51 protein-coding genes and 1 pseudogene (1 of these 52 running past the window's edge) are annotated in these 57671 nt (G+C 61.6%); 29 read left to right on the forward strand and 23 right to left on the reverse strand.

Going from position 1 to position 57671, the window contains the following annotated elements; all coding sequences use genetic code 11:
• Nucleotides 1-676 precede the first annotated feature (676 nt).
• Complete coding sequence (locus tag G3O01_RS33700; RefSeq protein ID WP_241024491.1) at nt 677-892, forward strand: hypothetical protein; 216 nt, start codon at nt 677-679, stop codon at nt 890-892.
• A gap of 153 nt (nt 893-1045) precedes the next feature.
• Here G3O01_RS33700 and G3O01_RS33705 read toward each other — a convergent pair whose 3' ends face one another.
• A complete protein-coding gene (locus G3O01_RS33705) occupies nt 1046-1864 on the reverse strand; it encodes a MetQ/NlpA family ABC transporter substrate-binding protein (protein ID WP_205811319.1) in 819 nt (272 codons plus the stop codon).
• 326 nt (nt 1865-2190) lie between these two features.
• Here G3O01_RS33705 and G3O01_RS33710 point away from each other — a divergent pair, with 326 nt between their 5' ends.
• The gene (locus tag G3O01_RS33710; protein WP_241024493.1) at nt 2191-3138 is read left to right on the forward strand and encodes a D-isomer specific 2-hydroxyacid dehydrogenase family protein; all 948 of its coding nucleotides are present in this window, start codon (nt 2191-2193) and stop codon (nt 3136-3138) included.
• A 225-nt stretch (nt 3139-3363) separates the two neighbouring features.
• On the forward strand, nt 3364-4602 hold the full coding sequence (locus G3O01_RS33715; RefSeq protein WP_205811321.1) for an MFS transporter: 1239 nt from the start codon (nt 3364-3366) through the stop codon (nt 4600-4602).
• A 229-nt stretch (nt 4603-4831) separates the two neighbouring features.
• Here the strand turns inward: G3O01_RS33715 and G3O01_RS33720 are convergent, their stop codons facing one another.
• Nucleotides 4832-5107 carry a hypothetical protein gene (locus tag G3O01_RS33720; RefSeq protein WP_205811322.1) on the reverse strand — a complete coding sequence of 92 codons (276 nt, stop codon included), beginning with the start codon at nt 5105-5107 and terminating at the stop codon, nt 4832-4834.
• A 540-nt stretch (nt 5108-5647) separates the two neighbouring features.
• Here G3O01_RS33720 and G3O01_RS33725 point away from each other — a divergent pair.
• Together G3O01_RS33725 and G3O01_RS33730 are read left to right on the forward strand one after the other, a co-directional pair.
• Nucleotides 5648-6064, forward strand: a complete 417-nt coding sequence (locus G3O01_RS33725) for a hypothetical protein (protein ID WP_241024495.1) — start codon at nt 5648-5650, stop codon at nt 6062-6064.
• Nucleotides 6065-6150: 86 nt separating this feature from the next.
• On the forward strand, nt 6151-6738 hold the full coding sequence (locus G3O01_RS33730; RefSeq protein ID WP_205811323.1) for a YSC84-related protein: 588 nt from the start codon (nt 6151-6153) through the stop codon (nt 6736-6738).
• 596 nt (nt 6739-7334) lie between these two features.
• On the opposite strand, the gene G3O01_RS33735 is transcribed toward G3O01_RS33730, so the two are convergent.
• Together G3O01_RS33735 and G3O01_RS33740 are read right to left on the reverse strand one after the other, a co-directional pair.
• Nucleotides 7335-7799, reverse strand: a complete 465-nt coding sequence (locus tag G3O01_RS33735) for a response regulator (RefSeq protein ID WP_205811324.1) — start codon at nt 7797-7799, stop codon at nt 7335-7337.
• A 265-nt stretch (nt 7800-8064) separates the two neighbouring features.
• Nucleotides 8065-9066: an NAD(P)H-quinone oxidoreductase gene (locus G3O01_RS33740; RefSeq protein WP_205811325.1), complete on the reverse strand. Its 1002-nt coding sequence runs from the start codon at nt 9064-9066 to the stop codon at nt 8065-8067.
• Between the two features lie 188 nt (nt 9067-9254).
• Between G3O01_RS33740 and G3O01_RS33745 the strand changes: the two genes are divergently transcribed.
• The 3 genes from G3O01_RS33745 to G3O01_RS45425 all read left to right on the forward strand — a co-directional run bounded on the left by G3O01_RS33745 (nt 9255) and on the right by G3O01_RS45425 (nt 10788).
• Nucleotides 9255-10121, forward strand: a complete 867-nt coding sequence (locus tag G3O01_RS33745; protein WP_205811326.1) for a LysR family transcriptional regulator — start codon at nt 9255-9257, stop codon at nt 10119-10121.
• A gap of 192 nt (nt 10122-10313) precedes the next feature.
• Nucleotides 10314-10523, forward strand: a complete 210-nt coding sequence (locus tag G3O01_RS33750; protein WP_205811327.1) for a hypothetical protein — start codon at nt 10314-10316, stop codon at nt 10521-10523.
• Between the two features lie 46 nt (nt 10524-10569).
• The gene (locus tag G3O01_RS45425; RefSeq protein ID WP_241024496.1) at nt 10570-10788 is read left to right on the forward strand and encodes a hypothetical protein; all 219 of its coding nucleotides are present in this window, start codon (nt 10570-10572) and stop codon (nt 10786-10788) included.
• Between the two features lie 130 nt (nt 10789-10918).
• Here G3O01_RS45425 and G3O01_RS33755 read toward each other — a convergent pair whose 3' ends face one another.
• On the reverse strand, nt 10919-11080 hold the full coding sequence (locus G3O01_RS33755) for a hypothetical protein (protein ID WP_205811328.1): 162 nt from the start codon (nt 11078-11080) through the stop codon (nt 10919-10921).
• Between the two features lie 328 nt (nt 11081-11408).
• On the opposite strand from G3O01_RS33755, the gene G3O01_RS33760 reads away from it, so the two are divergent.
• Nucleotides 11409-12053, forward strand: a complete 645-nt coding sequence (locus G3O01_RS33760) for a flagellar biosynthesis protein (RefSeq protein WP_205811329.1) — start codon at nt 11409-11411, stop codon at nt 12051-12053.
• Nucleotides 12054-12143: 90 nt separating this feature from the next.
• Here G3O01_RS33760 and G3O01_RS33765 read toward each other — a convergent pair whose 3' ends face one another.
• Nucleotides 12144-12683 carry a TetR/AcrR family transcriptional regulator gene (locus G3O01_RS33765; RefSeq protein WP_241024498.1) on the reverse strand — a complete coding sequence of 180 codons (540 nt, stop codon included), beginning with the start codon at nt 12681-12683 and terminating at the stop codon, nt 12144-12146.
• 264 nt (nt 12684-12947) lie between these two features.
• Here G3O01_RS33765 and G3O01_RS33770 point away from each other — a divergent pair, with 264 nt between their 5' ends.
• Entirely contained in the window at nt 12948-13184 is a 237-nt protein-coding gene (locus G3O01_RS33770; protein WP_205811331.1) for a hypothetical protein, read from the forward strand.
• A 47-nt stretch (nt 13185-13231) separates the two neighbouring features.
• Here the strand turns inward: G3O01_RS33770 and G3O01_RS33775 are convergent, their stop codons facing one another.
• A complete protein-coding gene (locus G3O01_RS33775; RefSeq protein WP_205811332.1) occupies nt 13232-13612 on the reverse strand; it encodes a response regulator in 381 nt (126 codons plus the stop codon).
• A 307-nt stretch (nt 13613-13919) separates the two neighbouring features.
• On the opposite strand from G3O01_RS33775, the gene G3O01_RS45625 reads away from it, so the two are divergent.
• On the forward strand, nt 13920-14048 hold the full coding sequence (locus tag G3O01_RS45625; RefSeq protein WP_277403070.1) for a hypothetical protein: 129 nt from the start codon (nt 13920-13922) through the stop codon (nt 14046-14048).
• Nucleotides 14049-14667: 619 nt separating this feature from the next.
• Here G3O01_RS45625 and G3O01_RS33780 read toward each other — a convergent pair.
• Together G3O01_RS33780 and pcaB are read right to left on the reverse strand one after the other, a co-directional pair.
• Complete coding sequence (locus G3O01_RS33780; protein WP_205811333.1) at nt 14668-16080, reverse strand: cation:dicarboxylase symporter family transporter; 1413 nt, start codon at nt 16078-16080, stop codon at nt 14668-14670.
• A 27-nt stretch (nt 16081-16107) separates the two neighbouring features.
• Nucleotides 16108-17478: a 3-carboxy-cis,cis-muconate cycloisomerase gene (gene pcaB / locus G3O01_RS33785; protein WP_205811334.1), complete on the reverse strand. Its 1371-nt coding sequence runs from the start codon at nt 17476-17478 to the stop codon at nt 16108-16110.
• Nucleotides 17479-17628: 150 nt separating this feature from the next.
• On the opposite strand from pcaB, the gene G3O01_RS33790 reads away from it, so the two are divergent.
• Together G3O01_RS33790 and G3O01_RS33795 are read left to right on the forward strand one after the other, a co-directional pair.
• Entirely contained in the window at nt 17629-18378 is a 750-nt protein-coding gene (locus G3O01_RS33790; RefSeq protein ID WP_205811335.1) for a GntR family transcriptional regulator, read from the forward strand.
• A 285-nt stretch (nt 18379-18663) separates the two neighbouring features.
• Complete coding sequence (locus G3O01_RS33795) at nt 18664-18972, forward strand: DUF4148 domain-containing protein (protein ID WP_205811336.1); 309 nt, start codon at nt 18664-18666, stop codon at nt 18970-18972.
• A 62-nt stretch (nt 18973-19034) separates the two neighbouring features.
• Here the strand turns inward: G3O01_RS33795 and G3O01_RS33800 are convergent, their stop codons facing one another.
• Nucleotides 19035-20180 carry a porin gene (locus G3O01_RS33800; protein ID WP_205811337.1) on the reverse strand — a complete coding sequence of 382 codons (1146 nt, stop codon included), beginning with the start codon at nt 20178-20180 and terminating at the stop codon, nt 19035-19037.
• Between the two features lie 460 nt (nt 20181-20640).
• Between G3O01_RS33800 and G3O01_RS33805 the strand changes: the two genes are divergently transcribed.
• Nucleotides 20641-21228 carry a DNA-3-methyladenine glycosylase gene (locus G3O01_RS33805; RefSeq protein WP_346779238.1) on the forward strand — a complete coding sequence of 196 codons (588 nt, stop codon included), beginning with the start codon at nt 20641-20643 and terminating at the stop codon, nt 21226-21228.
• Between the two features lie 3 nt (nt 21229-21231).
• Here G3O01_RS33805 and G3O01_RS33810 read toward each other — a convergent pair whose 3' ends face one another.
• Nucleotides 21232-21936, reverse strand: coding sequence for a response regulator (locus G3O01_RS33810; RefSeq protein WP_205811339.1), 705 nt, complete (start codon nt 21934-21936; stop codon nt 21232-21234).
• Nucleotides 21937-21995: 59 nt separating this feature from the next.
• Nucleotides 21996-22931, reverse strand: a complete 936-nt coding sequence (locus tag G3O01_RS33815; RefSeq protein WP_205811340.1) for a LysR family transcriptional regulator — start codon at nt 22929-22931, stop codon at nt 21996-21998.
• Nucleotides 22932-23259: 328 nt separating this feature from the next.
• Here G3O01_RS33815 and G3O01_RS33820 point away from each other — a divergent pair, with 328 nt between their 5' ends.
• The 4 genes and pseudogenes from G3O01_RS33820 (at nt 23260) to G3O01_RS33835 (ending at nt 30385) form a co-directional block, all read left to right on the forward strand.
• A complete protein-coding gene (locus G3O01_RS33820) occupies nt 23260-24537 on the forward strand; it encodes an MFS transporter (protein WP_205811341.1) in 1278 nt (425 codons plus the stop codon).
• A 75-nt stretch (nt 24538-24612) separates the two neighbouring features.
• Nucleotides 24613-27800 (forward strand): annotated as a pseudogene (locus G3O01_RS33825) (efflux RND transporter permease subunit).
• Nucleotides 27790-28968, forward strand: a complete 1179-nt coding sequence (locus G3O01_RS33830) for an efflux RND transporter periplasmic adaptor subunit (RefSeq protein WP_205811342.1) — start codon at nt 27790-27792, stop codon at nt 28966-28968. The pseudogene G3O01_RS33825 and the gene G3O01_RS33830 overlap by 11 nt, the downstream one beginning before the upstream one ends.
• Entirely contained in the window at nt 28961-30385 is a 1425-nt protein-coding gene (locus G3O01_RS33835; RefSeq protein WP_205811343.1) for an efflux transporter outer membrane subunit, read from the forward strand. Before G3O01_RS33830 ends, G3O01_RS33835 begins: the two co-directional genes overlap by 8 nt.
• Nucleotides 30386-30414: 29 nt before the next feature.
• Here the strand turns inward: G3O01_RS33835 and G3O01_RS33840 are convergent, their stop codons facing one another.
• Entirely contained in the window at nt 30415-31440 is a 1026-nt protein-coding gene (locus G3O01_RS33840) for a helix-turn-helix domain-containing protein (protein WP_205811344.1), read from the reverse strand.
• A 176-nt stretch (nt 31441-31616) separates the two neighbouring features.
• Complete coding sequence (locus G3O01_RS33845; RefSeq protein ID WP_205811345.1) at nt 31617-32003, reverse strand: nuclear transport factor 2 family protein; 387 nt, start codon at nt 32001-32003, stop codon at nt 31617-31619.
• 85 nt (nt 32004-32088) lie between these two features.
• On the opposite strand from G3O01_RS33845, the gene G3O01_RS45795 reads away from it, so the two are divergent.
• The 9 genes from G3O01_RS45795 (at nt 32089) to G3O01_RS33890 (ending at nt 39076) form a co-directional block, all read left to right on the forward strand.
• Complete coding sequence (locus G3O01_RS45795; RefSeq protein ID WP_346779239.1) at nt 32089-32412, forward strand: sulfurtransferase TusA family protein; 324 nt, start codon at nt 32089-32091, stop codon at nt 32410-32412.
• A gap of 66 nt (nt 32413-32478) precedes the next feature.
• Nucleotides 32479-32841: a DsrE family protein gene (locus tag G3O01_RS33855; RefSeq protein WP_205811346.1), complete on the forward strand. Its 363-nt coding sequence runs from the start codon at nt 32479-32481 to the stop codon at nt 32839-32841.
• Nucleotides 32842-32848: 7 nt separating this feature from the next.
• The gene (locus tag G3O01_RS33860) at nt 32849-33727 is read left to right on the forward strand and encodes a phosphate/phosphite/phosphonate ABC transporter substrate-binding protein (RefSeq protein WP_241024500.1); all 879 of its coding nucleotides are present in this window, start codon (nt 32849-32851) and stop codon (nt 33725-33727) included.
• A 1-nt stretch (nt 33728) separates the two neighbouring features.
• Nucleotides 33729-34571: a phosphonate ABC transporter, permease protein PhnE gene (gene phnE, locus G3O01_RS33865; RefSeq protein WP_205811347.1), complete on the forward strand. Its 843-nt coding sequence runs from the start codon at nt 33729-33731 to the stop codon at nt 34569-34571.
• A gap of 13 nt (nt 34572-34584) precedes the next feature.
• Nucleotides 34585-35388, forward strand: a complete 804-nt coding sequence (gene phnC, locus G3O01_RS33870; RefSeq protein WP_205811348.1) for a phosphonate ABC transporter ATP-binding protein — start codon at nt 34585-34587, stop codon at nt 35386-35388.
• On the forward strand, nt 35385-36917 hold the full coding sequence (locus G3O01_RS33875; protein WP_241024502.1) for a 5-methyltetrahydropteroyltriglutamate--homocysteine methyltransferase: 1533 nt from the start codon (nt 35385-35387) through the stop codon (nt 36915-36917). Before phnC ends, G3O01_RS33875 begins: the two co-directional genes overlap by 4 nt.
• Nucleotides 36918-37057: 140 nt before the next feature.
• On the forward strand, nt 37058-37702 hold the full coding sequence (locus tag G3O01_RS33880; protein ID WP_205811349.1) for a nitroreductase: 645 nt from the start codon (nt 37058-37060) through the stop codon (nt 37700-37702).
• A 16-nt stretch (nt 37703-37718) separates the two neighbouring features.
• The gene (locus G3O01_RS33885; RefSeq protein WP_205811350.1) at nt 37719-38198 is read left to right on the forward strand and encodes a hypothetical protein; all 480 of its coding nucleotides are present in this window, start codon (nt 37719-37721) and stop codon (nt 38196-38198) included.
• Nucleotides 38199-38386: 188 nt separating this feature from the next.
• Entirely contained in the window at nt 38387-39076 is a 690-nt protein-coding gene (locus G3O01_RS33890; protein WP_205811351.1) for a MotA/TolQ/ExbB proton channel family protein, read from the forward strand.
• Nucleotides 39077-39088: 12 nt separating this feature from the next.
• Here the strand turns inward: G3O01_RS33890 and G3O01_RS33895 are convergent, their stop codons facing one another.
• From G3O01_RS33895 to G3O01_RS33915, 5 genes are all read right to left on the reverse strand, one after another.
• A complete protein-coding gene (locus G3O01_RS33895; protein ID WP_205811352.1) occupies nt 39089-39226 on the reverse strand; it encodes a hypothetical protein in 138 nt (45 codons plus the stop codon).
• Between the two features lie 64 nt (nt 39227-39290).
• Nucleotides 39291-49310 carry an autotransporter-associated beta strand repeat-containing protein gene (locus tag G3O01_RS33900; protein WP_346779240.1) on the reverse strand — a complete coding sequence of 3340 codons (10020 nt, stop codon included), beginning with the start codon at nt 49308-49310 and terminating at the stop codon, nt 39291-39293.
• Nucleotides 49311-49952: 642 nt separating this feature from the next.
• Nucleotides 49953-51323, reverse strand: a complete 1371-nt coding sequence (locus G3O01_RS33905) for a gluconate:H+ symporter (RefSeq protein WP_205811353.1) — start codon at nt 51321-51323, stop codon at nt 49953-49955.
• A gap of 82 nt (nt 51324-51405) precedes the next feature.
• Nucleotides 51406-52521: a porin gene (locus G3O01_RS33910; protein ID WP_205811354.1), complete on the reverse strand. Its 1116-nt coding sequence runs from the start codon at nt 52519-52521 to the stop codon at nt 51406-51408.
• 172 nt (nt 52522-52693) lie between these two features.
• Nucleotides 52694-53893 (reverse strand): aminotransferase class V-fold PLP-dependent enzyme, encoded by a 1200-nt coding sequence (locus G3O01_RS33915; RefSeq protein WP_205811355.1) that lies wholly within the window; start codon nt 53891-53893, stop codon nt 52694-52696.
• A 118-nt stretch (nt 53894-54011) separates the two neighbouring features.
• Here G3O01_RS33915 and G3O01_RS33920 point away from each other — a divergent pair, with 118 nt between their 5' ends.
• Together G3O01_RS33920 and G3O01_RS33925 are read left to right on the forward strand one after the other, a co-directional pair.
• Nucleotides 54012-54845: an IclR family transcriptional regulator gene (locus tag G3O01_RS33920; protein ID WP_205811356.1), complete on the forward strand. Its 834-nt coding sequence runs from the start codon at nt 54012-54014 to the stop codon at nt 54843-54845.
• A 69-nt stretch (nt 54846-54914) separates the two neighbouring features.
• Nucleotides 54915-55376, forward strand: coding sequence for a RidA family protein (locus tag G3O01_RS33925; protein WP_205811357.1), 462 nt, complete (start codon nt 54915-54917; stop codon nt 55374-55376).
• 35 nt (nt 55377-55411) lie between these two features.
• Here G3O01_RS33925 and G3O01_RS33930 read toward each other — a convergent pair whose 3' ends face one another.
• The 4 genes in view from G3O01_RS33930 to G3O01_RS33945 are tightly spaced (at most 60 nt apart) and all read right to left on the reverse strand, a layout consistent with a single transcriptional unit that may run on beyond the window.
• Nucleotides 55412-56134, reverse strand: a complete 723-nt coding sequence (locus tag G3O01_RS33930) for a GntR family transcriptional regulator (protein WP_205811414.1) — start codon at nt 56132-56134, stop codon at nt 55412-55414.
• Between the two features lie 60 nt (nt 56135-56194).
• Nucleotides 56195-56599 (reverse strand): oxalurate catabolism protein HpxZ, encoded by a 405-nt coding sequence (hpxZ, locus tag G3O01_RS33935; protein ID WP_205811358.1) that lies wholly within the window; start codon nt 56597-56599, stop codon nt 56195-56197.
• Nucleotides 56596-57279, reverse strand: coding sequence for a cysteine hydrolase (locus G3O01_RS33940; protein WP_205811359.1), 684 nt, complete (start codon nt 57277-57279; stop codon nt 56596-56598). The genes hpxZ and G3O01_RS33940 overlap by 4 nt, the downstream gene beginning before the upstream one ends.
• A 3-nt stretch (nt 57280-57282) precedes the next feature.
• Nucleotides 57283-57671, reverse strand: partial view of an ABC transporter ATP-binding protein gene (locus tag G3O01_RS33945; RefSeq protein ID WP_205811360.1) — the 3' end only. It continues 1240 nt past the right edge of the window; only the last 389 of its 1629 coding nucleotides appear in the window; the start codon falls outside the window, past its right edge — the gene reads right to left on this strand; it ends in the stop codon at nt 57283-57285.

The following is a 57671-nucleotide window of genomic DNA, read 5'->3' on the forward strand; positions in this document are numbered from 1 at the left end:
TGCCCGGCACGAAGAAACCGCGCGAGTTCACCCGCGCCGATCTGGATCAGGCCATCGGGCAGCTCGTGCAGCCGCCAGCGGCACCTTCCACACCTGGCCAGCGGTCTGCACGCACTCACTGATCGCATTGACACGCCCTGCCCGTTCAGCCGGCCTCCTTCGACACCGTGTGTGAGTTAACCCATGAAAGACAGCCCCCAACCCAAACGTCAGAAACACGACATCTGTAAATAGCCAGCGCTACGACATTTGAATCTGGCTTTGACATTGGTTGTAGGTCCCAAATAGAAATGTCGGGTTTCCGCTAAATAGAAATGTCGTGTTTCAGGTAGTTTGTGCGCCGGACAGCCTTGGGGAGCGCCGGCGATGAACGCGACTGGGACGATCACGATGACGATGCGCGAGCTGGACAGGTACAAGGTGACTCAGGATGCCTATGTTATGTGCCCGACAGCACTACCAGATCTACGGGCATTGGGTTTGACGGAGAGTCGCTCGACAACCACGAACAGCCTGGGCCGAACCACACTATTTTTTTCAAAACCGTATATACGATATTATTTTAGAGCTGTCGCAACATTCGCCGGATCTATCAGCGGGGGCTGAATCGCACGCTATGTCGCCATCACGACCGGGCACGCCGCCAGATGGCTTTAGATTCGACGCAGGGAGATTAATGATGAAGCTTTCTCACAAACTCACTTCACACAAGGCGGGCCCGGTATGGGGTCTCGCATTTGGCCTGCTCGTCACGCTGGCGGGGATAGGACTCTGGTTGGGAGCGAAGCGATCAGCCTCTGGTGGTCAGTTCGATGAATCGCTGTCGGTAGCCGCCGTGCTCGTTGGCGTGCTCGCGGCAATCTACGCGGTGCACGAACTCCGGCATCGTTAGACGGCTTCGGCATGGTCACCTGTGGGTACGCTGCGCGGCGTACCGGCATCCGCCTTTGTGCCTGGCCCGACTGTGCTGACAGCACCCGCGCACAATCGTCGGGGCGATGCGCTTCACTCTACGTTCGATCCGCGGTCGTCCATAAGCCGCACACTACTCCGACGGCCTGGAGAATCCCGCGAAACGCTGATCGATCACACGTTTGAACTCCACCGATTTATACGCGTTCGCAATGTCCGTCACGTACGGCTTGTTCAGATCGGCCGTGCGCACCGCGACGAGGTTAAGGTAATACGGCGGAATTTTCTCGAGCAGCAGCGCATCCGTGAGTTTGAAACCGGCGGCGAGCGCAAAATTGCCGTTCACGAAGGCGTAGTCGACATCATCCAGGGAACGTGGCAACTGCGCGGCCTCAAGCGGCACCAGCTTGATCTTGTGCGGATTGGCGTCGATATCCCGCTCCGACGATTTCACAGGATCCACGCCCGACTTCAGCGTCACCCAACCCAGTTGCTGCAGCAGGATGATCGCACGCGCCTGGTTGGTGACGTCGTTCGGCAAGGACACCGTGACGCCGTCCTTGAGTTCCTCTAGCCGCTTGTGCTTGTGACTGTATAGCCCGATTGGCGCGGTCGGCACCTTCACCAGTTCGGACAGCGCGAGCTTGTGATCCGCCGAAAACTTCTTCAGATAAACCTCATGCTGGAATGCGTTGGCGTCGAGCGCGCCGTCGGCCAGCGCGAGGTTCGGCTGAACGTAATCGCTGAATTCGACGATCGTTACCTTGTAGCCCTCCTTCTCCAGCTGAGGCTTGATCCCGTAGCGAATCTGATCGGAATAAGGTCCGGCTGTCGCGCCAAAACGGATCTCCTTTTTGTCGGGATCTGCAGCATGCGATGCCGAACTGACCGCGATCAATGCGCCCAGTGCGACAGCCTTCAAGGGTGACCATACGCGGCGAAAAGTTTTCATCGAGTTCTCCTCTGCGCCATTGAGCCCATGGGTTTAGGGCCGGCGGCGGTTTATCGGTTGCAGGCATGCGAGCTTACAAAAACGTCAGGCGCTGCCAAACCAACAAATCATTCTTTGGTTTCTTCTGCAAGCGAATACGGCTCGCGGCTCACGAGCCATTCCACCGGCGCGAGCGCGATCCGCTTCATATGTTTTGCAGCATTCGTTCGTTGTCGGGCGCGCGATCAGACCGTAGCCTCCTGCATCCGTGCGCGACGCGTCACGTCGTCATCCATTCGATGCCGCCCATCGCGCACGCCTCGTCAGCGACTATCTCGAGCACATCTATGATCACGATCGCGAGCCAGCTACCCGAACCCTTCAACGACGCCGTGCGCGCCCTTCTGCCCGCCACGCAGTTGATCGGCATTCCGCGCGGTGTGCCGACGGGATTACCGGATGACGCGTCGATCCTCGTCGCCGCGCCGATTATCGTGAGAGGCGCGACCGCGCCAGAGCATGCGCCTGCAGGCTGGCCGTTCGGATTGCGCTGGGTCCAGCTGGGCTCATCCGGAATCGACTTCTATCCGCGCTGGTTTTTCGACGGTCCGCCCGTCACCACCGCACGCGGTACGGCATCGCAAGCGATTGCGGAATTCGTGCTGGCAGCGATTTTCTCGCACGCAAAGCGCTTGCCCGACATCTGGATTCACGACGCGCAGCAATGGCAGATGTCGCCGCTCGCGACGGTGGCGGACAGTACGGTCGGGATCTTCGGTTTCGGTTCGATCGGCGCGGCAGTTGCGCAAAAAGCGGCGGCACTCGGCGCGCGTGTGCTTGCCGTGCGCCGTCGCACGGTAAATCAGACGCCGGCGCCTGGCGTGACCTTTGTAGCGGATATCGGCGAGCTTTTGCAGCAATCCGACCACCTGGTGCTGGCTGCGCCCGCTACGGGATCGACGCGCCACATCATCAACGGGGCGTCGCTCAAGCTCGCGAAGCAAGGTCTGCATCTGATCAATATCGCACGCGGCTCACTCATTGACGACGAAGCGCTGCTCGAAGCGCTCGACGACGGCGTGATCGGTGGCGCATCGCTCGACGTTACCGAACCGGAGCCGTTACCCGCAGGCCATCGCTTCTACACGCATCCTCTCATCAGACTCTCGCCGCACACGTCGGCGATCGGCCCGCACAATACCGAGGAACTGGCACGCAAGTTCGCGCGCAATTTCAAGGCATTTTCCGCGGGGACCGCGCTGGAGGATCTGGTGGATGTTCGCCAGGGGTATTAGCGGAAAGCGACCTGCCGCGTGGCAAGATGCTGTGATCGCCACTGCGCTAATCGGTCTTGTTGCGTAACCGCTCATCCGGTCGCATGGAGTCTGATAGTCCGCGCGTACGAGCCGGCTCATCGCCGCAACCCTCGCGATTTAAGCGTCGGGCGCGGTGCGGTCGGCGATCGCAGGGCAACAGCCCAGCTGAACTGACATGTACTCCGAGCATATCCGGCGGCCCGCATGAGTATCCTGACTCGTCCGGCCTTACTGCTTCCTGAAGGCGTCGAGCGCAGTGCACGCATCCTGCTGATCGCCCGTGGGCTGCGCGGCATGTGCGATGGCTTTATCGCCGTGCTGCTGCCCAGCTATCTGCTGGCACTGGGCTTTGGACAACTGGCTGTCGGACTCGTCAGCACGACCACCCTGTTCGGCTCCGCTTTCGCGACCGTGCTAGTGGGTATCATCGGTAGTCGCTTTGCGCCTCGCGGCCTGCTGCGTTTCGCCGCGGCCCTGATGATTGCCACCGGCCTGGCGTTTGCGGGGCTTTCATCGTTATGGCCAATGCTCGTCGTTGCGTTCGTCGGCACGTTGAACCCGAGTTCAGGCGATGTCAGCCTGTTTCTTCCGCTTGAACACGCCCGGCTTGCGGAAGCGGCAACCGGCGACGCGCGTACCGCACTATTCGCGCGATATAGCCTGGTCGGCGCGCTATCCGCCGCAATCGGCGCGCTCGCGGCCGCACTCCCCGACTGGATCGCCGCACACGCAGGAATCCCTCCGCTTTCGACAATGCGCGCGATGTTCATCGTCTACTCGATGACGGGATTCGTTATCTGGCTGCTTTACCGGCATCTGCCCGCGGCTCATCCGACGTCTGGCAAAGCGCATGTGCCGCTTGGTCCCTCGCGCGGGATCGTCACGCGCCTCGCGCTGCTATTCAGCGTCGATGCCTTTGCCGGTGGTCTTCTCGTCAACTCTTTGCTGACCTTGTGGTTGATCCAGCGGTTTGGACTGTCGCTCGGCGCGGCGGGTCAGTTCTTTTTCTGGGCGGGACTGCTCAGCGCGGGGTCCCAGCTTGCCGCAACACCGCTGTCGCGCCGGATTGGCCTGCTCAACACGATGGTGTTCACACATATCCCGTCGAGCATGTGCCTGATAGTCGCGGCGTTTTCGCCATCGCTTGTGCTGACCCTCGCGCTGCTCCTCGTGCGCAGCGCCCTCTCGCAGATGGATGTGCCGACGCGCAGCGCGTACGTCATGTCGATCGTCACGCCGGCTGAACGCCCCGCAGCCGCCAGCTTCACCGCGGTGCCACGAAGCCTCGCGGCAGCGCTGGCACCGGCGTTATCGGGGATGCTGCTTGGTCTGGGATGGCTCGGCGCTCCGCTGGTCGCGTGCGGCATGCTCAAGATTGCCTATGACCTTTCGTTGCTCGTCGCATTCCGCCGCGTTCGACCAGACGGCGGCGCGTCGTCATGACACACGAAGACCTGACCTTTCCGTCTCATTCCGCGGAGTTCAGCAAATAATTGCCGTCGATGAAACATATCTGTTCACGATCGCAACTCACCGATATGAGGCGATCAATCACCCCATTCGCGTGGCCTATCAATAAATGAAAAACTGCCGTCAATACTTTCATTGAAATGACTGACAAAGCAGGACGAGAATAACGTCTCCTCTATAGAATATCGCGACATAGAAGGATTCACTGGGTCGTTCCATAGCGAGCCGCAGCGATAGCAGCATCACGCTCTTTCTTGGCTTCCGCCTTCTTGTGGTCATAAACCTTCCTGGCTGCGGCCACCTTCTTGTCGTAGGCGCGATTGGCGGCAGCTTCTTCACGGCGCATCTTCACGATTGCATCATTACTGCCTGCATGCGCGGCGGGAGCAGCTGGAGCGGATGCGGCTTCGTTCTGTGCCCACGCTGTCGCCGCAAAAGCGACTGCAACGGCGGACAGCATAAGTCTGATGAGCTTCATGATCTTCTCCTGATAGTGATCGCCACGTCCGGAGACCTTTCGTCACGCGCACGGAATGCTGTCGTGGGGACGTGGAGAAATTGGCGCGAACGCGAACCTCGCGGCGGCACACACATGACGCCGCAGGCGCTTTCGTTCGATGTCGGAAAGCATCAATTCAGACCATATACATAAAAGGTCTGTGGGCTGTTATAGGCGACCTCGTGCACTGCCGCAAGGGAATGTCTTGTATTCGACGCGGCATGACAACTGGTGAAGAACGATGAAGATAGCGCTGATCCTATCGAATGTTTCATGCGCTTCAAAAATGCATGTGCATATATGAGAGGATGAGAATACGAATCGACGTCATCACTGGTTGACTCTGGTTATCGTTCAATGATTTTCACGTCTTTCAAATCTAACCATTTCCATAAATCGCTTATAGAATTGTGATATTTTTATCTCCGTTCTATTCATTCGACGTATAAAAATTTGCATTACCCAGAAAATTTTCCGACTATATAGACGATCCGCCAGCCTGCCGATGAAGGAGTGACTATGGTCTCTCAGTCGCATGAAGGCACCAAACATCTCGCCCAGCTTGCTCTCGTTGTTGTGGCTTTGCTGGTTGCCGGTTGCAACACGCCGCCAATTCCACCAGGGAAGCCCATCGACATTCCCACTGCGCTGGAGCAGGTCATGGCGGGGCTGTGCAACTTCAAGAAAGATCAGGCCGCGCATGGAAAAGACTGGGGCATCGCCGTAGAGTCCATTACCGTGGAGCTCGATCTGACCGTGGACGGAGCAAGAACTCCCGCGGTGGCAGTGGCGCCCGATATCCAGTTCATTCCGACCGTCAGCTACGGGCAGATCATCACGGCAAACAGAGGCAGTCGCCTCGCATTGACGTTGAAGAATACCGATCGGGGCAGTGTTCCTACGGGCGATTGCGATGTAGCAAAAGCCGCGAAATAAACGACTTCAAAGTACGAGTCGCCGCGCAGCCATCGTTTCACGCATTGCAGCAAAACGGGCGAACGTAAACCACAATGGAGGCAACCATGCGCAGAAGAGACTTCATTCAGACTGGTACTGCCACGATCACAGTCGCTGGCCTTGCACTGGCAGGTTGTCCGCTGATGCTCAGTGACGCCCTCGCCGCCGAGTCCGACGCAGCAAAACGGCAGGAAATCGATGCGAAGGTTCGCGGGACCTTGTCGCGGCTGTACGAGACAGTCAAAGGTTCGAAGGAACTGGTCTCGAAGGCGAACGGCGTCCTTGTGTTCCCTTCGGTGCTGAAGGTCGGATTTATCGCGGGCGGCGAATACGGTGAAGGTTCATTGCACGCAGGCGGAAAAGTGGTTGGCTACTACAGCACAGTGTCGGGTTCATTTGGTTTGCAAGCCGGCGCGCAATCGAAGGCTGTCATTTTCCTGTTCATGACGCACGATGCGCTCACCAGTTTTCGAAATTCCAAAGGATGGTCGGTCGGTGGCGAGGGATCGGTTGCACTGTTGAAGGTCGGTGCGAATGGAGAGATTGATACGACGACAGCCACTGCGCCTGTCGAAGCAATCGTGATGACTAACGCCGGGCTGATGGGTGACGTGTCGCTCGCAGGCACCAAGATATCGCGGCTGAAAATCTGATACCCGCGCTTTTGTTACGATGCTCCGAAGTGTGGCCAACGACGCGCCGCGGCCCCAAGCGGCGCCGAAGACGAAAACAATGCGTGCGCTGTCGTGGCACGGACTCACCGTTCACGATGCGCCCTCTTCTCCCCGTTACTTCGACGCGATGTAGGTCGATGTGAATCTGCCCGATATCTGCTGAATCGATCCATTCGCCTGCCCAGCGTCGGAAACAGATGCTCGCGCAACCTCATTTGCAGGTTCAGGCGATGCTTTAGAACCGACAAGGAATCCAGTAGAGGTGAGAAAGATCACGGCCGATAGAAAAAATTCCATAGCGCTGCCTTTGGGTGAATGACCCGCTTTGGCACGTGTCCAACGTCTCCGACATTGCCACTCACGAACAGCAAGCGGTGTCAGGTTTTTATCGATGCACGACTCTTCTGATAAGTTTAGTCACTGATCGATCACGCGCAGACGCTTACGCTAAAAAGGCGAGATAACCTCGCTTTGATTCATTCTCACGGAATATTTTCCAAACCGTACGCGAGAACATTCGCCGTGTTCAGCACGATGGCTCGATCGCGAGGGAGATTGGCTGCGCATGCAGGCTTCTACGGCCAGCAGTCCGTGCTGACCGGTTGCCAGTGCGATGCAGGTGGATGCTCGCACATCAATACCGCTCGCACCGATGCGTGGAGCGAAAATCGTTTCAAGGTCGTCAGGCGCAGCGCGACATGTGCGTCGATCGCTGCCTCCAGATCGTCGAAACTGGCGGGCTTACGCAAAAAACGCGTCCACGGATGCGGCATCCGGCGAGGTTCCGGCGCTGCCGACAACAGGAGAATAGGCAGCTCCGAGTAGCCAGGCTGCGCCCGCACGATGCCACACAGTTGTGCGCCGTCGATGCCGGGCATCTCCAGGTCCGTGATCATGAACTCGACGGACTCCCGACGCAGCACGTCGAGAGCACGGCGCGCATCGGTGGCAATGCGCACGCGATGTCCGTCACCCTCCAGTGCGACCTGCAAGGCCCACAGGTTTTCCGAATCGTCATCAACCAGAAGTATATTTGCCACGACTTCGGTCCACGTGCGATTGACCCCTATCCATGCCGGTACTCCGACGCCGGCGCCCGACGCGTTTGCACGCCACTGCACCGATGACGCTGCCGCGTCGGGCGCAGTTTTTGTACCTTCAGCGATTTCACGGCGTCCGGCGCCATGGCGGCGCGACGACCTCCTGTGAAAGATGTCTGTTATCAAGGTGCAATACGCTCCGCAATCGATGTGCCGGATACCCCGCCGGTCGCCAAACGGAGCGCCGGGTGCATGCGCCGAATGCTTATCGGGTCAAAATTGCCGCCCGCGTCGTCAGCACGATCTTGCCGATATGTGTGCCCGACTCCATGAGCGCATGCGCGCCACGTGCATCGTCGAGATCGAAAGTCCGATAAATTACGGGCTTCACTGCGCCGCGTCGAATCTGCGGCCACACCGTTCGCTCGAGATCCTCGATCAGCTCTGCTTTTTCCTCGTGTGTGCGCGAGCGCAGCGTCGAGCCGATGTGAGTGAGGCGCTTCGTCAGCATCGGGAACAGGTCGAGTGTCTGCGCCGGACCCTTGATGATGCCGATTTGCACGATGCGGCCGTTCATCGCGGCCGCCGCGTAATTCCGCGCAACGTAGTCGCCGGCAATGATATCGACCACCACATCGACGCCGCGCCCGCCCGTTTCGCGCTTGACTGCCTCGACGAAATCCTCGTTCCGGTAATTGACCGCGACATCGGCTCCGAGCGCCATGCTCGCGTCGCGCTGCGCATCGGAGCTGACGGTCGTGATGATCTTCGATGCGCCGAATGCCTTTGCGAGCATCGTCGCGGTTGTGCCGATTCCGGATGCGCCGCCATGGATCAACACGCTTTCGCCCGCCTTGAAATTGCCGCGCTGGAACAGGTTCAGCCATACCGTCAAAAAGGTCTCGGGCATCGCGGCCGCTTCAATCAACGAGAGACCTTCTGGGATCGCCAGGGTGTTGCTCTCGTGGGCGACCGCGAACTCCGCATAGCCGCCGCCTGGAATCAGCGCGCAAACGAGATCACCGACGGCAAAACGGGTCACGGCGCGCCCGACAGACACGATCTCGCCCGCGACTTCGAGCCCGGGAATCTCCGGCGCACCCGGCGGCGGATCGTACAGGCCCTTGCGCTGCATGACGTCGGGGCCATTTACGCCGGCCGCGTGGACGCGGATCAGCACTTCGTCGTCGGCAGGAACGGGAATAGGACGCTCGACGGGCGCGAGCACGTCCGGACCGCCAGGCTGCGTGATATCGATGGCGGTCATCACTTCGCGAATAGCATTTGATTCGTGCAACACGACTTCATCCTTTTCAACATGCCGGATGCATCGCAGATTCGGGCAACTCGCTGAATCGCTGCATCGGTTGAAAAAAGTGTAGCGACGATGCGGGGTCTTGACGCGCAGCGAATTGCCGATCGTATGATGCAAATTTGCATCACGCCGGAGACGATATGAACTGGGACGACGCGCGCATCTTCGTCGCGCTGCATCGCGAGAGAACCTTGCGCGCCGCCGCCCGCGCGCTCGACATCGATCAGGCGACGGTAGGCCGCAGGCTTGCCGCGCTCGAACATGCGCTGGGCGCAACGCTGTTTCTGCGCACGTCGAGCGGTTATGAACTCACGCCGACAGGCAAGATCGCGATCCGCGCCGCCGAGGCGATGGAACAGTCCGCGCACGATCTCGTGCGCCACACGCAAGGTGTGGACAAGCGCCTTGCCGGCGAGGTGAAACTCTCAACGACAGATGCGCTTGCCCAGGAGTTCGTCGTGCCGGCAATCGAGCGGCTGCATCTGAAGCATCCGGACGTATCGGTGATGCTCGACACGACAACCCAGGTGCTTAATCTCGCGAAGCGCGAGGCTGACATCGCGATCCGCACTGTCAAGCCGCGCAATCCGGATCTGCTCGCCCGCCGCCTCGCGTGCTGGGAAGTGGGGCTATATGCGTCGCCGGACTACGTGCGCCGGCACGGTGAGCCGGAGCAGGGCGAGCGATTCGCGGGGCACGATCTGGTGGTTTATCAGCCGTATTTCGCCAGGGCGCGCGCGCCGGCATTCCTTGGCGAGCCGCTGACGGAGGGCCGGATCGTCGCTCGCCTGAACACGAACCTGACGCTACGCGCGGCGCTCAGGGCCGGGCTTGGCATCAGCGAGATGCCCGTGCCGATGGCCGAACGCGACGGCCTTGTACGCATCTGGCCAGACCGCTCCAACGACGCGCCATACGAAATCTGGCTCGTCACCCATCAGGATCTGCGACACACCGCGCGAATCCGCGTGACGATCGACGAAATCGTCGTTGCATTCGGTCAGTAGCGGCGAATACGCCTGCTCGCTGTAGCATCGAAAAGTGTGCAATTGCGCGGCGCTCACCTTCATCATGCAATCCGTCAGAATCGGGTTATACTGTACATTCATACAGTATTTTTCCAGGCGGCGTAGCGCGACGCTGCTTCGCCCGCACGGTCGTTCACGCCGCGGGCGTCCTCATCCAAAGGAGGTTCCATCATGAGAGCGGACGATTGGGTCAGAGAAGCTGAACGGGAGTCGAAGCTTGTTGACGCCCTGTGTAAGGCTCGCTACCTGATTTCGATGCACAACGGCATGACCGTGCGGTGCGACGGTGAAGAATGGGCGCTTGATTTTGTCTCAGAACTGAAAATGATCGACGCTGCGTTGAAGGCAGCGGGAAGCGACACCCGGCATCTCAAACAGTAGAGACTTGTCGGATCGCTCGAACCGGGGCGACCTCAGAGGCCGACAGATGCAAACTGAAAAATATCGCGGATACACGCTGTGGGGACACGCCATCCTGCAGCAGGAAGATGCTTCGCGGCGAACACGGTTCGCCGGAAGCGGCACAGTCACGCAAGATGCCAGGGTCGTAGAGGTATCCGGGGTTCTCGGTGCTTTCGATACCGATGAACAGGCAGAACTGGCAGGCATTTCGTGGTGCCGCGCGTGGGTCGACAGCCACGGGTAAGAAGCTCGTAGAACAGCACGGTCCCGGCTGGACTACTGCGGTTGACAGTTGAAACGCCTGCCTGGCGTTTGCTACTGGCGCCGCCTCGCCGTCCTGAACGGCCCGCGGCTTCGGCTTGCTGCCGTTCGGCTCAATGCTTGTGATGCATCAGATCGACATAGTGAGTATCGAGCCAGCGCGCTCCACGGGTACGACCGGGCTTGCTGTGATAGTGAGTCGCGATCCACAGCGCTACGCCGACAACAACCATGACGATGGGCCCAAGCAGGTAAGCAAATGTCGTTTCACTCATGGCGCCCTCCATTCCGTCGCGGCTGACCGATCTTTTATTCTAGGTCACAGTTTTGCTTCGGAAAGGGGTAACTCGAAGACCGGGGCTGATGGCGCTTCAGGCGGGCGCCGGAAGGTCGCGTGAAGCGGCCTGTGTCTTTCGGCCCCAACTGCGCAACCCGTCAGATACCCGCATCGGCACAGCGCTGATTTCCGTCGCTCGCCGCTTAATTTCGCATGGTTTTTGCCGTAATCATGAACGGAGTGGCCGTCCCGTCCATGCTCGGCCTCCATCCGTCGTCTGCCAGGCTGACTGGCAGCCAGAATAATCAACAAGGAGAGAAACCATCATGCTGTTGGGCCGAATCGCGTTTTATAGCGTCGTTCTATCTATCCTCGCCGGATGCGCCGCAGGCCGCACGACTGTCGATGTCGCCGCGCCTCAAGGCACCAACCCGGCAACAGGGAAGTACGTGCGCATTGATTCCACCCAGGACAAACGCACGTTCACCGTCGCCCCTCCGAGCGCCGACATGGCGTCGCTGGATCCTGCTGAAGATTCCAGCGACGCGTCGAAAGCTCGCGCGATTGGCCGGAAGAGAAATGGGTACGGCAAGGCACTCGGCGACGTCGTGCTTCCCGAAGGCAAGACTGTCTCGGGCCTCGTTGAAAGCGCCCTCGCAAATGGCTTTCAGCAGGCGGGTTACGTCGTCGTCAAGCCGGGGGATCCAAACTTCGCCTCCGCCGCTCCCGTGAATGCGGAAGTGATCGATTTCTGGGCATGGTTCCAGCCCGGCTTCTGGTCTGTTACCACCAACCAGAAGTCAGAACTGCACCTGTCTGGCGATATCGGCGCGCTTCACGGTGCGCAGACCGTCAGGACTCGCGTGAGCGAGTCCAAGCAGGTCGTGACGACCAGCGACTGGCAGGAAATCGTGGAAAAAGGCCTGGCTGCGATCGCCTCGCAAACAAGGAATCTCGTAAGCGGGCAGTAACGCCCACCGCGCGGTTCGTCATCTTGCATGGCTGCGGACGCCGGCTCGCCACGCCGGGTCCGCTGGCTGGCAGCGAGTTGCGTCAGCCTTTCAACAGAACGGAATCATCGCGAGCAACTGCGTCACCCCAGCGCGCAACTCACGCCGACTGGCGCCATCGACGGCCTGGACGGAGAGACCCGAAAAGACCGACATGCACAGCGTTGCCAGCGCTGCGGCGTTCGTGTCGCGAGCCAGCTCTCCTAGCCTGACGGCTTGCCTGATGCGCTTTTCCACCGTTTTCGCGGCCTTCAATCGCAACGCCTGGATAAAGTCGCGTAGCTCGGCGTGCTCCGAGCCAATCGCCGCACCGCCGAGAAAAATCATGCATCCACGAGAACGCTCGCCCGCCGTGAACAGCGCGATGCTCGTCTCGAACATGGCTTCGAGGCTTTCGCGCAGCGTCGCTCGCGATTCGAATGCCCTGAGCGCTGCACCGCCTTCCGCCCGCACATAAAGTTGGACCGCTTCGCGATACAAGGCTTCCTTGTTGCCGAACGCCGCGTAGATGCTCGGCGAATTGACGCCCATTGCATCGACCAGGTCCGACATCGAGCACATATCGAAGCCCTTTTCCCAGAAAAGGGTCATGGCGCGCCTCAGCGCCTCTTCGCGTTCAAACGCTCTTGGTCGGCCACGCCCTCTGGCTTCGCCCGTGGTGCTCGCTTCCATGTCCCCTCGCCGACAAACCGATTGTCGCAAAGCCGCGAAAACTGAATTCTATGTCGATCATAACAAAATTATGGACGACACTACCCGCCTATGCTCCAATATCTGTAACGGTCATAACAGAAATGCCGCGACCCTGGTTCATATCCGCCGGCAGTCCGGTTCCATGTTTTAAGGAGTGTGTAAATGAAGTTGCTTGCCTCGTCGCTTTTCGCTGCACTGATGCTGGCCGCACCGATGGTGTCGCACGCGCAAACGGTCACGGAGGCGAAAGCTGATTCGCCCGTTTTCACTGTGTTCGTCGATACCCCGACGGGCTATACCTTCGTGAAGATGCCGAACGGCTGGAAATACGTCGGCGCGGTGTCACAGCAAGACGCACGCCTCGCGCAGCGCAGGTCTGCGCCGAAGGCTCAGTCGTAGTCGGAAAATCGCTCGCCGGGTGCGTTTTCAGCGCGCGGCGAGCGTCGTCAGGTGTCGCTGCCTGAGTTGACCAGTTGATGCAGGCAATGTTCGATCACGGACGGGTCCAGTGGTTTCAGCAGAAAGTGCGCGGCACCTTGGTTCATTGCCTGCTGGCGCACAGCCTCAGAGCCGAACGCCGTAATGAACACGATGGGCAGCCGGTGCCCATCGTCCAAAAGCCGCTGCTGCAATTCGAGTCCTGTCATGCCCGGCATCTGGATGTCGGAGATCAGGCAACTGACAGCGGGAATAAGTCCCGAGTCGAGGAACGCCTGAGCCGACTCGAACACATGCGCTGTCCATCCCATCGAGCGAATCAGACTCGACAGTGCCAGCCGGATCGACTCGTCGTCGTCGACGATTGAAATCACGGGGACTTCTTGCATGTGCGGCCTCGGAAATTTGCACAAGTTATCGTTCTGTTGGTACGACTCTGCGACACATACTGGGATCGTATTGTCGAATGCCGCGTGCTTGAATTAGACCTTGGTATAGTCGAGCGATATGTTGGTGCATCTGACGATGCGTTACCTCTCCTCTGCGGTTGGCCTCATACGTTGGTATGCCGTCCCGTATACCAAGTCGTCGTCTCTCTACCCATTCGTCCGATAGCTCTGCGGGACCGCCAGTCCTATGCTGGATTCAACGCGGCACTCGTGCATCCGGCCGCGAAACGGATTCAAGGAGACTGTCATGCCCGACTCCCTGCACAACTGGATCTTCATCGGCGCTTACGCCTACGTCGAATATACGTTCGTGCCGTGGCTCGGCAGGAACGTGTACAGACGCACGGTCGACCTTAACCAGGTCTGTCTGCTCTGACACACGGCCGGAATCCGGCCGTTCGACAACCCCATAAATAAGAATCGTTCGCATTTATGAGTGAAGCATGGCATCATGAAGGCTCACATGCGTGAAGGCTCTTCAGCCTCGCGAATCGGGTGCGCGCGTTCCATCGAGCGAATGCGCGTGCAATCCCAGTCAGGTTACGGGCGAGTCTATGTTTTTTGCTGGTATGGGCGTTGGCATTCTGTCCGGTGCGCTCCTGGTTCATTGCCTTGTCGGTCTGACGGCGGGCTCACGCGGATCGCGACGCAAGCGGCGTTCCAGGATTTCACCCAACGCTTTGCGCACGGACGCGTAACGCTGCAGCACCATCGCGCCGGGCATTGCCTGACGAAACCACGGGGGCGAGACGATGAATGCATGGTTCGACAGTACGACCGCTGGCGTTCGGTCACCACGCAAGAGGATTGGTCAGTATGTGCGCCGGACTGCCGGATTTGCGATCGTCGCATCGGGCACGTTGATCATCGTTGCGCGACTCATCTCCTCGCTGCCTGACCTCATGTGACGCTGTTCCGTTGGAACGCGTAAACGCGTTTACCGAGGCCCAAAGACCCCGGCAATGGCATGCCCAAAAGTTTTAGCGCTGTTCGCCCTACCGCGAAGCACCTGCCTGTTTGAACGAAATAGCCGAAGGACGCCGGTCTACGTTGCCCGGTTCATCCGGCAGAAAATCGCCGTCATTCAGACCAGCGTCTTCGCGCGCTGTAGCCGGGTAACGCTCCGGATAAAGATGACGCTGCGCGCGATCCATATCGAACGTGCCCGACCATCTGGCCACGATCACCGTCGCCAGGCTGTTACCGATCGTGTTGCACGCGGCAATCGCCATCGACATGAAACGGTACACGCCAAAGATCACAGCAAGACCTTCGACGGGCAGGATGCCAGTGGACGTCACCGTTGCCGCGAACACCACGAACGACCCGCCCGACACCGTCGCCGCGCCCTTGGACGTGAGCAGCATCAGCAGCAGAATGCCGACCTGATGTTCGAACGTGATGGGTACGTTGTACGCGTGCGCAATGAACATGACGCCCATCGACATGAAGATCGACGTCCCATCCAGATTGAACGCATAGCCCGTCGGCAGAACGAGCCCGACCGTCTGCTTCGCGCAGCCAAGACGTTCGAGTTTGATCAGCAGCCGCGGCAAGGCACTTTCCGATGACGCCGTGCCGAGCACGATCAGGATTTCGTCCTTGATGTAGCGCATGAAGCGCCACATGCTGAAGCCGGCAAGCCTCGCAATGAGACCCATCACCACGACGATGAACAGCGCAATCACCGCATAGAAGCTCAGCACGAGCTGCGCGAGCGCAACCAGTACCGCCGTGCCGTTGCTGCCGACCGCGAACGCCACCGCGCCGAACGTGCCTAACGGCGCGAGCTTCATCACGAGATTGATGAACGAGAACAGCACCTGCGAAATCAGGTCGAGCCCTTCGTTGATGCGCACGCGCCGGCTCTCGGGAATAGCAAGAATGCCGATTCCCACCATGACCGCCAGCACCACGACCTGCAACAGTTCACCCTTCGCAAACGCGCCGATGAAGTTGTCCGGCACGAGATGCATCACGAACTCGGTGAAGCCTTGCGGCGCGGCTTTCGCTGCAGCGACAGGCATCGCGCCCGGTGTGACAGCCGTCATGCCCTTGCCCGTCTGCAGCAGATTGCCCGCCAGCAGGCCGACCGCGAGCGCGATCGTGGACACGACCTCGAAGTACACGATCGAGCGCCAGCCGACCCGCCCTGCACTTTTCACGTCGCCCGCCGATGCAATGCCGTGCACGATCGTGAGAAACACGAGCGGCGCGACCCCGGCCTTGATCAGCGCGAGAAAGACGTCGCCGAGAATCTTCAGTTGCGCGCCGAACTTCGGAAAGATCAGTCCGACCGCGATGCCGAGCACGAGCGAAATCAGAACCTGCATGCCCAGTTTCCGGTACCACGGCCGCTTTGCGGGCGGCGCAACGGTATCGTTAGTCGATGCGTTGTCGTTTGTCATGGTGTGTGCTCCTCCACGAAGCGTCGGTCAGATTTCGCTGGACAACGCGAGTGCGCGGTCGACCATCTGCGGCGCAAGACCGAGATAGTTCGCCGGGTCGGTCATGTGATCGATTGCGGCGCGATCGAAATGCCGGGTCACTTCGGGCAGCGCGGCCAGCGCTTCGGCGAGTGTGCCGCCCTGCTCGTTCACCGTGCGGCACGCGTCGTAGACGATGTCGTGCGCCTGCTGGCGGCCCGTGAACGGCGCCATCTGCATCATCACCGACTCGGCGACGATCAGCCCCTTGCTGATGCCCAGGTTGTGCTTCATGCGCTCCGTATCGACGATCAGGCCGCCGAGCGCGAACTTCGCCTGATGCAGCGCGCCCGAGGTCAGAATGAAGCTCTCGGGAATCGCAATCCATTCCGCGTGCCACGGCCCCGTTGCGCGCTCGAAATCCTGGATCATCGCGTCGACCATCAGGCCTGCCTGCTGCCGCACGGCCTTGGCAGCGGCCAGCATCAGTTCGCTCGAAATCGGATTGCGCTTTTGCGGCATCGTGCTGCTCGCGCCCCGTCCCTTCACGAACGGCTCATACACTTCGCCGAATTCGTTGGACGCCATGATCATGATGTCCGTCGCGATCTTGCCGAGCGAGCCCGTCACCAGCGCGAGCAGATTGACAGCCTCGGCGAAACAATCGCGTGCGACGTGCCATGTCGTGGCCGGCACGCCGAGTCTCAGTTCCTGCGCGAGCGCCTTCTGCACGTCGAGCCCCTTGTCGCCCAGCGATGCGAGCGTGCCCGCCGCGCCCGCGAATTCGACCACGGCGACGCGCTTGCGCATTTCCGCGATGCGCTGCTGATGCCGGTCGAACATCGCCAGCCAGATCGCGGCCTTGTAGCCGAACGTCACGGGCAGCGCCTGCTGCAAGTGCGTGCGGCCCGCCATCGGCGTATCGCGATGCGTCTTCGCGAGATTGGCAAGAATGCCGCGCAGTTCGCGGATGTCCGCATCGATCGAATCCAGCGCGTCGCGCACCTGCAGCGACACGGCGGTATCCATGATGTCCTGCGTCGTCGCGCCCCAGTGCACGTAGCGCCCGGCCTCCCCGCACATGCCGACCAACTGATGCACGAGCGGCAGGATCGGATAACCGACGATGTCCGTCTCCTCGCGCATATGGTCGAAGTCGATGCGGTCGATCTGCGATTCGCGTGCAATCGCTTCGGCTGCATCGGCAGGGATTACGCCGACGCGCGCTTCCGCTTTGGCAAGCGCGACCTCGACGTCGATGTAGCGCTGCACGAGCGCGTAGTCCGAAAACACGGCCCGCATTTTCGCGGTGCCGAAGGCGTCGCGAAACAGGATCGAATCGACGACGGTGCTGGAAAACGGGATGTTGCGGCTGTTCATGGCGGGCGTGGCCTCGGTCAAAACGGTTCGGAAATGACGGGGACATATCGATGAACGATCTAATATGTCCGGACATATTAAGATTAATATGTTCGAACATATGATTCAAGTTAGAATTTACCCCTGGATCAGCGCTGCACGTCACCCGACATGAACAAACCCCATTACGCCGACATCGCCCGCGATCTGACGCAGGGCATCGCCAGCGGCCGCTTTCCCGTCGGTTCGTACCTGCCGACCGAACTCGAACTGCGCGACCTGTACAACACGAGCCGCCACACGATTCGCGCTGCGTTGCACGAGCTTCAGCAGCTCGGCTTCGTGTCGCGTCGCAAGAACGCCGGCACGCGTGTCGAATCCGCCCAGCCAACGAACGATTTCCGCCCTTCGCTCGCGTCCGTCGAAGATCTCGTCCAGTTCGGCACGAAGCACCAGCGTGTCGTGCAATCGACTGAGGAGATCGTGGCGGCGGGTCCGTTGACCAGAATCCTCGGGTGCGAAGAAGGCGCTCGCTGGCTGCGCATCTCGAGCTTGCGTATCGATGGCGAAGGCAAGCGGCCGCCTGTCGGTTGGACCGATGTGTATATCGATCCCGGTTATGCCGACATCGCAGAGACCGCGCGGGAGAAGCCGGACACGCTGATCAGTTCGCTGATCGAAGCGCGATACGGCCGATGCGTGTCGGAGATCCAGCAGGACGTGCATGCCGTGAACATCTCGCCGCACATGGCGGATCTATTGCGCGTAGAGTCTGGCACGGCTGCGCTGGAAATCGTGCGGCGTTATCTGGACTCGTCGGGCGTTGCGTTCGAGGTGTCCGTGAGCTTGCATCCTGCCGAGCGGTTTTCCGTTTCGATGCGATTGAAGCGATCGACAGGTTCATCGAAAGAAGACATGTGACGCGCGTCGCGGCACAATTGTGTTGAGCGCCAGGAACAAGTCACTCATCGACGCTGCTATGTCAATGTCATGTCATCTTGTGACCCGCGTCCAGCGGGCGAGAGCCGTCTATTCATGTAAATCGAAAGCTGCGACAGTGTGCTGTCCATCCGTATCTGACCAGACGCGACAACAATCCTTTCCACTCAGACGTCTTAATGTTGCGCTGCTACGTACCTAGACTGGAGTCACCGTTTTGACAACGGAATGGTTAGAAGGACAAACCAGACTCTGGAGGTACCTATCATGAAGACGCTTGTTCAGGCCGTTGCCATTGCCGCCGCTCTTTCTGCTCCCGTTGCTGCATTCGCTCAGGCTAACCAGCCGCTTACGCGCGCGCAGGTACGCGCCGAACTGGTCCAACTGGAAAAGGCGGGCTATCACGTCGGCGATGGTGACAACACGACGTATCCCGCAGAGATTCAGGCAGCCGAAGCGAAAGTCGCTGCGCAGAACCGTGCGAGTGGCGTCGGTGGCGTGGTAAGCGGATCGGCTAGCGCGGGCCGTTCAGGCGTGTCGAAGGCGGACTGGGATGTGATGTACAACCGTCCGTGAGACGAGGTTTTCTGGCGGCTTCGCACAGACCATGAAGGTCTGTGCGCGCGTCCGGGACCGGCTTAAAAGCGGGTGCGCATGCCCACCGTGCCGACCACCTGATTGGCCGTCGATGAAGCGCCGCCCGATCCGTTGATATACGCGACGAAACCGTGACCACTGACGTGCTGGTACATGCCTTCCGCGTAGACGTCGGTACGCTTCGAAAACGAGTAAACGGCTTGCAGATTGACCTGATTCCATTTCGGGTCAGCGCCAAAGGTAGTGCTTTGCGTTACGTGTCCATCCGTGTACGTGTAAGACCCACCTAGAGAAACTGCATGCGTGAGCGCGTATTTGACGCTCAGATCGTAGTTGTCGAAACGGACTGTGCCATTGTTCGATCCGAACGATAGCGTGTTCTGGAACTGGCTATGCGAGTACGCGAAGCCGATGACAGCCGGTCCATACGCATAGTTAATCGCGGCGGCGGCCGTACGCTGCACATCCGCTCCAAGCTGGAATCCACCTATTCCGTTCGAAGCCGATTCGGCTGTGTCGATCGCGCCTGCCGTTCCCGTTGTCGAGTTGGAACCATTCAACTGGAGGTAGGCAGCAGCAATATTGAGTGGCCCCTTGCTATAAATCGCACCCACGCTGTAAGCGCGATTATTCGCAAAGTTCTGGTTGTTCGAGAACGCGTACATGCCGCCAAACCTGAAACCGTGGTAATCGACACTGCTGTACTTCAAGGCATTGTTGATGCGAAACGAGTGGTCGTAGTTGTCGTTGTCGAAAGGATGCGCGAATCCTGTGTCTCCCAATGTGCCCGATACGCCGGACAACGGCGCGATGAAATCCGTGATGAAGTCGTATTGACGTCCCAGTGTCAAGGTGCCGAACTCGTCGCTCTTCAAACCTACATACGCTTGCCGGCCAAATAAGCGGCTGTTTTGCGCGAGCTTGCCATTTTGCAGATTGAATCCGTTCTCCAGCACGAAGATGGCGTGCAAGCCGCCGCCCAGATCTTCAGACCCGCGCAGGCCAAACCGGCTTCCATTTATTTCCCCGCTGGTCGCCTGAAATAACGAGCCGTGCGAGGCGCCTTTCACTACGTTGTTTGTGTACATCAAACCGGCGTCGATCAGACCGTAGAGCGTCACAGAGCTTTGTGCGTGCACTGCAGTCGTTGCGACCACCGATAGTGCGACAACAGCCATTCGTTTCATTTGACACCTCTTGTTTGCTAAGAAGCGACTTCGTCTGGTGAAGCATCGTCAATGACGCGTCGACCCCGATGTGTCTATTCTGGTTATTTGCAGGCACTCTCGGCGATTCGCTGTCTTATAGTCCTCGCGCGATCGCTTTGAATTTTTATCTTGCTCGAAGCGTATTGACGCTTGAATACACTGATCGACGAACACCATCCAGGCGGGTTCGCAGATAAGGAAATCGACGTGTGCACATCACATCTGAACGCAAACGTGACGATGGGTCGATTGCACTTTTGTATTGGTGGCTATACGTTGGTTTAGCTTCGCGAGATCGATTTGATTAATCGTGATGACGCTGCAGCAAGCATGACCGGACTGTTGAACAAATGGAAATCTCTGGTTTCCATTTGCGCCTTCAAATAGCGCGTCTCATAGTCGATACTCGCATCGACCAAAATCTCAACGCATGCATGCCGTGAGCTCGCGCCGTTTCATTGACGCCGAATCAATCGATTTTTCCGCGAGTGCGGAGCGTGTAGCGCGCCAGCTGATTGGCGCGACCCTCACCCTGAATGGCGTAGGGGGCCGCATCGTCGAGACGGAAGCGTACGATCGCGACGAGCCCGCCTCCCACACCTACAACGGGCCGACGCCGCGCAGCGCCGTGCTATTCGGGCCGCCCGGACATATCTACGTGTACCGGTCATATGGCCTGCACTGGTGCCTGAATTTCGTGTGTCGTGAGGAAGGTCATGGCGCGGGAGTACTGATACGCGCAATCGAACCATTGACCGGAATCGACGCCATGCGCCAGCGACGCGGACTCGAAACCGTGCGCCTTCTTTGCTCCGGTCCGGGTCGGCTTACGCAGGCACTCGACATTACGCACCGCCACAATGGCATGTCCGCACTGGAAGCGCCCTTTCACATCGAAGCACCCAAAGAACCGCAGCCGATCGTGATCGGGCCGCGCATCGGCCTCACCAAGGCGATCGAACTGCCCTGGCGGTTCGGGCTCGCTGCGTCGATGTTCTGGAGCAAGCCGTTTCCGGCGCAGGCGTGAACGCTAGTGCCCGATGCCTGGCTCCAACCCCGTGTCTGATGATTCGATCCGTCCGGGATCGATTTGCAGCTTGCCTGCTTTTCGCACGAGATCCGCGAGCGAATGGGCATCCATTTTCATCATGACCTGCCCTCGATAGACCTTGACAGTCACTTCGCTCAGGTTCAGTTCGCTCGCGATCTGCTTGTTCAGTAGTCCCGTCACCACGAGTTTCATTACGTCGCGCTCGCGTCGAGTCAATGATTCATAAGATTTGCGCAACGCCGCCATGGCACTGTCCGACGCAAGACGCTCGGCATCGCGTTTCAGCGCGTGCGCAATGGCATCGAGCATGTCCTGATCGCGGAACGGCTTGGAGAAGAAGTCCAGCGCGCCTGCTTTCATCGCTCTGACCGTCATCTCGATGTCGCCATGCCCGGTGATGAACAGAATCGGCATATGCACGCCGCACTCCGCCGCTTCTTCCTGAAACGTGAGGCCATTTTCTCCGCGCAATCTCACGTCGAGAATGAGGCAACTGGGCACGTCGGACCTGGGAGCAGCGAGAAAATCCGCCGTCGATTCGAACAATTCCACGCCTATGCCTGCCGAACGCAGCAAGCCGCTCAATGCCATTCTGATACTTTCTTCGTCATCGATGACATACACGACGGGCATCCTGCTATTCCGGTTCACGCCAGTCGATACCGAACCCGCTCCGGAGGCCATGTTTCCTCCTGGTCAATGATCCCGACGGTATTGTTCCACCACGACAGCACTCCTGCAAATCACCTGCCGCTTCTGGTTTTCGTCGCAACGTCAGCGGGCTTGCGCGTGGTACGCGCCTGCAGGCGCGGCGCAACGAAGTCGAGAAAGGCGCGCAATTTGAGGGGCAGCGGCGTCTGTCCTTTATGCACGAGACTGATGGGTAATGGCGCCGATTCGTATTTTTCGAGTACGACACGTAGTGTGTTGTCGTGTAAGGCGTCCGCGACCTGGTAAGACAATACCCGTATGAGCCCGACGCCAAGCGTGGCGGCGTCGATTGCCGCCTCTGCGGTATTGACCGTCAGCCGTGAATGAACGGGCACCGATACCTCTGACTTACCCGACTCGAACACCCACGCGCGCGAAGAAGCGAGAACCTCGAACGTAATGCACTCGTGCGACGCGAGATCGCGTGGCCTGACAGGTTCGCCACGTGCCGCCAGATACGACGGACTGCCGCATACGACACGGCGCACCGTACCGACGCCCTTTGCCATCAAGGTACTATCGGGTAATTCACCGATCCGCACAGCGGCGTCAACCTGCTCTTCCATCAGATGCACAATGCGATCCGTGAGCACGAGATTGACGTCGATTTCCGGGTAATGCGCGAGAAACTCGGCGACGACGGGCACAACATGCAAACGTCCGAATACAACCGGCGCTGTGACAATCAATTCGCCTTTAGGCGATGCATATTCCCCGGTCGCAGCACGCTCGGCTTCCGCAATCTCATCGAGGATGCGCCGGCAGGCCGCGACATACGAAGCGCCCGCTTCCGTCAATGAAAGCTGCCTTGTCGTACGTTGAATAAGGCGCGTATTCAGGTGCGACTCCAGTTCGCCAACCTTGCGGCTGACCGTTGCGAGCGGCATGCCGAGACGCCGCGCGGCAGCCGACAGGCTGCCTGAATCTACTACGGCGACGAGAACGGACATCGAGTCGAGACGATTCATCGATCGAACCTACCAACAATTGGAAGAATGATTCCCGATGTTGGGAGATTCTCTTTGTAAATGCAAGCGCGTAATCTTCACTACAGCGCCGTGGTTCTTTCCAGCATTTGCATAGGTCCACGCGATTGCATCTTGAGGAAGCGTGCCACGAACGGCAAACGCGGACTATACGATGGCGTCGTCATCAATACCATCGTGTAATGGCGCGGCAGGACCGCTCGACGTAACGTTGCGACTTCAATGCGTTGCCACACTGACTCAGTTTCATATCGAGCAATTCTTATTTTAGTTAGCTGTACTTGTCATGAAAAAACAAAAGGAAAGTGCCGTGAGCGACCAACCAGGTATATCCACCAGCCCGCCGACACCCACAGTGGCGTCCCGCGCCAAGATCGTCATGATGGCCGTCATTGCCGGCGCGGTAATTACCAACATTTATTGCACGCAGCCGATCCTGCCGTTGATCGCTTCAGGCATGCGTGTCGATCTGACTACCGTCGACCTCGTCGCCGGCGCAGCGCTGCTCGGCTTTGCGACCGGCCTTGCGCTTCTGCTGCCGTTGGGCGATCGCTTCGACCGCCGCAAGCTGGTACTCGCGCAAATCGCGCTCGCGTTCGTGTTCGCGCTTTCGGCTGCGCTTTCGCCGGGCATCTGGCCATTGATCGCTGTTTCGTTTGGCCTCGGCGTGGTCAGTTGCGTGCCGCAGCAACTGGTGCCGTTCGCCGCCGTGATGTCGCGGCCAAGCGAGCGCGGGCGCAATGTCGGCACGGTGGTCAGCGGCATCATGGTCGGCATTCTGCTCGGCCGCACGATCAGCGGTGTAGTCGGCGCGGCCTACGGCTGGCGCGCGGTCTACGGCGTCGAAGCGATGTTCATGATTCCCGTCTGGATCGCGGCCGCATCGCTGCTGCCGCGCGGCGTGCCCTCCACCAATCTGTCCTACGGTCGCCTGCTTGCGTCACTGTGGCCGCTGGCTCGCGACAATCGCCCGATCCGCGAATCGATGATCGTTCAGGCGCTGCTGTGGGCCTGCTTCAACGCGTTCTGGGTCAATCTCGCGGCGCTGCTCGCAAACGGGCCGCAGCATCTCGGCAGTGCGTGGGCGGGCGGCTTCGGCATCATCGGCGCGACGGGTGCACTGGCCGCGTCGCTCGGTGGCCGGGCGACCGATCGTGTCGGACCGCGCACCGTCATTGCCGCCAGCATTGGCATCGTCACGCTTGCCTATGTGCTGCTCGCCGGTGCGGAGTCATCGCTGGCGCTGCTGGTTATTGGTGTGATCGTGCTGGATATCGGCGTGCAGTCGGGTCTCGTGTCCAACCAGACGCGCGCGTTTGCCGTCGACCCGAAAGCACAAGGCCGCATCAACAGTCTTTATATGACGGCGACATTCTCGGGCGGCGCGATCGGCGTGATGATCAGCGGCTGGCTGATGACGCGTTTCGGCTGGACAGGCGTGGTGATTTTCGGTGTCGCGCTGGGTATCGCCGCTTCGGCCTATCACTGGCTCGGTGGACTCCGTCGCGCCGAGGTCCGGATGCAGCCGGCTGTGAAAACAGCGGAAGTGACTGTCGACAAGCAACGCATCTCAACGAACACGGATTGACGTAACACGCAGGGTTTCGGGTGGCCGGAGAGCGCTGAAGGTTTCCTCGCTGCCGTATTTGCTAGTGGGATTCATATGATCGGTATCGTGCGCGTCGCGCTCAAACGGCCTTATACATTTGTTGTTCTGGCCATTCTTATCCTTATTGTCGGCCCACTCGCTGCCCTCCGAACGCCTACGGATATTTTTCCGGACATCGATATCCCCGTTATCAGTGTGGTGTGGCAGTACACGGGCCTTTCGCCCGATCAGATGGAAGGGCGCGTGATGGCGCCGTTCGAGCGGGTCTTGACGACAACCGTCAATAACGTCGCACACCTGGAAGGGAATTCGCTGACGGGATACGGCATCGTCAAGATTTCCAGCCCGGCACGAACATCGCGACGGCGAATGCGCAAGTCACGTCGATTGCGCAGGAAATTCTCAAGCAGTTGCCGCCCGGCACCACGCCGCCGTTTGTGATCAACTACAACGCGTCGACGGTTCCCGTCATTCAGCTCGCGCTCTCCGGCAAGGGACTGTCGGAGCAAAATCTGGCAGACCTCGGACAGAACCAGTTGCGCCCGATTCTGACGACCGTCGCGGGTGCGGCGATCCCTTATCCGTTCGGCGGAAAAACGCGGCAAGTGCAGATCAATGTGAAGGCGCCCGAACTCCAGGCGCGATCGCTCTCTGCGCAGGATGTTGCAGGCGCGTTGGCTGCGCAGAATCTCATCACGCCGGTAGGTTCGCAGAAGATCGGCAATTACGAATACACGCTGCATCTGAACGACGCGCCCTCGACAATCGGCGCCATCGCGGCCCTGCCCGTCAAATCGGCGGACGGGACGACCGTGCCTATGCGCGATATCGCCGACGTGACAGACGGCAGCCCGCCGCAGCCGAACGTCGTTCACGTGGAGGGCAAGCGCTCGGTGCTGCTCACCGTGTTCAAGAATGGCGCCGCTTCGACGCTGGCGATCATTGCGGGCATCAGGCAAAAGGCCGCCGACGCTAAAGCGTCCCTGCCCGACGATCTTCAGATCGATCCGATTGGCGACCAATCGCTGTTCGTGCGCTCGGCGATTTCAGGCGTGGCGCGCGAGGGCGTGATCGCCGCATTGCTCACGAGCGTGATGATCCTGCTGTTTCTGGGAAGCTGGCGTTCGACCGTCATCATCGCCACGTCGATTCCACTCGCGATTCTCGGCTCGATTGCAGCACTCGCGGCGCTTGGAGAAACGCTGAACATCATGACGCTCGGCGGGCTTGCGCTCGCGGTGGGGATTCTCGTCGACGATGCCACCGTAACAATCGAGAACATCAATTCTCATCTGGAACAAGGCAAATCCGTCGAGCCTGCCATTCTCGATGGCGCGGCCCAGATCGTCACGCCTGCCTTCGTTTCGTTGCTGTGCATCTGCATCGTGTTCGTGCCGATGTTCTTTCTGGATGGTGTCGCGAAGTTTCTGTTTGTGCCGATGGCGGAAGCGGTGATCTTCGCGATGGTGTCATCGTTCATCCTGTCGCGAACCCTCGTTCCGACGATGGCCAAATACCTGCTTAAAGCGCATGCATCAGGGCATGAGGCAGTGTCGCGCGAATCATCCAATCCACTAGTGCGCTTCCAGCGTGGGTTCGAGCGAGGTTTCGAGCGCATCCGCTCGAACTACACCGCGATGCTCGAATTGCTGCTGCAGCATCGCCGCCGGTTCGTCGTGGGGTTCTTCGCTTTCATTGTTCTGTCGTTCGCGCTGGTACCGTTTCTCGGCCGCAACTTCTTCCCCGATGTCGACGCCGGTCAGATCCTGATGCACGTTCGCGCGCCCATCGGCACGCGGGTCGAAAGAACGGCGCAGATTTTCGCCGAGGTGGAAGCACGCGTGCGTTCGACGATTCCACCGGATGAACTCGGTACCGTCGTCGACAACATCGGACTTTCAACCAGTTCGATCAACACCGCCTACAACAACACGGGAACCATCGGCTCGCAGGATGGCGATATCCAGATTTCGCTCAAAGAAGGTCACCGGCCGACAGCGGAATACGTGCGCAGGTTTCGCGAAGAGTTGCCGCGTGAGTTTCCCGGCGTGACATTCTCGTTTCCGCCCGCGGATATCGTCGGCCAGATTCTGAACTTCGGTTCTCCCGCGCCCATCGACCTGCAGATTCGCGGCAAGGATCTGCCCGCCAACTTCGCGTACGCGAACCTGCTATTGCGTCAGATCCGTCATATTCCCGGCGTGGTCGATGCGCGTATCCAGCAATCGCAGGCCAATCCGCAGTTCGATATCGATGTCGACCGCGTGCGCGCACAGCTTCAAGGCATCACTGAACGTGATGTCACCAATAGTCTCGTCGTGCATCTCGCAGGATCGAGTCAGGTCGCGCCGACGTACTGGCTCAACCCGGCCAATGGCGTCGAATATCCGATCGTGCTGCAAACGCCGCAATACAGCCTGGACACGCTGCCGTCGCTCGCGAACCTGCCCGTCAGCGGCAGCGCGGCGATCAACAATGGCCAGGTGCTCGGCGGTGTGGCAAGTATTCATCGCACAACGAGCAATGCAGTCGTCAGCGATTACAACGTGCAGCCGATGGTCGAGATCTTCGCGACGACACAAGGCCGCGATCTGGGCGCCGTTGCAGCCGATATCCAGCGCGTCCTTGCCGGCGAGGCGAAGCGCTTACCCAAGGGCACGAAGGTCGCTTTGCTCGGCCAGGTCCAGACGATGAACCATGCGTTCGACGGCATGATCTTCGGTCTGCTGGGCGCAGTCGTGCTGATCTATCTGCTGATCGTGGTCAACTTCCAGTCGTGGTCCGATCCGCTCGTCATCGTATCGGCCTTGCCAGGCGCTCTGGCGGGCATCGTGTGGATGCTGTTCACGACGCACACCACCTTGTCGGTTCCCGCGCTGACGGGCGCGATCATGTGCATGGGCGTGGCGACCGCCAATTCGATTCTGGTCGTGAGCTTTTGCCGCGAGCGTCTGGCCGTACACGGCGATGCATTCAAGGCGGCGCTGGAAGCCGGCGCGAGCCGTTTTCGCCCGGTGCTGATGACTGCCTTCTCGATGATCATCGGCATGGCGCCGATGGCCCTGAGTCTTGGCGAAGGCGGCGAGCAAAACGCGCCGCTGGGCCGCGCCGTTATCGGCGGATTGCTGTTCGCCACGGCCGCCACGCTCTTTCTCGTCCCCGCAGTCTTTTGCATGATCCATTCGCGTCGCGGTCGTGCTTCGGCATCACCCGTTTCTGGAGATTCGCTTCATGTCGTATGAACCCACCCAACGCAACACGCTTGCGCAACGCCAGCTCTCGCTTGCGGTAATGATTGGCGGCCTGCTCGCCATTCTGATCGTGGCGGGCGGCATTGCGATACGCGTGAAAAGCGAACACCAGCTCAAGGACTGGACGGAAGCGCAAGCGATACCGACGGTCAACGTCGTTGCGCCGATGCGCGACGTAAAGGGCGGTTCACTGGATCTGCCTGGACGGCTTGAAGCGTTCGCGAGTGCGCCGATTCATGCGCGCGTCAGCGGCTATCTGAAGTCGTGGCGCGTCGATATCGGCAGTCAGGTGAAAGCGGGCGACACGCTTGCCGAAATCGAAACGCCCGAACTCGACCAGCAGCTGAATCAGGCGAAAGCCGATCTCGTCAGCGCGCAAGCCGACGCGGCGCTTGCGAAAACGACAGCGAAACGGTGGCAGGATCTGCTCGATACGGACTCCGTGTCGCGCCAGGAAGTCGATGAGCGCACGCAAGGTTACGCGACCAGACAGGCGCGTGTGGTGGCGGCCCAGGCGAATGTGGATCGACTGGTCGCGACCAAAAATTTTGCGCGTATCGTTGCGCCCTTCGACGGCGTGATTACCTCGCGCGATACCGATGTCGGTGCGCTGATCAATGCTGGAAGCGGCAGCGGTCCGCAGCTTTTCTCCGTGTCGAGCGTCGATAAACTGCGCGTCTATGTGCACGTGCCGCAGGAATACGCACCCGTCATCAAGACAGGCGGAACCGCTGAATTCACGGTTCCCGAGTATCCGGGCAAGACGTTCACCGCCAAGGTCGCCGCGCTTGCCGACTCGATCGATGCTGCATCGGGCACCACGCTCGTCCAGTTGCTCGTCGACAATTCTGATCATCTGTTGCGTCCGGGTGCCTTCGTCAATCTGCACTTCGCGCTGCCCGTGCGGGACGGCGCGCTGCGCGTGCCCGCCAGCGCGTTGATATTCGACAGACAGGGGTTGCGTCTCGCGACGATCGACAGTCGCGATACCGTGCACTTCAAATCCGTCGAGATCGTGCAGGACCTGGGGAATGCGGTGGAAATCGGCTCGGGGCTGACTGTGAGCGACCGCGTGATCGACACGCCGCCCGATGGGTTGATCGACGGCGATCGCGTTCAGGTCGCCGGTACGGGTACCAAGGCGGAAAAACATGATTAAGCGCCCGACAATCGCCCTGTTAGCCGCTTGCGTCGTGCTTGCCGCGTGCTCACTTGCGCCGCCCTACCAGACGCCTGATGTGCCCGTCGCGCCGCAATATCAGTCTCAGGGCCCATGGACAACCGCCAGCCCGTCCGATCAGCTCGATCGCGCCGGATGGTGGAAACTGTACCGCGAGCCCGAACTCGATGATCTCGAGCAAAGGCTGATCGCGAACAATCCGGACCTGCGTGCCGCGCTCTTTCATTACGAGCAGGCTGAGGCTTATATCCGGCAGGTCAGCTCGCAGCAATATCCGCAAGTCGCATTCGCGGGCAACGTACAACGCGACCGCGAGTCGGACACGCGGCCGCTGCGCAATGCGACCGCGCCGTCCGACTACAACTCGGCCACGCTGGGCGTGGCTATCGACTACGAAGTCGACCTCTGGGGACGCGTGCGCGATTCCGTCGCGGCAAGCAAGGATGAAGCGCAGGCGCAAAAAGCCGACCTGGCGTCGACGCAACTGAGCCTCGAGATCGAACTGGCACGCAGTTATATCGATCTGCGCGGACTCGATCAGCAGATCCATCTTATCGACGGAACCATCGATGCTTATCGTAAAGCGCTCGACCTCACTCGCAGCCGGCACCAGGGCGGAATCGTATCGGGCCTCGATGTTGCGCGAGCGAGCACGCAGTTGTCCGCGGCCGAATCCGAGCTGACGCAGGTCACCGCGAGGCGTGCAATACAGGAACACGCGATCGCCGCGCTGGTCGGCGCGTCGGCATCCGCATTCAGGATCGAGCCGTCTGGCCGGCCGATTGCGTTGCCCGACGTTCCCGTTGGCGTGCCATCGGAATTGCTGCAACGGCGGCCCGATATCGCTGCCGCTGAGCGTCGCATCGCCGAGGCGAATTCGCGGATCGGCGTGGCCCGCGCGGCGTACTTTCCGTCGCTGACACTCAGCGCGCAAGGTGGCGTGCAAAGCTCCGTGCTTGGGGACCTGCTCAGCGCACCCAGTTCGTACTGGGCGATCGGACCGTCGCTCGCCGTGTATCTGCTGGATGGCGGCAAGCGGCGCGCACAACTGGACTCTGCGAAGGCGGCAACCGAGGAAGCAGGCGCGCGCTACCGAAGCGTCGTACTGGCATCCTTCAAACAGGTCGAGGACAACCTCACGCTACTCACGGATCTGGCCGTCGCGGCGGATCAGCAACAGGAAGCGGCGACTGCGGCGAACACGTCGGTCGAACTTTCGCTTGCCCGCTACCGGCGCGGCTCGGTCAGCTATCTGGATGTGGTCGAGGCACAGACTGCGGCGCTCGAATCCGAACGTGGCGTCATCAGGCTTCGTACCGGGCAACTGGACGCCAATGTAGACCTCATCCGCGCGCTCGGCGGCGGCTGGAGCAACGATGCACTGTCGACTCGATGACAAGCCGACGACGTAAGTTTCGACGCGCGCTACGCAGTGGCTTCGAAGTCGAAATACGGGTCACGCTGATTCATCAATTGCGGTACGCCATCCCTACTCCGGGCGCTCCCGATTTGCTGCCGGTATTCTCTGGGTGTGACGTTGATGCGGCGAAGAAACACCATCCGCATATGTGCAGCACTATGAAAGCCGCATTTGAAAGCAATCGTCTTCAACGGCACGTCAGTACCTTCGAGTATCTTTGTCGCCGCATCGACGCGAGCCTCTTCCACAAACGCGGAGGGCGTCATCTGCGCATGTTTCGCAAATAGCCGCGAGAAATTCCGTCTGCTCGCCGATACGGCGCTCGCCAGTTGATCGATCGACAGGTCATCGGCGAGATGTTCGTTGACGTAGCGCTGTACCTTCGCAATGAAACTGTGCTCGCCTGTAGTGGGATCGATACGCGGTCTGCATCGACACGGCCCACGTTCGTGTTCCATGCCCATGCCGAGGCGCCGGGCAATCCGCTCGGCAAGTTCATGGCCCCAGTCGTCGGCGACCAGCGACAGGCAAAGATGCCATGCCGACGCCGCGCCCGCGGATGAGAGCAGGTTGCCGTCGCGTATCAGACGCTTGTCCGGACGTACGCGAACCAGCGGAAATTCTCTCGCGAGACTACTCGCGTCGGCCCAGCTCGCAGTGACTTCCTTGCCGTTGAGTAGCCCGGCGTGTCCCAGCAGGAACGCGCCATTGCTGATCGATCCGATCCGTTTCGAAGTAACTGCGCGATCGCGTAACCAGTCAAGCAAATCGCGTTCAGGCCGCACGCTCGGCAGATCGCTGCTACCCGTTACGAGCAACAGATCAACCGGTGTCTGGAACGTCGTGTACTCGAACGGAACGGCAAGCTCCATTCCATTGGAACAGGTGATGTGGCCGGCGTGCGTGCCTATCAGCGAGACGTCATATCGGCATGCATCAGGGAGAAGCTTGTTTGCTTCGCCGAATACATCGAGCGCGCCCGCCATATCCAGCGCCTGCATACCGTCAACCGCGACAATAGCGATCTTCATTCTTTATCCGTATTTTCCCGTTGAATGAATTGACCTGAATTACCTGCGTACCGGCAATAAAGCGATCTGATTCATTCAAAAGTAACCGGATAATCTCTGTGTCGCCACCCTACCATTGTGTTGAAGTGTCCCTGCCATCGGATGGGCGCGTCATACCATCGTATAAACGCATGACATCATCCGTCGATGCGCCCGACCCATTGACGCCTCCACTCCGGCGCCTCGAAAGGATCCGCGAAGTATTGAGTTTCGTGAGCGACCTTGCCGTCACGGAACTCCATGATGCTCACGACGAACATCGCGCGCCCTTCGTAGTCGATCGTGTATTCGGTGATCCAGAGATTGTCGCTGCCCTGCATTCGCCTGACAGCGAAACCGGAAGGATGACCGGGATGATGACCACGCAACGCCTGCAAATTGTTTCGTCCGACGATACGTTCGCCCGACTGCGGATAGTCGCAAATTGCGTCTTCGTGATAGATAGCGTGCTCCAGGTCAAGATCGCCATCTGCGGACGCGCGCCAGTGCGTTTTCAAAACTTCCAGGATTGCTTGCTCTTGCATCGGATACCTCGGCATTCGGAATCGCACGGCTGCATGAACAAACGCGCAAATGCAGCGACCATTGCCAGCAGCATAGGTGCAAATAGTGCACTATGAGAACGTTCCCTCATTGATTTCTGTTGCTCACCACCGCGCACCCGGTTCGATCATGACGACCACCGACAATTCGCCGGCATCAGAATCGGACCCGACGTTCGACGCGCAATGGGACGCGGGCGAAATGGGCTGCGGAGAACTCTTGCTCAAACTTCGCAAGCGGCTGCGCGATATGCCCGGACAGATCATCAGGCTGGTCGCGCACGATCGCGGTGCAATCGAAGATATTCCGTCTTACTGCCGTATTACCGGTCATCAACTGCTGCACGTCGATCCAAAGCGAGGCATTTTCCTTATCAAAGCCAAAGCCTGACACCGTCCATGGTGGAGCGGCGTCAGCGCTCTTCTCGTCCACCAACTGGAGAATCGGGAGAACATCGTGTCTGGAAAATTCGTGGTCAGTCTGACTCGAGCGAAGGACGACACCGACCGGGCGACGGTCGCGTTCGTGGTTGCCAATGCCGCCATCGCCAGCGAGAAAGAAGTCGTCGTGTTCCTGAATATCGAGGGTACCCGCCTGTCCCAGTCCGGCTATGCGGACGAAATCCATGAGCCCGGCTTTTCGCCGCTCAAGGAACTCATCACCAGTTTCGTCGACGCGGGCGGCAAGATCTATGTCTGCTCGCCATGCTTCAAAAAGCGTGCGCTCGACGAAGAGAAGCTGATCCCCGGTGCGAAGATCGTCGGCGGTGCGATGCTCGTCGAATTCATGGGTGATACCTGCCCCAGTCTCAGCTACTGAGGTTCCCATGACAACTCGCAGAATGTTCATTGCCGGTGCGGCCGGCGTCGCATCGTCGTGGGCGCTCGCGCCACTCGGCCACGCGCAAACCCGCAAGACCCTGCGCTGCGGCGTCGGCCCGCTGCTGCCCACGACGGAAGACACGAAGAAGAGCTTCGGCCCGTTCTTCGCGTGGCTCGCGAAGCAACTCAACGTCGATTACGAACTGTCGGCCACCACCGACTGGGCAGGCATGGCCGTCGCGATGGGTTCTGGCCAGCTCGACCTCGCGTGGATGGGGCCGTGGGGCTACGTGATCGCCAACAACTCGACCGATTGCCAGGCGCTCGCGACCGTCAAATACGACGACAAGCCGTCATATCGCGGCATCGTGATCGGTCGTCCGGATCTTCAGGTGAGCCGCTTTCCGGACGACACCAAAGGCATGTCGATTTCATTTGCAGATGTCGGTTCGACGTCGGGCTGGCTGATGCCGACGTGGTACGCGAAAGAGGTGTGGAAGATCGATCCGAAGACCTTCTGGAAGTACACGGAAGGCGCGACGCATGCGGCGAACGAGGTTGCCGTGCAGTCCGGACAGGTCGATCTCGCGACGGACTTCGACCGCAACCGCAATGCGATGATCGACAAAGGCGTCATCAAGCCGGACGGCACGAAGATCGTCTGGACCTCGGACCCGCTTCCCAACGACGCGATCGTCGTGCCGCACGGCACCTCGCCCGAACTCGTCGCGCAGATCCAGCGCATCCTGCTGTCGATCACGCCGGGCCAGGCAAAAGGCCTGCTTCCGCCGCGATACACAGGATTCGTGTCGGCGACACACGCGTCGTACACGATGATCGAGAAAGCTGGCCTGGCGGTTGGCAAGATTCGCGCAAAGGCATGAGATGAAGCCGTCGCCTTCGCCTGCCCCAATGGCGTCGGCGGCAGCGGCGGCGCTCGCGGCGCTCGAAGCGAAGCAGGCGCGTTTCGGCCTGCGCCGTTTCAGGTTCGCGGCGACGCTCGCGGCTGTCGTCGCCTTCTACGCGGTGTGCTTCAGTCTCGCGCATGTCGATCCGGCGCGCCTCGTCACGGGCCTGCCGAAGCTGGCGGGCTGGCTCGCGCATGCGTGGCCGCCGCGCGTCGACGAACTGCCGCTGATCATCCAGCGCACGGCGGAGACAGTGGCGATGGCTGCCGTGGGCACGACGGCAGCCGCATTGCTCGCGCTGCCGGCCGCGCTGTTTGCGAGCCGCAATCTCACGCCATTGCCGGCGCTCTACTATCCCGTGCGATGGTTCCTCAACATGCTGCGCGGCATCGATTCGTTCGTCTTCGCATTGCTGTTCGTCGCCGCCGTCGGACTCGGTCCGTTTGCCGGCGTGCTTGGCATCGCGTTTCACACGTGGGGCAGCGCGGCCAAGCTGTTCGCCGATCATCTGGAGAACGCCGATCTCGCCGCCTACGATGCCGTGCGTACCACCGGCGCCGGCCGCTTCACGAGCATCGCGTATGCGGTGCTGCCGGACGTACTGCCCGTGTTTGCATCGACGGCGCTGTTCTGGCTGGAGTTCAACATCCGCGCGTCGACGGTGCTCGGCGTGGTCGGTGCGGGCGGAATCGGCCAGGAGTTGAAAAACAGCATGGATTTGCTCGATTTCAACCGTCTCTTCACGATCATTGCGGTGATACTCATCGTTGTCACGACGCTGGATCAGGTGTCGGGATGGTTGCGCAGGAAGCTCGTATGAGGCCGCGACGCGCATGAACCTGCCCACACCGCCCTCGCATCGCCGCATTGCGCAGCGTGTGCCTGCGCTTCACGTCTCATCCGTCGACAAGCGTCTGCACGGCGTACACGTGTTGCACAGCGTCAGCCTGACGGTCGGGTCGGGCGAATTCGTCGCGTTGCTGGGCGCGAGCGGCGCGGGCAAGACCACACTGCTGCGCTGCGTGGCCGGGCTCGATGCGATCGACAGCGGCACGATCGAAGTAGCGGGCGTGCCGGTGGCCGCGCTGCGCCGCCGCGCACGCAGGCAAGTGGCAGTGATTTTTCAACGCTTCAATCTCGTGCAGCGCCTTAGCGCGCTCGATAACGTGCTGGCGGGGCGACTCGGGCATGTGAATACATGGCGCGGCATCTCGCGCCGATTCGCGCGCGCGGACCGGCTGCTTGCGCTCGAATCGCTGGAACGGGTGGGTCTGCTCGATTACGCGATGCGGCGTGTCGATACGCTGTCGGGCGGACAGCAGCAGCGCGTGGCGATCGCCCGCGCACTCGCTCAGCAACCGGACCTGATCGTGGCCGACGAACCCGTCGCGAGCCTCGATCCCGGCATCGGTGCGGAAGTTCTGACCTTGCTGCGGCGCTGCTGCGGCGAGCAAGGCGTGGCCGTGCTGTGCAGTCTGCATCAGGTGGGCTGGGCGCGAGAGTTTGCGGATCGCGTGGTCGGACTCGCGCAAGGCGCGACGATACTCGACGTCCCCGTCAGCGCATTCGACGATAGCCTCGCGCAACGTCTCTATGCCCGCACAGCGGGACTGGAATCTTCCACGGAGCAGGCATGATGGAACCTTCTGTGCAGCACGTTCATACGCCTGCCGTCAGCTTCGACGGCGGCGATCTCGATTGCGGCAACGGCTTGCTGCTGCTGATCCGCAAGCACATCGACCCGCTCGAACGCGGCCAGCTACTCGAAATCCAGTCGACGGAAACCTCGGTCGAATCGGACTTGCCCGCCTGGTGCCGGATGACGGGCAACGAACTCGTTTCGTGGACAAAGGATGGCAAACGGCGCAGCTTTCTCGTGAGCAAGGGCGCGTTCTCTGGCGGCGCGGTGCAAGAGCACAGATCGGCTGCATCGAAGCCGCGTGCCATCGAGCTCGTGCCCGTCACGATACCCGCCTCGTTGCCCTCTCCGGCATCCGCTCCTGCGATACGGCCGCTGTCGGTGATGGGTATCGGCAGCTGGCCGCGGCCGCGCTGGATGCTGGAAGCGCTGCATGACCACATGGAAGGTCGGCTCGACGAAGCGAGCTTCCAGGCCAGCGCAGACGACGCGGTGCAACTCTGCGTCGGCGCGCAATTGCGTGCAGGCGTCGATGTCGTCACCGACGGCGAGCAGCGGCGCGACAGCTACGCGAGCTTCGTCGGCGGCCTGCTGGACAACTGTCAGCTGATTCCGCTGACCGACCTGCTGCCCTATGTCGACGATCCGCAGGCATTCGAGCAGGAGCTGCGCGCGCTCGACGTGCCTGCCGCCGAGGTCCGTCATCCCGCCGTGTTCGGTCCGCTCGGGCGCAGCAAGCCGCTTGCTGTGCACGAACTCGCCCACGTGCGCGGGCTGACGGAACAGCCCGTCAAGGTGGCGCTGCCAGGGCCCTATCTGCTGACGCGCACGATGTGGATGGAGTGCATCTCCGACCGCGCCTATCAAAGCCGCGAGACGCTCGCGGCCGACGTGGTCAGAGTGCTGCGCGAGGAACTGGCCGCGCTACTCGCGCGAGGCGCTGCGCTCGTTCAGTTCGACGAGCCAGTGCTCTCGGAGGTCGCGTTTTCTGGCACGACGAGCCAGCGCAGTTTCATGTGCGGCGCGTTGTCGGAGAAAGGCGACTCACAGGCCGAACTCGCTTTTGCGCGCGACCTGCTCAATGCCGTGGTCGCAGGATTCCCGCAGGAGCGCGTGGCCATGCACATGTGCCGCGGCAACTGGACGACGGATGAAAGCAAGGCCATGACGGGCGATTACCGTCCGCTGATCGACACGCTTTCGGCCTTGAACGTCGGCACGCTGTTTCTCGAACTGTGCACGCCGCGTGCGGGCGAAATGGCCGTGTTGCGTCAATTGCCGGACAGGCAACGCATTGGTGTGGGGCTCTGCAACCAGAAGCACGCACACGTCGAATCGCTCGACGATGTCCTGCACAAAGCCGAGCATGCAATCAACCTGTTCGGCCGCGAGCGCGTGCTCTTCAATCCCGACTGCGGATTTGCGACCTTCGCCGATGCACCCGTCAATAGCAGTCAGATTGCCGAGGCGAAACTACGCACGCTTGCACAGGCTTCGCAGATCTTGCGGGAACGGCATCGGCTGTAGACGAGGCTGTCCCGGTCATCGTGTTTTGCGTCTTGGTTTGGGATGCACAATCGTGATTTCTAAATGCGAATGATTTGCATTTAGACGAAAACCAGCGCATCATGGCGTCACTGAATACCCGCGCCTATCGCACTCGTCACATGACTTCAATCACGTTGGAAGACCACGCAGATCACACGACGCCCGATGCCGATTCCGCTCCAGCGCAACGCGCGATCGAGCAATTGCTGTCGCGGCGCTCGCACTGGCCGCTGTCCGAACCTGCGCCGTCGCCGGCCGAGTTGACCCGCATCTTCGATGCCGCGATGCGCGCTCCGGATCATGGACGCCTGCATCCCTGGCGTTTCGTCGTCATTCGCGGCGAGGCGCGCCGTGCATTCGGCGACGTACTCGTCGATCTTGCCGCCGCGCGCTCGCCGGAAGAACCGCGCAGCGCGCACGAACATCGCCGGCAGCGTGCGATGGCCGCGCCGCTGATCATCGCGCTCGTGGCTGCCGTCGACCGGTCGTCGTCCGTGCCGGAACTGGAGCAACTGTTGAGCGTGGGCGCCGCCGCGATGAACATGCTCAACGTGATTCATCTGTACGGCTATGGCGGTTTCTGGGCGACGGGTGTCGACACGTACGAACCGGGCATGCACCGCGCGCTCGGACTCGATGCAGCCCAACGCCTGCTCGGCTTTCTGTTCGTCGGCACACCGCAGAAGGAAGGCCAGCCTGCGCGCCGGCCATTCAGTGAAGCCCATGTGCGGGAGTGGCAACCCGTTCGATCCGCCCAGCAATGACCCTGTCGAGGTGACGATGAACTATCCGGCCTTTGCGTTGCGCGAAGCCTCTCTCAGCGAAGACGCCCTCACTCACTATCCCGACGCGAGCGATCAACTCGTGTTGAATGCCGTGCGTACGTGGTTCCGGCCGCGCTGCGATTCCGTGCGCCAGGGGCAGCAATGGCAGGAAGTGCTCGCCGACGCGGGGCTGGCCGTGGCGGGCATCGACTGCTTCGACTTGATGATGCATGCACTGCTGCATGCGTCGCATCGCCCGCTGGATACGCGTTGCCGCTGCGCATCGGATATCGCCAGCGACGAAGCGCTATTGCTTCAGACGCTGTCCTATCTGCAATCGACGGATTCGTCGGCGGCAGCGGATCTGTTGAATCACTGGCTTCCGTCCGCCTCGGTCGGACATACGCTCAAGGTAATGCGCTGGTTCGCGCTGAATCTGCTGAATGCGGGGATCGTGGTCCGCTCCAGAACGCGACGGGTTGCGTATATGCATTGATGCGCGCATCGCGCAACGTAGTCGCCGCTGCGGGGCCGCGTGAGTCACGACGGCCCTTTTTCATTGTGGTGCGCGTGAGGTGCCTTCAGCGGCGGAAAGTCGCGGTCACTTGCACTGAACGATCGCATGGTTCGCGCTACGATATGAGCGGCACCAGCGTGTACCGACGCGCACCACGGAGAACAAGCATGCAGCACTACGGCCTGGCGAACGTCTGGCAGCAAGGCGATTTCGTGACTCGCGGGATACTCATCGCGCTGCTGCTGATGTCGCTGCTCTCGTGGATCGTCATCGTGCTCAAGCTATGGAACGTGATGCGCCTGAGCCGTATCGCGCGCGCCACCGAGCGTTCGTTCTGGCACGCCGGCAATCTCGAAGCCGGCCTGCATCGGCTTGGCGGCGACGTGTCGCCATATTCGGGGAACGTGTTGCTGGCACTGGCATTGTCCGGCAAGGAAGCCATCGAACATCACCAGGTTACGCAATCCAATCTGCAGCATTCGATGGATATCTCCGACTGGGTCACACGCTGTCTCAAAGACACGATGGACGACATCATCACGCATCTGCAAACGGGGCTGACGATACTCGCATCGATCGGCAGCACCGCGCCGTTCGTCGGTCTGTTCGGCACGGTCTGGGGCATTTATCACGCGCTGATTGCCATCGGCGTTACGGGCGAGGCTGGTATCGATCGTGTCGCTGGCCCGGTTGGCGAATCGCTGATCATGACAGCGTTCGGCTTGTTCGTCGCCATTCCCGCCGTGCTCGGCTACAACGCGCTGACACGTGCCAACAAGTCGCTTGCGACGCAACTGAACCGTTTTGCGCACGGCATTCACGCGTACTTCGTGACGGGCGCGCGGCCCGCTGCGTGAAGACGCCTTGCATCAAGCGCATTCCGGTCTGCGCAGATAACGCTGCGGCGTGTAGCCCAGCGCCTTCCTGAACATCGAGATAAACGCGCTCGCGCTCTGATAGAGTTCGTGCGGCACGCTTGAAGAGATCTTCGGCGTTCCAATGGGCATCGTCGACAATCCGGGCGGCGGCGCGCCGATCAGCTTCGCACGCTGAAGCTGGCGCGCCGCACGTTCAGAACTTCCACGCGAAGCGGCCTGAAATCGCGTTGTCGTGCGAGCCGCCGCCATACTGGCCGCTATACGCGACGCCGAGCGTCATGTTCTTCGCGAGATTCGCATCGACACCCAGTTCGACCACAGCGCTGTCGCGCGCAATCGGCACGCCCGCGACATCGAACGACGAACTGCCGCCGACGAACGCCAGCGTCGAAGTCGGCTGCGCGTTGCCGAACGCATGACGCCAGCCAGCCATTGCGTGCGCGCTGAACACGGCGCCCGGCAGTTCGCCGAGACGCGTCGCCACGCGCAGACCAAGCGTCGAAAAGCCGATGTTGTCGGTCTCGCCGTTGCTGCGCAGTGCGCTTTCGCCACCGCTCTCGGTGAAGCCGTCCGTATGCAGGTTCACGTAGGCAAGCCCCGCGAACGGCTCGATCGCAAAGCGGTCGAACGGCACTGCATAGCCGACTTCGCCGAACACCTGTGCCGTTTTCGCCGTGTAATCGGCGCTGGTGTGATCGGTGAAGCCCGTGAAGTTCGGATAGCGGTCCATGCTCACGTCATTCCATGAATACGCCGCGCCGAGCCGCACGCCGATCGGCCCGTATTGCGCGCCGCCGTACATCGCGACGTGATAGCTGTCGACGGATGCCGACGAACTCAGATCGTTGTCGAGCGAGCTATGTCCGAAGCCGCCTGCGACACCGATGCGCCATCTGTCGTTCAGCGCCATATCCGCGCCGCCGATAAAACCCGTCGTCGTGCGGTCGATGCCCGACGCGCCGCCGTTACCCGCCAGCCGGCTGTCCGCGCCATATGCCTGCGCCCACACAACAGGCTGATACGGGCGCGAATCGGAGCACGCATCGGCGGCGGGCAACGCGCCTTGCACGGCGCGGCTGTCGCACTGCGCAGTACCCGACGACATCGCGGCAAGCGGGCCGCTCGACGGCGCAAGACCTTGCCTGACACGGTCCGTCACCGCATCGCGCAGATAACGGCTGTCGATCAGCAGCATGCTCTTCGTGCTCGCGTGCAGTTCGCCGTCGAGCTGATTGAAGGCGACGCGCGCGGTCGGCACATCCGTCGAGAGCAACGCGGGGATCAGCGTGCCGGTGTCGGGCAGCGTGGCCAGCGCGGTCGCGACGGCCGTTTCGTTCTTCGTCGTCGCCACCGATGAAAACGCCGTGCCGTTCGGCGTCATGCTGATGTAGACGTGAGTCGCGTCATAGCTGAGCGTCGGCGTGAGGAACGCGAGGTTCGATGTGACGCCTTCGAACGTGCCGTTCACGCCCTGGCTCGCGCTGACGATCGTATAGCTTGTCGATGGTGTATAGACGCCGTGGCCGGCCACCACCTGCACGTTGCCGCCTGCGAGCGTCGCGTCGCCCGTCGATGCCACCACGCCCGTTTGCGCAGGCGTGGCCGCGACGTTCAGGTTCGAACCCTGCTCGAACAGCACGCTGCCGATCACGTTCAGACTCCGGCCCGGCTGACCGGCCACCGCCATCGCGCCATTGCGCACGATCAGCCCGCCGATCGTGCCTGTGCCTGTCAATGTCGCGCCAGGCTGCACGGTCACCGTCGAGTTCGCGGCGGAACCCGTCACCGAAAGCGTGCCCGACGACACCGTGGTCGGTCCGCTGTAGGTGTTCGCGCCGCTCAGCGTCAGCGTATCGGTGCCGGCCTTGGTGACAGCGCCCGTGCCCGACAGCGTGCCCGCGAACGTGCCGCCGCCCGTGACGGTCAACTCGGCGTTGCCGAGATTGATCGACGCACCCAACACGCCGTTCAACGACGCGAGGAAGAGATGCAGGGGCGCCGACGAGCCGCTGAGGTTGAGCGTGCCGCCATTCATCGACAGCCCGCCTGTGCCGAGCGCGCCGCTCGACGCGAGCGTCAGCGTGCCGTCGTTGACGACGGTGCCGCCGGCGTAGGTGTTGTCGTTGGCGAGCGTCAGGTTCGCCGCACCGTTCTTGATGAAGCCGCCCGCGCCCGACACAACGCCCGACAGCGTCGTGTCCGCGCTGCCGCCGACTGTCGCCGTCGCGTTCAGCACGACGGCGTTCGCGAGGTTGACGGGCGTGCTGGCATCGAGTGTTGCAGGCGAAGCGACGGTCAGCGCGCCGCTGCCGAGCGCCGCATTGCTGCCGACGATCAGCGTGCCGCCTGCGAGCGTCGTGCCGCCTGTGTAAGTATTCGCCGTCAGCAGGCTCTGCGTGCCGTTGCCTGCCTTCACGAGTCCACCCGTGCCGCCGATCGTACCGCTGAACGCGCCATCCGATCCGCCGCCGAGCGTCAGCGTATTCGCGCCGAGTGCCACGTTCGTCCCCGTTCCGCCCGACAGCGAACCGATAGTCGGCGTACCCGTCGCGCCGCTGATGTCGAACGCGCTGCCGGCGTTCGCGAGATTGACGTTGGTCGAAGCCGACAGCGTGCCAGAGCCGCCTAGCGCGAGCGTGCCTGCGTTGATGGTCGTCGGGCCTGTGTACGTGTTCGTGCCCGTCAGCGTTTCCGTGCCGGTACCCGCTTTCACGAGACCGCCTGTGCCAGCGATCCCGCCTGAGAACGTGCCGTTGCCTGCATCGCCGAGTGTCAGCGTGTTCGCGCCGAGATTGATCGTGCCGCCGCCCGTCAGTGTGCCGAAGGTCTGCGCGCCATTGCCTGCGGACAGATCGAAGGTCGCGCCATTCGCGACATCGACGATACCGGTCGACGCGAGGCTCGCGTTCGCGCCGAGCGCCAGCGTGCCGGCGTTGATCTGCGTGCCGCCCGTGTAGGTGTTCATGCCGTTCAGCGTCAGCGTCGCTGCGCCGTCTTTCGTCAGCCCGCCTGCGCCGGAAATTGCGCCGTTCAGCGTCAGATCAGTAGTGCCGGACACGGTCAAGCCTGCATTGAGCACGACGTTGTTGGCGAGCGTCGTCGCGGTGCTGCTGTCGAGCGTGCTCGCGCCGGCGACGGTCAGCGTGCCCGTGCCGAGCGCCGCGTTATTGCCGACTACGAGTCCGCCTGCGTTGAGCGTCGTGCCGCCGCTATAGGTATTCGCGCCCGACAGCGTTTGAACGCCTGTACCGTTCTTCACGAGCCCGCCCGTTCCGCTGACGGTGCTGGCAAGCGTCTGGTTCGACGCATCGCCGAAACTCAGCGTGTTCGCACCGAGCGACAGCGTGCTGCCTGCCGCGCCGGCCAGCGCCGCGATGGTCTGATTGCCCGCTGCGCCGCTGATGTCGAAACCCGCACCCGCGCCGGCGATGTTCACGGCACCCGTCGATGCGAGACTGCCGCCGCCCGATAGCGCGAGCGTGCCTGCATCGATCGTCGTGCCGCCTGTGTAGGTATTTGCATTCGTGAGTGTCTCGGTGCCGTTGCCGGTTTTGACGATGCCGCCCGTCCCGTTGATCGCGCCGCTGAAAATCTGGTTCGATGCATCGCCGAAAGTCAGCGTGTTCCCGCCGAGTTCGACGGTGCCGCCTGCGCCCGCGAGCGCGCCGATCGTCTGGTTCGCATCCGATCCGCTGATGTCGAAATGCGTGTTGACGCTGTTGAGCGTCACACTGCCCGTCGATGCAAGACTGCCGCCCGCGCCGAGTGCAAGCGTGCCGTCGTTGATCGTCGTGCCGCCTGTGAAGGTGTTCTGTCCCGTCAACGTTTCCGTGCCTGAGCCGACTTTCACGAGGCTGCCTGTTCCGGCAATCGATCCGCTGAACGTGCCGTTGTTCGCATCGCCGAGTGTCAGCACGTTCGCGCCGAGATTGACCGCGCCGCCGCCCGTCAATGTGCCGAAGACTTGTTGGCCGTTGCCCGCCGACAGATCGAAGGTCGCGCCATCCGCAACGTTGACGATACCGCTTGCATTGAGGCTCGCATTCGCACCGAGTGCAAGCGTGCCTGCGTTGACCTGCGTGCCGCCGGTGTATGTGTTGGTGCCGTTCAGCGTAAGTGTTGCCGCGCCGTCTTTTGTCAGGCCACCCGTGCCCGAGATCGCGCCGTTCAGCGTCAGGTCGTTCGTGCCAAGCACGGTCAAGCCCGCATTCAGCACGACGTTGTTGGCGAGCGCGGTCGCCGTGCTGCTGTCGAGCGTGCTCGCGCCGCCAACCGTCAGCGCGCCCGTGCCGAGCGCGGCGTTATTGCCAACCACGAGTCCGCCCGCATTGAGCGTCGTGCCGCCGCTATAAGTGCTCGCGCCCGTCAGCGTCTCGACGCCCGACCCGTTCTTCACGATGCCGCCCGTACCCGTGATGGCGCCCGCAAAGGTCTGGTCCGACGCATCGCCGAATGTCAGCGAGTTGCCGCCGAGCGCGACCGTGCTGCCCGCCGCGCCCGCAAGCGAGCCGATCGTCTGGTTAGCGGCGGCGCCGCTGATATCGAACGCCGCGCCGGCGCCCGCGACATTCACCGCGCCCGTCGCAGCAAGGCTTCCTCCTGCGCCGAGCGCGAGCGTCCCAGCGTTGATGGTCGTGTTGCCCGTGTAGGTATTTGCGCCCGTCAACGTTTCTGTCCCGGCACCTTGCTTGACGATCCCGCCCGTACCGTCGATCGCGCCCGAGAACGTGCTGTTGCCCGCGCTGCCGAAGCTTAGCGTGTTGGCACCCAGCGTGACATTCGTGCCCGCCACGCCGGCGAGTCCGCCGATCGTGCGGGCGCCATCCGCTGCGCTGATATCGAAAGCTGCGCCCGCATTCGCCAGATTCACATCGGTCGTCGACCACAGTTTGCCCGCGTCCGCCAGCGCAAGCGTGCCGCCGTTTATCGTCGTGCTGCCGGTGTAGGTGTTTGCGCCCGTCAATGTTTCCGTGCCGCTGCCTAGCTTGGCGATGCCGCCCGAGCCACCCATCGAGCCCGCGAAGATCTGGTCACTGGCGTCGCCGAAGCTCAGCGTGTTCGTACCCAGCGCGATCGTGCTGCCCGCGACGCCCGACAGCGCGCCGATCGTCTGATTGCCACCTGACGCGCTGATATCGAAGATGGAGCTTGCGCCGTTCAGCGCGACGCCGCTCGACGACGCGAGGCTTCCGCCTGCGCCGAGCGCGAGTGTGCCGTCCTCGATCGTCGTGCTGCCTGTGAAGGTGTTCGCGCCCGTCAGCGTCTCGGTGCCGCTGCCCGTCTTGACGATGCCGCCTGTGCCCGTAATCGTGCTGCCTAGTGTCTGCGATGTCCCGTCGCCGAAAGTCAGCGTGTTCGCGCCGAGCGCGATCGTGCTGCCGTTCACGCCGGAGAGTGCGCCGACGGTTTGATCCGCGCCCGCGCTGCTGATGTCGAACACCGAGCCAATACCGTTCAGCGTGACGCCGCCCGTTGCAGCAAGACTGCCGCCTGCGCCGATCGCGAGTGTGCCTGCGTCGATTGCCGTGCCGCCTGTGAAGGTGTTGTTACCCGTCAATGTCTCCGTGCCCGTGCCGACTTTCACGAGACTTCCGCTGCCGCCGATTGAGCCGCTGAACGTGCCGTCCGTCGAACTGCCGAGCGTCAACGCGTTCGCGCCGAGAATCACGTTGCCGCCGCCCGTCAGCGTGCCGAACGTCTGCAAGCCATTACCCGCCGACAGATCGAAGGTCGCGCCCGTCACGACGTTGACGACGCCGCTCGCAGCCAGGCTCGCATTCGCGCCGAGCGCGAGCGTGCCGGCGTTGACCTGCGTGCCGCCCGTGTAGCTGTTTGCGCCGTTCAGCGTGAGCGTGGCGGCGCCGTCTTTCGTCAGGCCGCCCGTGCCGGAAATTGCGCCGTTTAGCGTCAGATCGTTCGTGCCGAGCACGGTCAGACCGGCGTTCAGCACGACGTTGTTGCCGAGCGTCGCGGCGGCTGTCGTGTCGAGCGTGCTCGCGCCGCCCACCGTCAGCAAGCCGCTGCCGAGCGCGGCGTCGTTGCCGAGTACGAGTCCGCCCGCATTGAGCGTCGTGCCGCCGCTGAAGGTATTTGCGCCCGTCAGCGTTTCGACGCCCGCGCCGTTCTTCACGATGCCGCCCGTGCCGCCGATCGTGCCATCGAAGCTCTGATTGGTCGCATCGCCGAAACTCAACGTATTTGCGCCGAGCGACAACGCGCTGCCTGCCACGCCCGAGAGCGCGCCGATAGTCTGGTTCGCGCCAGCATTGCTGATATCGAACGTTGTGCCAGCGCCCGCAAGCGCCACACCGCCGCCCGCAGCGAGACTGCCGCCTGCGCCGATGGCGAGCGTGCCATCCGCGATCGTCGTACCGCCTGTGTAGGTGTTTGTGCCTGTGAACGTTTCGACGCCGCTGCCCTGCTTGACGATGCCGCCCGTGCCGCCAATCGAGCCGCCAAACGTGCCATTGTTCGCATTGCCGAGCGTCAGTGTGTTCGCGCCGAGCGTCACGCTCGTGCCATTCACGCCGTTGAGCACGCCGATCACAGGCGCATTCGTCGCGGCACTGACATCGAACGCAGCGCCAGCGTTCGCGAGGTTCACATCCGTCGATGACGACAGGTTACCTCCACCCGATAGCGCGAGCGTCCCGGCATTGACGGTCGCCGGCCCTGTGAAGGTGTTCGCGCCGGTCAACGTCAGCGTCGCTGCGCCATTCTTCGTGAGGCTGCCAGCACCCGATAGCGAGCCGCCCAGCAACAGATTGTTCGAGCCGAGCACAGATAGGCCGCCATTCAGCATGACGTTGTTGGCGAGCGTCAGCGCGGCGCTGTTATCGAGTGTGGCCGTTCCATTCACCGACAGCGCGCCCGTGCCGAGCGAACCATTGTTGCCGAGTATCAGGCCACCGGCGTTGAGCGACGTGCCGCCGCTATAACTGTTCGCACCTGCCAGCGTCGCGACGCCGCTGCCCTGCTTGACGATGCCGCCCGTGCCCGTCAGTGTGCCGCTGAAAACGTGGTTGCCCGTGTCGCCGAACGTCAGTGTGTTCGCCCCGAGCGAAACCGTGCTGCCCGTCACGCCCGATAACGCGCCAATAGTTTGCGGCCCCGTCGCGGCGCCGATGTCGAACACCGCGCCTGCGCCTGCGAGCGTCACGCCGCCACTCGCCGCGAGGCTTCCGCCAGCGCCGAGCGCGAGCGTGCCTGCTCCGATCGTCGTGCCGCCCGTGAAGGTGTTCGCGCCCGTCAGCGTTTGCGTGCCGGCGCCCTGTTTGACGATGCCACCCGTGCCGCCGATCGTCCCCGCGTAGTTCCCACTGGTCGCGCCGCCGAACGTCAGCGTCTGGTTGCCCAGCGACACCGCGCTGCCCGCGACGCCGTTCAATACGCCGATCGTCCGGTTGCCGCTTGCGCCGCTGATGTCGAAGCCGCTTCCCGCATTGGCGAGCGTTACGTTGTTCGCAGCCGCCAGTGCGCCCGCGCCTGCGAGCGCAAGCGTGCCCGCGTTGACGTTTGCACTACCTGTGAAGGTATTCGCTCCCGTCAGCGTTTGCGTGCCGCTGCCCTGCTTGACGATGCCGCCCGTCCCGCTAATCGTGCCGCCAAAGCTCTGGCTAGTCGCGACGCCGAAGGTCAGCGTGTTCGCGCCGAGCACCACGCTGCCCGCCGCGCCCGCTAGCGCACCGATCGTCTGATTTGCGCCCGATGCGCTGATATCGAACCCGGCGCTCGCGCCGCTGAGCGTCACGCCACCCGATGCCGCGAGGCTCGAGCCTGCGCCCAGTGCAAGCGTGCCTGCCGTGATCGTCGTGCCGCCTGTGTAGGTGTTCGCCGCTGTCAGCGTTTGCGTGCCCGTGCCTTGTTTGACGATGCCGCCCGTGCCGCTGATCGTTCCGCCGAACGTGCGATTCGTCGCGTCGCCGAATACGAGCGTGTTGGCGCCGAGCGTGACCGTGCTGCCTGTTACGCCCGTTAGCGCGCCGATCGTCTGCGCGCCCGTCGCGCCGCTGACATCGAAGGCCGTGCCGACGTTGGCCAGATTGAGCGCGCCGCTTCCCGCAAGACTGCCGCCCGCACCGAGCGCGAGCGTGCCGGCGTTGATCGTCGTGCCGCCCGAATAGGTGTTCGCGCCCGTCAGCGTCTGCGTGCCGCTGCCTTGTTTGACGATGCCACCCGTGCCGCCAATCGTGCCGCCGAAGCTCTGATTTGTCGCATCGCCGAACGTGAGTGTGTTCGCGCCGAGCAGGACACTGGAGCCCGCCACGCCCGAGAGCGCGCCGATCGTGCGGGCGCCGCTTGCCGCCGTGATATCGAATTGCGCACTCGAGCCAGCGAGATTCACCGCGCCGCCCGTCGCAAGACTGCCGCTGCCCGACAGCGACAGCTTGCCGGCGTTGATCGTGGTGCCGCCTGTGTAGGTATTCGCGCCGCTCAGCGTTTGTGTGCCGGTGCCCTGCTTGACGATGCCGCCCGTGCCGCTGATCGTGCCGCTCAACGCGAGATTGTTTGCATCGCCGAATGTCAGCGTGCGTGCGCCGAGTAGCACGTTCCCGCTGCCCGACAGTTCGGCCAGCGTCTGGTTCGCGGCGGCTGCGCTGATGTCGAGCGCGCTGCCCGCTGAGTTCAATATCACCGAGCCGGTTGGCGCCAACGTGCCTGCGCCGCTCACCGCAAGCGTGCCGCTGTTGACTGTCGCTGGGCCAGTGAACGTGTTCGCGCCCGTGAGCGTCAATGTCGCTGCGCCGTTCTTCGTGAGTGCGCCGCTGCCCGTGATCGCGCCCGCGAGCGTCAGCGCGTTGCTGCCGCCAAGACTCAGCGTCGTGCCACTGCCGAGATTGATGGTATTGCCGAGCGAAAGTCCTGCCGCGGTGGTATCGAGCGCACTGGATGCGCTCACGTTGATTGCGCCGCTGCCAGGCGCCGCGTTGTTCGACAGCACCAGTGCGCCGCCGCCCAGATTCGTGCCGCCCGTGTAGCTGTTGCTGCCCGTCAGCGTCAGCGTGCCCGTGCCGGTTTTTGTCAGACCGCCGCTGCCGCTCGCCGCGCCCGATAGCGTCATCGGGTTGGCGCCCGTCACCGTCAGTCCGCCCGCGCCGAACAATAACGTGTTGTTCAGGTTCAGCCCGGCAGTTGCCGCCTGTATCGCGCCACCCGTCGATGTGATCGTGCCAGTTCCCAACCCGGCATTGTTGTCGATGCTGACGGACGAACCCGACGCAAGCGTCGCATCGCCGACAGTTGATGCGCCGTTCAGCGTCCAGTTGCCGCTATCGACGGCGAGGTGATTGAAGTTGATGTAGTTCGAGGTGCTGATCTGCCCGGTGCCGCCCGCTCCCTGTTGCAGGCGCAACGTGTTGTTGCCGCCCGCGCCGCCATCGACGACACCCGCCGCCGCGAAACCCAGACTGATACCGACCACGCCGAGCACGTTACCCGACGCACCCGTGCCCGCCGACACCGACGAACCCGTTTGTGCCGTGAACGTATTGGTACTGCCCGCACCCATCGAGACGCTGCCGACGATGGTGCCAGCGTTTGTGAACATATTGCCCGCGCCCGGCGTGCCCGACGCCTGGAACGCGACGCGGCCGTTGATCGTGCCCGTACTGGTGTTGGTGAATACGACCTGCCCGCCGCCGTAGACAGCCGCCGTCACCGTGTCGCCGACGCCGAGCGTGACACCGGCGAGCGTGGCCGAGCCCATCAGCCCGCTGTTGGTGATGTTGCTGACGCCGCCCGTGCCGTTCTGCACGGCAAGCGCGAGCCCCGTCAGACCCGACAGGTTGACGCCGAGCGCGCCCGTGGTCCCGTTCATCGTGCCGCTGTTCGTTACATTGACGGTGCTGGCCGCCGCATTGCCGATCACCGTGCCCGACGACAACAGACTGATCGCGCCAAGCAGCGAAGGATCGATCACACCCGCGTTGTTCAGGGTGACGTTGTTGCCCGTGAGCGTGAGCGCCGTTCCACCGACGCCCAGCAGTACGCCAAGCGAGCTGCCCGAGGCAGCGTTGACGGTCAGGTTATTGGCGCTATTCGAGTAGCTCGGCGCAAGAGGATTGGCCGCGCCCGAACAGGTGACGACAGAACCGGCAGCCGAGCAGACTGCTTCTACGTTACGCATGCCCGCGAGCATGAACGCAAGAAATACGGTTGCCGCAATTACCGTCTTTTGCAGTCTGAATATATGTCGACCGATAACGCGTTTCACGGAATCCCCCTCAGGACGTGAATCGACTGAAATCAGGAAATATCCGTCTGTTTTAAACAGGCAAAATCGCCCCTGCCCGGTCGAATATCGACAGGCAATATTTGCGGCGATTATGCCGATCAAGGGACGAGCAGAATTCCGGCGCGCATCAAGAGTGCACCGTGAATGCCACCTGACTGGAACGGATATTTATTCGAAGACTGGAATCGGTCAGAAATAGCGCATTCGGAAACCCCTCGGTAGCATTGTCTCTCAGTTATGTTTGTTTACTTCTTTCGCTACCAAAGCTTATACAAAGACAATCGTGCTTACAAAGTATTTCTTTGATTTTCTGGTCGTCAACGTTTTAATGCCGATTAAGCCATTCGTTTATGCGGCATTGATATTTTCAATTCAGCTTGCATTAAACGGTTTAAACGGGATTTAACAATGCAATGCGGATTCGCATTATTCGCGGTGAATTGAGGGGAGTATGGTTTTCGAATGTAGTGCGCGAGGATACGTGCGCACGAACAGGAAGCGCGAGGCAGATTGGCAGGCGGGCGTTCGAGGCTTTGAACGCCGCCTCACCGGCTGGCAAGCGTCCGCTTGCCAGCCGTTACGACTCAGGTTGTGCGGGCAACGAGCGTTGCCCGGTGAAACTCACACCACAGTGGCGACACCCAGCGTCAACAGCAACGCCGTCACGGAAATGATCGTTTCGCACACGGTCCATGTCTTGAAGGTCTGCGGCACGGTCATGCCGAAGTATTCCTTCACGAGCCAGAAGCCGCCGTCGTTCACATGCGACAGGATCAGCGAGCCCGCGCCCGTCGCCAGCACCAGCAATTCGGGGCGCACGCCGGTCGCCGTCGATGCCGCCGCAGCCGCGATCGGCGCGATGATGCCCGCAGCCGTCGCCATCGCGACCGTCGCCGAACCCGTCGCGACGCGAATCAGCGCGGCGACCAGCCACGCGAGAATCAGCAGCGGCACGTGCGCGCCCGTCGCGACATCGACGATCGCCTTCGATGCGCCGCTGTCGATCAGAATGCGCCCGAAGCCCGCACCCGCGCCAACCACGAGCGTGATGCTGGCCGTCGGTGCGAGACACTCGTTGGTGAACTTGAGAATCTGCTCACGCCCGAAGCCGCGCGTCGTGCCGAACGTATAGAAGCTCAACAGCACGGCGAGCAGCAGCGCCATGTCGGGATGACCGATCAGATGCAGTACGTCGTTGGCCGTCGTTTTGGGCGTCACGATCAGATCAGCCCAACTGCCCACCAGCATCAACAGCACGGGCAACAGCACCGTCAAGAGCGTGATGCCAAAACCGGGCAGTGCCTGGTTGGCGCGCTTCGCATCCTGCTCGATGAACTGTTGCGCCATCGGGTTCACGCCTTCCAGCACGACGACCCGCGCAATCAGCTTCGAAAACAGCGGGCCTGCGATAGCAGCAGTCGGAATGCCGACGATCAGCGCATAAAAAATCGTATGGCCGATATCCGCGCCATACGCGGTCACAGCGAGCAACGCGGCCGGGTGCGGCGGAATCAGACCGTGCACGACGGACAGACCCGCGACCATCGGAATGCCGACGCGAATCATCGACGTGCCCGTGCGCTGCGCGACGTTGAACGCAATCGGAATCAGCAGCACGAAGCCGACTTCGAAGAACACGGGCAGACCGACCAGGAACGCGATACACATCATCGCCCAGTGCACGTTCTTCGGTCCGAACAGGTCGATCAGCGTGCGCGCGATACGCTCAGCGCCGCCCGATTCTGCCATCATCTTGCCGAGCATCGTGCCGAGCCCGACGACGATCGCGATGTGGCCGAGCGTGCCGCCCACGCCTGTTTCGAACGACTTGAGAATCGACGTCATCGGCATGCCGACGGCCAGCGCGAGCGCCACCGACACCACCATCAGCGTGATGAACGGATTCAGTTTGAAGCGCGCGATCAGCACGACGAGTGCGATGATCGCGATCAATGCATAGACAAGTAGCAGACTGCCGGTGACGGTCGCCATGATTGCTCCTGATATGAGGGATCGACAACAGGCATCGGACGCGCTGCGATGGCGCGGCCGGTGCCGGGTTGCCATGCAGGCCTTAGAACTTGTGGCGAATGCCTGCCACGGTCACGAACTGGCCTTGATTGCTAGACGGATTCGTAATGCCTTCAACCCATGCATTCGCGCCCGACGCACGCTGATAGATACCGTTCAGGTACAGGTCGGTCGTCTTCGACAGGAAGTACTCGCCGCCCAGTGCGACCTGGTTGTAGTGCGCGTTCTTCGCCGTCGCCGCGCTGCTGTTCTGCAGCGTGTAGATGTAGCCGAGCGTGACGAGCGTGGCGGGCGTCGCCTGGTACTTGATCATCGCTTCGTAGTTCTGGAAGTGCAGGCTGCCGCCCGCGATGATGTCGAAGTGCGAGTTCGTGTACAGCAGCGCAAGTGTTGCCGGGCCGAGCGTGTAGGCACCGCCGGCGCCCCATACCTGGTTGCGCTTCACGTTGCTGATGATCGACGAGCTCGTGCTGTAGTAGTTGTCCGAGGGCGCTGCGCCCGTCGTGTTCGTCGCCGGCTGGTTGACGAGCGAGTACGCCGCATCGAGACGCAGCGGACCGTTCACGTAGTCCGCGCCGACGCTCCACGCGCGGTTGTTCGCGAAGTCGCCTGCCGTGTTCGAGAACGCGTACATTGCGTTCGCCGTGAAGCCCGCGATGGTCGGCGTCGTGTACTTCACTGCGTTGCTGGTGCGGTACGTGTTGTTCAGATCATCGTTGTCGTAGACCGCGTTGCCATACTGGCTCAGCGCGCCGACGCCGTTGGCCTGCAGATTCGACAGATAGTCCTGCACGCTGTTGTACTGACGGCCCAGCGTGATCGTGCCCGCCTTGCTGTTCTGCAGCGCGACCCATGCGCTGCGGCCGAACAGACGGCCGCCCTGACCCGCTGCGCCCGTCTCCAGGCTGAAGCCGTTTTCGAGGCGGAACAGCACCTTGTTGCCGCCGCCCAGATCTTCCGTGCCGAGCAGGCCCCAGCGCGAGCCCTGCACGTTGCCCTGCGTCGCCTGGATGTTGTGCTCGCCCTTCTGGTTGTTCGTGTACGTAAAGCCGGCATCGACGATGCCGTACAGCGTGACGCTGCTTTGCGCGTGGGCGGCTTGCACGCCGAGTCCGGCAACAGCGACTGCAATGGCTGTGCGGGCAATATTCTTATACATCGTGGTTTCCTCTGGTTGAAGTAAAAGCCACTGGATGAATGGCTGCTCCAATGACTTCAGGTATCCTAAACAGACGTGACGAAGCGGCACCTTCGAAAAGGTGCATCGGTCGTTTCAGACCGTTGAAACTAGCAGTGAACCGGTTTAGTGCGGCGCGTTTGACTTATAGCGATCAATCCGGCCATGCGCGGCGCGCTGCAATCTTGCGCGCATCGCGGCGATGAAACGGCGTGACGAGCGGTTCAGGCGATGCCTGCGCGCGCTCGAGTTCAGCCACGATCCGCGCGAGCACGATATGCTCTTCGCCCGCGTGCAGGTTGCACGGATCGAGGTAGAAAAAATTGAGTTCGGCTTCGTGGTCGCGCACGATCACAGGCTGTTCGCCGTCTTGCGGGCGCGCAAGCGCATCGGCGAGATCCCAGGCGCTGATGCGCGCGGCGTTCCGGTCGATATGCAGTTTCAGGCGGTCGAGCGGATTGCCCGTCGGATCGGCTTCTATCTCGGCCCACACACCTGCCTGGCGGTTCAGCGTTTCGCGCCACAGCGTCAGGTAGCCGCGCTCGGTTGCGCGTACTGCGGCGTGGTCACGCGTGCGCCATTGTTCCAGCGCCGCAATCGCGCCGACCACGCCTTCCTTGCCGACCTTCATCCCGCGCCCGATGCCGCCGTTCTGAAAATACGCGGCCCGCACCAGCGCCTTCTTTCCCGCGACGATGCCCGCCGTCAATCCGCCCAGAAACTTGTGCGCCGAATACAGCACGAGGTCCGCGCCCGCAGCGATGAAGCGCGTGAGATCGTACTCGGACGCAGCGTCGACGATCACGGGCACGCCCTTCGCGTGCGCGACTTCGATAAATTCTTCGAGGGGAATCATGCCGAACTGCACGGTGTGATGCGAGACGACATACAATGCGGCCGCGGTGCGTTCACTGAGCGCCGACGCCAGTTGATAGCCATGTGCTTCCGTGGCCGCGCCGACCTGCACGACGCGCGCGCCCGCGAGCCGGATCGCCTGATCGACGGGTGCGCCATAATTGACGAGATGGCCCGTCTGCACGACGACTTCGTTGCGCAAGCCCGTGGTATCCGGCAGACGTTCGATCAGACCGAGGTCGTCGCCCGTCATGGTGGCCGCAATGCTCAACGTGATGGCCGCCGAGCACGAAGCCGTCACGTAGCCGCTCTCGCTGCCGCACGCCTGCGCGATCACGGCCGACGCCTTGCGCTGCAGATCGTCGATCTCGACGAACTGCGGCAGGATCTCCGCGACGGCATCGATCACGGCTGCGCCCACGCTGGACGCGCCCAGACTCGTCATCGTGCCCGAGACATTGATGACGGGGCGTAAGCCTAATCGAGAGCGGATGTCCATGTCAGCGCCTCCGGATCCAGTATTCCTTAATTAAGGAATATATGTTGTAATTGTGGATGAGTCTAACATACAATGTCCTGGCGTCAACTGGACAAAAACATCCCTATCCGAGGACTACATGGCACGACCGTCCCGTTCCACCGCGGCATCCCAGACGCCGGACAATGCCGACGCGCGCCCGGCCGCCGAGGCCGCCGCGCCTCGCACGCGCACCAGCGCGCTCGACCGCGCGGTGCAGATTCTCGACGCGCTGCAGGACGCCGGCAAACCGGCTACAGCGTATGAAATCGCGCATCGCGTGAACGCGCCGTTGTCGACGGTCTATTCGATCATCAACGACATGGTCGAGAAGAACCTGCTGTCGCGCGCGGCGGACGGGGCGATCTGGCTCGGCTCGCGGCTCTACGGTTATGGCCTGACATACGCGAGTTCGCTCGACTATCTGGCTGTGGCAAATGAAGAGATGCAGCGGCTGTCGGCGGAAGTCGAGGAGACGGTGCAGGTTTGCGGACTCGAAGAAGGGATGATGGTCGTGCTGCAGATGGCGGAAGGTCCGGGCCATTTCCGCGTGACCTCGCGTGTGGGAAGTCGCGTGCCGGTGAACTGGACCGCCTCGGGAAGACTGCTCGCCGGCCATCTGTCCGCCGCCGAATGCACCGCGTTCTTCAGGCAGTATGCGCAGCCGTCGCCGACCGGCCGCGCGGAAACGCGCCCCGACGTGCTCGCGAACAACGCGCGGCAAGCGCTCGGCGAGCGGCTGTCGATCCAGATCGGGGAATCGGATGCGTCGGTGGCGTGTCTCGCGGCACCCGTGATGAATCGCGCGGGCGCCTGCGTCTTCACGATTTCGATCGTGATGCCCGAAGCAAAAGCGGAACAAGGCACCGAGCGTTATGCGCAGGCCGTGCAGAGCGTCGCGGCCCGCATCGAAACGCGCCTTGGCTGGCGATAACGCGAGCCATACGGTGCCACGTCACGCACCGAACTTCATTCAAGAACTTTTAGGCTTTTCGACTTACCGATGAACTGTTACGACCGGCTGCGCGCGCGCGGCCTGACGCTTCCCACTGTGCCGACGCCCATCGGTAATTTCATGCACTGCACGCGCGAAGGCGGCTTGCTGTTTCTGTCGGGCCAAGGGCCGCTCGATGAAACCGGCAAGCTGATGACGGGCAAAGTCGGCGCAACGGTATCGACGGATGAAGCCTACCGGCATGCGCAACTCGTCGGCCTGAATCTGCTTGCGGTGCTGCATGCGGAACTGGGCGATCTGCAGCGCGTGCGACGCGTGGTCAAACTGCTGGGCATGGTCAACGCGACAGCCGAATTCGCCGAGCATCCGCGTGTGATCAACGGTTGCTCGGATCTGTTCATCGACGTATTCGGCGATGCTGGCCGTCACTCGCGTTCGGCTGTCGGCGTGGGTTCGCTGCCGAACAACATCACGGTTGAAATCGAAGCGATCGTCGCCGTGCACGACTGACGCGCTGACCCGCGCTCACGTCACCTCAGGTCAACTCACGTCACGAAGGGCAGCTTGCTATCGCGCGCGGCGGCCAGCATCGACAGCGTGATCTTGCGCACTTCCAGCTTGCTCTGCGTGATATGCGCGCGCAACAGGATGGTGGCTTCACCGAGCTTGCCGCGATCGATCAGATTGAGCATGGTCGCGTGCTCGTCGTAGGTGGCGCTAGTCCGATGCGGCTTCAGAAAGTCCAGGCGCCTGACGATGCGAATGCGCTCCGTCACATCGTTATGCACGCGCAGCATCTCCGCATTGCCCGTCGCAGCGACGAGTCCGCGATGGAAACCCTCGTCCATCCCGAACATCACGACGGGCTCGCTTTCTCTAAGCTCCGGTGACACACACCACACAGCCTTCAACTCGTCGATCACGACATGAGGCGGCGGCGTTGCGGCGAGCCGTTCGATCGACGCAAGCTCCAGCACGATCCGCAAGTCGTAAAGCTGATCCAGCTGCTCGAAGTTGATCTCCGAGACTTTCCAGCCGCGGCGAAATCCCACCTCCAGGTATCCTTCGCGCAATAGCCGGAACAGCGCATCGCGCATCGGCGTGCGCGACACGCCGTAGTGCTGCGCGATATCCGTTTCCGAAAAGCGGTCACCAGGAAAGAGACGGAAGTTGAAGATGTCCTGCTTCAACAGCTGATAAACCTGCTCCGCGAGCGGATTCGCGCTGTACACCGTCTTCGTGGCGACTTCGTCGGACGTCTCTTCCATGGGCGTGGTCAGATTGAGTTTGGCTTGGGCAACGCGAACCGTCATGCCATTATCCGCCCGTCAGGGCGCCTCGATCAGACTGACATGGGCCGCGACGACGACCCAGCCCTTGCCGAACGCATCCTTCGCGCCCATGCGCGCCCACGTCTGCATCTGACGCCCGATGAGCGGCGTCGCGTCGCTGGTGAACTCGGTGCTCACCGTCGCGAAGTCGTCGCCGAACGTCGTAATGACGGTGCGATGCAAACGCCGGCTCTTCGGCACCGGCGCACAGCTTTCGCGCCACTGGCGAATCGCTTCGTTGCCATGCTGTATTTCCGCAATGCCGTAACGCACGGTTTCGGCACTGTCCCAGAACAACGCGTTCATCACGCCGATGTCGTTATCGACGAGCGCACGTTCGTATGTGTCGAATGCGGCCGCCACTTCCGCGACGATTTCCGCACGATTGACTTCCCCCGTCATGCATCAGCCTCCAGCAGGTCCGCGAGCGTCGCCGTCCAGCCGACGATACCGCCTTGCGAACGAATCATGTCAATTGTCGCCGCCTTGAACGCGGGGATATAGCTCGCCGTCGCGTCTTCGATCAGCAGACATTCGTAACCACGGTCATTGGCCTCGCGCATCGTCGTCTGCACGCAGACCTCAGTGGTCACGCCCGCGAACACGAGGTGCGTGATCGAGCGCATTGCCAGTTCTTCGCCTAAACGCGTCGCGTAGAAAGCGCCCTTGCCCGGCTTGTCGATGACGATTTCTCCCGCCATCGGCGCAAGATCATCGACGATCGCATTGCCCGGTTCGCCGCGCACGAGAATGCGGCCCATCGGACCGACATCGCCGATACGCGCATTCGGCTTGCCGCGCAGCCGCTTCGCAGGCGGGCAATCGGACAGATCCGGCGCATGCGACTCGCGCGTATGGACGACATGCCAGCCGTGTTCGCGCGCAAACGACAGCAGCCGCGCGACGTCGGGCACGATGCCCGCGAGCAGCGACACGTCGTTGCCAAGTGCCTCGCCGAAACCGCCCGGCTCGATGAAGTCGCGCTGCATGTCGATCACGACGAGCGCGGTATGCACAGCGTCGAACGTGAACGGTGACGGCTGCGCAAGTACGGTGGTGGTTTTATTCGCTGTCGAACTCATGCATCAGGCTCCTGCCAGTACGGCCGCGGCGTCCGCGCGACTCTCGTCGGATTCGCTGTGTCCGGCCATATGCCTTCCCAACACGACACGATCTGCGCCCTGCGCCGGCGTTTCGAACACAAGCCGGCCTTCGGCGATCACCGCGATGCGATCGGCGAGTTCGAGCAGTTCGTCGAGGTCTTCGCTAACCAGCAGCACGGCCGCGCCTCTATCGCGCGCGGCGAGAATACGCGCATGAATGTCGGCCACGGATGCGAAATCGAGTCCGAACACAGGGTTCGCGACGATCAGCACATCCACTTCCTGTCCCAGTTCGCGTGCGAGCACCGCACGCTGCACATTGCCACCCGACAGCGTACCAATTGCACGATCCGGCATAGGCGGCCGCACGT

The sequence above is a fragment of the Burkholderia sp. Ac-20365 genome, from assembly GCF_017104715.1.
In the GTDB taxonomy this organism is placed as follows: Bacteria; Pseudomonadota; Gammaproteobacteria; order Burkholderiales; family Burkholderiaceae; genus Paraburkholderia.

Bases quoted from the DNA above. Each gene is read 5' to 3' on its own strand.
- G3O01_RS33915 (WP_205811355.1), bottom strand. From the start codon at position 53,893: ATGGACATCCGCTCTCGATTAGGCTTACGCCCCGTCATCAATGTCTCG.
- G3O01_RS33705 (WP_205811319.1), bottom strand. From the start codon at position 1,864: ATGAAAACTTTTCGCCGCGTATGGTCACCCTTGAAGGCTGTCGCACTG.
- G3O01_RS33815 (WP_205811340.1), bottom strand. From the start codon at position 22,931: ATGAATCGTCTCGACTCGATGTCCGTTCTCGTCGCCGTAGTAGATTCA.
- G3O01_RS33830 (WP_205811342.1), top strand. From the start codon at position 27,790: ATGTCGTATGAACCCACCCAACGCAACACGCTTGCGCAACGCCAGCTC.
- G3O01_RS33930 (WP_205811414.1), bottom strand. From the start codon at position 56,134: ATGGAAGAGACGTCCGACGAAGTCGCCACGAAGACGGTGTACAGCGCG.
- G3O01_RS33940 (WP_205811359.1), bottom strand. From the start codon at position 57,279: ATGAGTTCGACAGCGAATAAAACCACCACCGTACTTGCGCAGCCGTCA.
- G3O01_RS33795 (WP_205811336.1), top strand. From the start codon at position 18,664: ATGAAGACGCTTGTTCAGGCCGTTGCCATTGCCGCCGCTCTTTCTGCT.
- G3O01_RS33840 (WP_205811344.1), bottom strand. From the start codon at position 31,440: ATGAAGATCGCTATTGTCGCGGTTGACGGTATGCAGGCGCTGGATATG.
- G3O01_RS33700 (WP_241024491.1), top strand. From the start codon at position 677: ATGATGAAGCTTTCTCACAAACTCACTTCACACAAGGCGGGCCCGGTA.
- G3O01_RS33770 (WP_205811331.1), top strand. From the start codon at position 12,948: ATGAAGTTGCTTGCCTCGTCGCTTTTCGCTGCACTGATGCTGGCCGCA.
- G3O01_RS33895 (WP_205811352.1), bottom strand. From the start codon at position 39,226: ATGCCCATTGGAACGCCGAAGATCTCTTCAAGCGTGCCGCACGAACTC.
- G3O01_RS33925 (WP_205811357.1), top strand. From the start codon at position 54,915: ATGAACTGTTACGACCGGCTGCGCGCGCGCGGCCTGACGCTTCCCACT.
- phnC (WP_205811348.1), top strand. From the start codon at position 34,585: ATGAACCTGCCCACACCGCCCTCGCATCGCCGCATTGCGCAGCGTGTG.
- G3O01_RS33720 (WP_205811322.1), bottom strand. From the start codon at position 5,107: ATGAAGCTCATCAGACTTATGCTGTCCGCCGTTGCAGTCGCTTTTGCG.
- G3O01_RS33835 (WP_205811343.1), top strand. From the start codon at position 28,961: ATGATTAAGCGCCCGACAATCGCCCTGTTAGCCGCTTGCGTCGTGCTT.
- G3O01_RS33780 (WP_205811333.1), bottom strand. From the start codon at position 16,080: ATGACAAACGACAACGCATCGACTAACGATACCGTTGCGCCGCCCGCA.
- phnE (WP_205811347.1), top strand. From the start codon at position 33,729: ATGAAGCCGTCGCCTTCGCCTGCCCCAATGGCGTCGGCGGCAGCGGCG.
- G3O01_RS33750 (WP_205811327.1), top strand. From the start codon at position 10,314: ATGAGAGCGGACGATTGGGTCAGAGAAGCTGAACGGGAGTCGAAGCTT.
- G3O01_RS33810 (WP_205811339.1), bottom strand. From the start codon at position 21,936: ATGGCCTCCGGAGCGGGTTCGGTATCGACTGGCGTGAACCGGAATAGC.
- G3O01_RS33920 (WP_205811356.1), top strand. From the start codon at position 54,012: ATGGCACGACCGTCCCGTTCCACCGCGGCATCCCAGACGCCGGACAAT.
- G3O01_RS33875 (WP_241024502.1), top strand. From the start codon at position 35,385: ATGATGGAACCTTCTGTGCAGCACGTTCATACGCCTGCCGTCAGCTTC.
- G3O01_RS33760 (WP_205811329.1), top strand. From the start codon at position 11,409: ATGCTGTTGGGCCGAATCGCGTTTTATAGCGTCGTTCTATCTATCCTC.
- G3O01_RS33775 (WP_205811332.1), bottom strand. From the start codon at position 13,612: ATGCAAGAAGTCCCCGTGATTTCAATCGTCGACGACGACGAGTCGATC.
- G3O01_RS33790 (WP_205811335.1), top strand. From the start codon at position 17,629: ATGAACAAACCCCATTACGCCGACATCGCCCGCGATCTGACGCAGGGC.
- G3O01_RS33715 (WP_205811321.1), top strand. From the start codon at position 3,364: ATGAGTATCCTGACTCGTCCGGCCTTACTGCTTCCTGAAGGCGTCGAG.
- G3O01_RS45625 (WP_277403070.1), top strand. From the start codon at position 13,920: ATGCCCGACTCCCTGCACAACTGGATCTTCATCGGCGCTTACGCCTAC.
- G3O01_RS33910 (WP_205811354.1), bottom strand. From the start codon at position 52,521: ATGTATAAGAATATTGCCCGCACAGCCATTGCAGTCGCTGTTGCCGGA.
- G3O01_RS33745 (WP_205811326.1), top strand. From the start codon at position 9,255: ATGAACTGGGACGACGCGCGCATCTTCGTCGCGCTGCATCGCGAGAGA.
- hpxZ (WP_205811358.1), bottom strand. From the start codon at position 56,599: ATGACGGGGGAAGTCAATCGTGCGGAAATCGTCGCGGAAGTGGCGGCC.
- G3O01_RS33755 (WP_205811328.1), bottom strand. From the start codon at position 11,080: ATGAGTGAAACGACATTTGCTTACCTGCTTGGGCCCATCGTCATGGTT.
- G3O01_RS33740 (WP_205811325.1), bottom strand. From the start codon at position 9,066: ATGACCGCCATCGATATCACGCAGCCTGGCGGTCCGGACGTGCTCGCG.
- G3O01_RS33765 (WP_241024498.1), bottom strand. From the start codon at position 12,683: ATGACCCTTTTCTGGGAAAAGGGCTTCGATATGTGCTCGATGTCGGAC.
- G3O01_RS33880 (WP_205811349.1), top strand. From the start codon at position 37,058: ATGACTTCAATCACGTTGGAAGACCACGCAGATCACACGACGCCCGAT.
- G3O01_RS33845 (WP_205811345.1), bottom strand. From the start codon at position 32,003: ATGCAAGAGCAAGCAATCCTGGAAGTTTTGAAAACGCACTGGCGCGCG.
- G3O01_RS33710 (WP_241024493.1), top strand. From the start codon at position 2,191: ATGATCACGATCGCGAGCCAGCTACCCGAACCCTTCAACGACGCCGTG.
- G3O01_RS33890 (WP_205811351.1), top strand. From the start codon at position 38,387: ATGCAGCACTACGGCCTGGCGAACGTCTGGCAGCAAGGCGATTTCGTG.
- G3O01_RS33725 (WP_241024495.1), top strand. From the start codon at position 5,648: ATGGTCTCTCAGTCGCATGAAGGCACCAAACATCTCGCCCAGCTTGCT.
- pcaB (WP_205811334.1), bottom strand. From the start codon at position 17,478: ATGAACAGCCGCAACATCCCGTTTTCCAGCACCGTCGTCGATTCGATC.
- G3O01_RS33905 (WP_205811353.1), bottom strand. From the start codon at position 51,323: ATGGCGACCGTCACCGGCAGTCTGCTACTTGTCTATGCATTGATCGCG.
- G3O01_RS33730 (WP_205811323.1), top strand. From the start codon at position 6,151: ATGCGCAGAAGAGACTTCATTCAGACTGGTACTGCCACGATCACAGTC.
- G3O01_RS33800 (WP_205811337.1), bottom strand. From the start codon at position 20,180: ATGAAACGAATGGCTGTTGTCGCACTATCGGTGGTCGCAACGACTGCA.
- G3O01_RS33885 (WP_205811350.1), top strand. From the start codon at position 37,719: ATGAACTATCCGGCCTTTGCGTTGCGCGAAGCCTCTCTCAGCGAAGAC.
- G3O01_RS33860 (WP_241024500.1), top strand. From the start codon at position 32,849: ATGACAACTCGCAGAATGTTCATTGCCGGTGCGGCCGGCGTCGCATCG.
- G3O01_RS45425 (WP_241024496.1), top strand. From the start codon at position 10,570: ATGCAAACTGAAAAATATCGCGGATACACGCTGTGGGGACACGCCATC.